The sequence below is a fragment of the Flavobacterium phragmitis genome, assembly GCF_900112575.1.
GTDB lineage: Bacteria > Bacteroidota > Bacteroidia > Flavobacteriales > Flavobacteriaceae > Flavobacterium > Flavobacterium phragmitis.
The window spans coordinates 1-57,671 of the sequence record NZ_FOMH01000001.1; the positions used below are offsets into that span (position 1 = coordinate 1).

The 57,671-nt window shown below is 34.2% G+C and carries 52 protein-coding genes; 20 read left to right on the forward strand and 32 right to left on the reverse strand.

Features of this window, described 5'->3' with window-relative positions:
- On the forward strand, nucleotides 1-932 hold a 932-nt coding region (locus BM289_RS00005), incomplete at its 5' end, for a T9SS sorting signal type C domain-containing protein (RefSeq protein ID WP_143102015.1).
- 57 nt (nucleotides 933-989) lie between these two features.
- On the opposite strand, the gene BM289_RS00010 is transcribed toward BM289_RS00005, so the two are convergent.
- A complete protein-coding gene (locus BM289_RS00010; protein WP_091489587.1) occupies nucleotides 990-1,604 on the reverse strand; it encodes a hypothetical protein in 615 nt (204 codons plus the stop codon).
- Nucleotides 1,594-2,097: an RNA polymerase sigma factor gene (locus BM289_RS00015; protein WP_091489591.1), complete on the reverse strand. Its 504-nt coding sequence runs from the start codon at nucleotides 2,095-2,097 to the stop codon at nucleotides 1,594-1,596. The genes BM289_RS00010 and BM289_RS00015 overlap by 11 nt, the downstream gene beginning before the upstream one ends.
- Nucleotides 2,098-2,250: 153 nt before the next feature.
- Here BM289_RS00015 and BM289_RS25550 point away from each other — a divergent pair, with 153 nt between their 5' ends.
- The gene (locus BM289_RS25550) at nucleotides 2,251-2,472 is read left to right on the forward strand and encodes a hypothetical protein (RefSeq protein ID WP_091489595.1); all 222 of its coding nucleotides are present in this window, start codon (nucleotides 2,251-2,253) and stop codon (nucleotides 2,470-2,472) included.
- Between the two features lie 85 nt (nucleotides 2,473-2,557).
- Here the strand turns inward: BM289_RS25550 and BM289_RS00025 are convergent, their stop codons facing one another.
- The 9 genes from BM289_RS00025 to BM289_RS00065 all read right to left on the reverse strand — a co-directional run bounded on the left by BM289_RS00025 (nucleotide 2,558) and on the right by BM289_RS00065 (nucleotide 15,815).
- Nucleotides 2,558-3,694, reverse strand: a complete 1,137-nt coding sequence (locus BM289_RS00025) for an aminotransferase class I/II-fold pyridoxal phosphate-dependent enzyme (protein WP_091489598.1) — start codon at nucleotides 3,692-3,694, stop codon at nucleotides 2,558-2,560.
- 76 nt (nucleotides 3,695-3,770) lie between these two features.
- A complete protein-coding gene (locus BM289_RS00030; RefSeq protein ID WP_091489602.1) occupies nucleotides 3,771-4,409 on the reverse strand; it encodes an NAD(P)-dependent oxidoreductase in 639 nt (212 codons plus the stop codon).
- Between the two features lie 190 nt (nucleotides 4,410-4,599).
- Nucleotides 4,600-4,881, reverse strand: a complete 282-nt coding sequence (locus tag BM289_RS00035) for a FoF1 ATP synthase subunit delta/epsilon (RefSeq protein WP_091489605.1) — start codon at nucleotides 4,879-4,881, stop codon at nucleotides 4,600-4,602.
- An 82-nt stretch (nucleotides 4,882-4,963) separates the two neighbouring features.
- Nucleotides 4,964-6,475: a F0F1 ATP synthase subunit beta gene (atpD, locus tag BM289_RS00040; RefSeq protein WP_091489608.1), complete on the reverse strand. Its 1,512-nt coding sequence runs from the start codon at nucleotides 6,473-6,475 to the stop codon at nucleotides 4,964-4,966.
- A gap of 238 nt (nucleotides 6,476-6,713) precedes the next feature.
- Nucleotides 6,714-8,240 (reverse strand): SGNH/GDSL hydrolase family protein, encoded by a 1,527-nt coding sequence (locus BM289_RS00045; protein ID WP_091489611.1) that lies wholly within the window; start codon nucleotides 8,238-8,240, stop codon nucleotides 6,714-6,716.
- A gap of 81 nt (nucleotides 8,241-8,321) precedes the next feature.
- Complete coding sequence (locus BM289_RS00050) at nucleotides 8,322-11,153, reverse strand: TonB-dependent receptor domain-containing protein (RefSeq protein WP_091489614.1); 2,832 nt, start codon at nucleotides 11,151-11,153, stop codon at nucleotides 8,322-8,324.
- A gap of 309 nt (nucleotides 11,154-11,462) precedes the next feature.
- A complete protein-coding gene (glmS, locus tag BM289_RS00055; protein ID WP_091489617.1) occupies nucleotides 11,463-13,313 on the reverse strand; it encodes a glutamine--fructose-6-phosphate transaminase (isomerizing) in 1,851 nt (616 codons plus the stop codon).
- 9 nt (nucleotides 13,314-13,322) lie between these two features.
- Nucleotides 13,323-14,987 carry a BamH family beta-barrel-assembly machinery protein gene (locus BM289_RS00060; protein WP_091489620.1) on the reverse strand — a complete coding sequence of 555 codons (1,665 nt, stop codon included), beginning with the start codon at nucleotides 14,985-14,987 and terminating at the stop codon, nucleotides 13,323-13,325.
- A 21-nt stretch (nucleotides 14,988-15,008) separates the two neighbouring features.
- Nucleotides 15,009-15,815 carry a glycogen/starch synthase gene (locus BM289_RS00065; protein WP_091489624.1) on the reverse strand — a complete coding sequence of 269 codons (807 nt, stop codon included), beginning with the start codon at nucleotides 15,813-15,815 and terminating at the stop codon, nucleotides 15,009-15,011.
- A gap of 77 nt (nucleotides 15,816-15,892) precedes the next feature.
- Here BM289_RS00065 and panC point away from each other — a divergent pair, with 77 nt between their 5' ends.
- From panC to BM289_RS00090, 5 genes are all read left to right on the forward strand, one after another.
- On the forward strand, nucleotides 15,893-16,771 hold the full coding sequence (gene panC, locus BM289_RS00070; protein WP_091489626.1) for a pantoate--beta-alanine ligase: 879 nt from the start codon (nucleotides 15,893-15,895) through the stop codon (nucleotides 16,769-16,771).
- A 14-nt stretch (nucleotides 16,772-16,785) separates the two neighbouring features.
- The gene (gene panD, locus BM289_RS00075; protein ID WP_008465481.1) at nucleotides 16,786-17,136 is read left to right on the forward strand and encodes an aspartate 1-decarboxylase; all 351 of its coding nucleotides are present in this window, start codon (nucleotides 16,786-16,788) and stop codon (nucleotides 17,134-17,136) included.
- A gap of 203 nt (nucleotides 17,137-17,339) precedes the next feature.
- On the forward strand, nucleotides 17,340-18,491 hold the full coding sequence (locus BM289_RS00080; RefSeq protein WP_091489629.1) for an alpha/beta hydrolase: 1,152 nt from the start codon (nucleotides 17,340-17,342) through the stop codon (nucleotides 18,489-18,491).
- Nucleotides 18,492-18,494: 3 nt separating this feature from the next.
- Nucleotides 18,495-19,856, forward strand: a complete 1,362-nt coding sequence (radA, locus tag BM289_RS00085) for a DNA repair protein RadA (RefSeq protein WP_091489632.1) — start codon at nucleotides 18,495-18,497, stop codon at nucleotides 19,854-19,856.
- Nucleotides 19,857-19,967: 111 nt separating this feature from the next.
- Complete coding sequence (locus BM289_RS00090; RefSeq protein WP_091489635.1) at nucleotides 19,968-21,932, forward strand: transglycosylase domain-containing protein; 1,965 nt, start codon at nucleotides 19,968-19,970, stop codon at nucleotides 21,930-21,932.
- 182 nt (nucleotides 21,933-22,114) lie between these two features.
- Here the strand turns inward: BM289_RS00090 and BM289_RS00095 are convergent, their stop codons facing one another.
- Entirely contained in the window at nucleotides 22,115-22,864 is a 750-nt protein-coding gene (locus BM289_RS00095) for a LytR/AlgR family response regulator transcription factor (protein ID WP_091489638.1), read from the reverse strand.
- On the reverse strand, nucleotides 22,861-24,681 hold the full coding sequence (locus BM289_RS00100) for a tetratricopeptide repeat-containing sensor histidine kinase (RefSeq protein WP_091490686.1): 1,821 nt from the start codon (nucleotides 24,679-24,681) through the stop codon (nucleotides 22,861-22,863). Before BM289_RS00100 ends, BM289_RS00095 begins: the two co-directional genes overlap by 4 nt.
- A gap of 145 nt (nucleotides 24,682-24,826) precedes the next feature.
- Between BM289_RS00100 and BM289_RS00105 the strand changes: the two genes are divergently transcribed.
- The 4 genes from BM289_RS00105 (at nucleotide 24,827) to BM289_RS00120 (ending at nucleotide 29,523) form a co-directional block, all read left to right on the forward strand.
- Complete coding sequence (locus BM289_RS00105) at nucleotides 24,827-25,786, forward strand: SIMPL domain-containing protein (protein WP_091489641.1); 960 nt, start codon at nucleotides 24,827-24,829, stop codon at nucleotides 25,784-25,786.
- A gap of 241 nt (nucleotides 25,787-26,027) precedes the next feature.
- Nucleotides 26,028-27,188, forward strand: coding sequence for a vWA domain-containing protein (locus BM289_RS00110; RefSeq protein WP_091489643.1), 1,161 nt, complete (start codon nucleotides 26,028-26,030; stop codon nucleotides 27,186-27,188).
- 8 nt (nucleotides 27,189-27,196) lie between these two features.
- Entirely contained in the window at nucleotides 27,197-27,820 is a 624-nt protein-coding gene (locus BM289_RS00115) for a murein L,D-transpeptidase catalytic domain-containing protein (protein WP_091489646.1), read from the forward strand.
- Between the two features lie 65 nt (nucleotides 27,821-27,885).
- The gene (locus BM289_RS00120; protein ID WP_091489649.1) at nucleotides 27,886-29,523 is read left to right on the forward strand and encodes a DUF4139 domain-containing protein; all 1,638 of its coding nucleotides are present in this window, start codon (nucleotides 27,886-27,888) and stop codon (nucleotides 29,521-29,523) included.
- 429 nt (nucleotides 29,524-29,952) lie between these two features.
- Here the strand turns inward: BM289_RS00120 and BM289_RS00125 are convergent, their stop codons facing one another.
- From BM289_RS00125 to BM289_RS00135, 3 genes are all read right to left on the reverse strand, one after another.
- Complete coding sequence (locus tag BM289_RS00125; protein ID WP_091489653.1) at nucleotides 29,953-30,990, reverse strand: aldo/keto reductase; 1,038 nt, start codon at nucleotides 30,988-30,990, stop codon at nucleotides 29,953-29,955.
- Nucleotides 30,991-31,238: 248 nt separating this feature from the next.
- Nucleotides 31,239-32,183, reverse strand: a complete 945-nt coding sequence (locus BM289_RS00130; protein ID WP_091489656.1) for an OmpA family protein — start codon at nucleotides 32,181-32,183, stop codon at nucleotides 31,239-31,241.
- A gap of 138 nt (nucleotides 32,184-32,321) precedes the next feature.
- A complete protein-coding gene (locus BM289_RS00135; protein ID WP_091489658.1) occupies nucleotides 32,322-33,083 on the reverse strand; it encodes an exodeoxyribonuclease III in 762 nt (253 codons plus the stop codon).
- Nucleotides 33,084-33,201: 118 nt separating this feature from the next.
- On the opposite strand from BM289_RS00135, the gene BM289_RS00140 reads away from it, so the two are divergent.
- Complete coding sequence (locus BM289_RS00140; protein WP_091489660.1) at nucleotides 33,202-35,004, forward strand: GNAT family N-acyltransferase; 1,803 nt, start codon at nucleotides 33,202-33,204, stop codon at nucleotides 35,002-35,004.
- Nucleotides 35,005-35,073: 69 nt separating this feature from the next.
- Here the strand turns inward: BM289_RS00140 and BM289_RS00145 are convergent, their stop codons facing one another.
- The 5 genes from BM289_RS00145 to BM289_RS00165 form a co-directional block, all read right to left on the reverse strand.
- Nucleotides 35,074-36,171, reverse strand: a complete 1,098-nt coding sequence (locus BM289_RS00145) for a suppressor of fused domain protein (RefSeq protein ID WP_091489662.1) — start codon at nucleotides 36,169-36,171, stop codon at nucleotides 35,074-35,076.
- 298 nt (nucleotides 36,172-36,469) lie between these two features.
- Nucleotides 36,470-36,841: a DUF805 domain-containing protein gene (locus tag BM289_RS00150; protein ID WP_091489665.1), complete on the reverse strand. Its 372-nt coding sequence runs from the start codon at nucleotides 36,839-36,841 to the stop codon at nucleotides 36,470-36,472.
- 198 nt (nucleotides 36,842-37,039) lie between these two features.
- A complete protein-coding gene (locus BM289_RS00155; protein ID WP_091489667.1) occupies nucleotides 37,040-37,318 on the reverse strand; it encodes a TM2 domain-containing protein in 279 nt (92 codons plus the stop codon).
- Nucleotides 37,319-37,335: 17 nt separating this feature from the next.
- On the reverse strand, nucleotides 37,336-37,752 hold the full coding sequence (locus BM289_RS00160) for a DUF805 domain-containing protein (RefSeq protein WP_091489670.1): 417 nt from the start codon (nucleotides 37,750-37,752) through the stop codon (nucleotides 37,336-37,338).
- A gap of 180 nt (nucleotides 37,753-37,932) precedes the next feature.
- A complete protein-coding gene (locus BM289_RS00165) occupies nucleotides 37,933-38,883 on the reverse strand; it encodes a 2-hydroxyacid dehydrogenase (protein WP_091489671.1) in 951 nt (316 codons plus the stop codon).
- 257 nt (nucleotides 38,884-39,140) lie between these two features.
- Here BM289_RS00165 and nhaA point away from each other — a divergent pair, with 257 nt between their 5' ends.
- Nucleotides 39,141-40,286, forward strand: a complete 1,146-nt coding sequence (gene nhaA, locus BM289_RS00170) for a Na+/H+ antiporter NhaA (protein ID WP_091489674.1) — start codon at nucleotides 39,141-39,143, stop codon at nucleotides 40,284-40,286.
- A 9-nt stretch (nucleotides 40,287-40,295) separates the two neighbouring features.
- A complete protein-coding gene (locus tag BM289_RS00175; RefSeq protein ID WP_244165297.1) occupies nucleotides 40,296-40,817 on the forward strand; it encodes a hypothetical protein in 522 nt (173 codons plus the stop codon).
- Between the two features lie 237 nt (nucleotides 40,818-41,054).
- On the opposite strand, the gene proC is transcribed toward BM289_RS00175, so the two are convergent.
- The 9 genes from proC to BM289_RS00225 form a co-directional block, all read right to left on the reverse strand.
- Nucleotides 41,055-41,831, reverse strand: coding sequence for a pyrroline-5-carboxylate reductase (gene proC / locus BM289_RS00180; protein WP_091489680.1), 777 nt, complete (start codon nucleotides 41,829-41,831; stop codon nucleotides 41,055-41,057).
- A 111-nt stretch (nucleotides 41,832-41,942) separates the two neighbouring features.
- Nucleotides 41,943-43,292 (reverse strand): magnesium transporter, encoded by a 1,350-nt coding sequence (gene mgtE / locus BM289_RS00185; protein ID WP_091489683.1) that lies wholly within the window; start codon nucleotides 43,290-43,292, stop codon nucleotides 41,943-41,945.
- Nucleotides 43,276-44,061: a 16S rRNA (adenine(1518)-N(6)/adenine(1519)-N(6))-dimethyltransferase RsmA gene (gene rsmA, locus BM289_RS00190; protein WP_091489685.1), complete on the reverse strand. Its 786-nt coding sequence runs from the start codon at nucleotides 44,059-44,061 to the stop codon at nucleotides 43,276-43,278. The genes mgtE and rsmA overlap by 17 nt, the downstream gene beginning before the upstream one ends.
- A 311-nt stretch (nucleotides 44,062-44,372) precedes the next feature.
- Complete coding sequence (locus BM289_RS00200) at nucleotides 44,373-44,684, reverse strand: DUF4286 family protein (protein ID WP_091489692.1); 312 nt, start codon at nucleotides 44,682-44,684, stop codon at nucleotides 44,373-44,375.
- A 157-nt stretch (nucleotides 44,685-44,841) separates the two neighbouring features.
- Nucleotides 44,842-46,623, reverse strand: coding sequence for a tetratricopeptide repeat protein (locus BM289_RS00205; protein WP_091489695.1), 1,782 nt, complete (start codon nucleotides 46,621-46,623; stop codon nucleotides 44,842-44,844).
- Nucleotides 46,624-46,708: 85 nt separating this feature from the next.
- Nucleotides 46,709-47,542, reverse strand: coding sequence for a prolipoprotein diacylglyceryl transferase (gene lgt, locus BM289_RS00210; RefSeq protein ID WP_091489697.1), 834 nt, complete (start codon nucleotides 47,540-47,542; stop codon nucleotides 46,709-46,711).
- 68 nt (nucleotides 47,543-47,610) lie between these two features.
- Nucleotides 47,611-48,882 carry a serine--tRNA ligase gene (serS, locus tag BM289_RS00215; RefSeq protein WP_091489702.1) on the reverse strand — a complete coding sequence of 424 codons (1,272 nt, stop codon included), beginning with the start codon at nucleotides 48,880-48,882 and terminating at the stop codon, nucleotides 47,611-47,613.
- 158 nt (nucleotides 48,883-49,040) lie between these two features.
- Nucleotides 49,041-49,970: a PA3715 family protein gene (locus BM289_RS00220; RefSeq protein WP_091490687.1), complete on the reverse strand. Its 930-nt coding sequence runs from the start codon at nucleotides 49,968-49,970 to the stop codon at nucleotides 49,041-49,043.
- 135 nt (nucleotides 49,971-50,105) lie between these two features.
- On the reverse strand, nucleotides 50,106-50,645 hold the full coding sequence (locus tag BM289_RS00225; RefSeq protein ID WP_091489704.1) for a DMP19 family protein: 540 nt from the start codon (nucleotides 50,643-50,645) through the stop codon (nucleotides 50,106-50,108).
- Between the two features lie 136 nt (nucleotides 50,646-50,781).
- On the opposite strand from BM289_RS00225, the gene BM289_RS00230 reads away from it, so the two are divergent.
- The 3 genes from BM289_RS00230 (at nucleotide 50,782) to BM289_RS00240 (ending at nucleotide 52,281) form a co-directional block, all read left to right on the forward strand.
- On the forward strand, nucleotides 50,782-51,285 hold the full coding sequence (locus tag BM289_RS00230; RefSeq protein ID WP_091489707.1) for a hypothetical protein: 504 nt from the start codon (nucleotides 50,782-50,784) through the stop codon (nucleotides 51,283-51,285).
- A gap of 17 nt (nucleotides 51,286-51,302) precedes the next feature.
- Nucleotides 51,303-51,743 carry an SMI1/KNR4 family protein gene (locus tag BM289_RS00235; RefSeq protein ID WP_091489710.1) on the forward strand — a complete coding sequence of 147 codons (441 nt, stop codon included), beginning with the start codon at nucleotides 51,303-51,305 and terminating at the stop codon, nucleotides 51,741-51,743.
- Between the two features lie 88 nt (nucleotides 51,744-51,831).
- The gene (locus BM289_RS00240; RefSeq protein ID WP_091489712.1) at nucleotides 51,832-52,281 is read left to right on the forward strand and encodes a protease complex subunit PrcB family protein; all 450 of its coding nucleotides are present in this window, start codon (nucleotides 51,832-51,834) and stop codon (nucleotides 52,279-52,281) included.
- 3 nt (nucleotides 52,282-52,284) lie between these two features.
- On the opposite strand, the gene BM289_RS25870 is transcribed toward BM289_RS00240, so the two are convergent.
- Nucleotides 52,285-53,841, reverse strand: a complete 1,557-nt coding sequence (locus tag BM289_RS25870) for a patatin-like phospholipase family protein (RefSeq protein WP_091489715.1) — start codon at nucleotides 53,839-53,841, stop codon at nucleotides 52,285-52,287.
- Nucleotides 53,842-53,988: 147 nt separating this feature from the next.
- A complete protein-coding gene (locus BM289_RS00250) occupies nucleotides 53,989-54,216 on the reverse strand; it encodes a CDGSH iron-sulfur domain-containing protein (protein ID WP_091489718.1) in 228 nt (75 codons plus the stop codon).
- A 500-nt stretch (nucleotides 54,217-54,716) separates the two neighbouring features.
- Here BM289_RS00250 and metG point away from each other — a divergent pair, with 500 nt between their 5' ends.
- The 3 genes from metG to BM289_RS00265 all read left to right on the forward strand — a co-directional run bounded on the left by metG (nucleotide 54,717) and on the right by BM289_RS00265 (nucleotide 57,526).
- Nucleotides 54,717-56,852, forward strand: a complete 2,136-nt coding sequence (gene metG / locus BM289_RS00255; RefSeq protein ID WP_091489721.1) for a methionine--tRNA ligase — start codon at nucleotides 54,717-54,719, stop codon at nucleotides 56,850-56,852.
- A gap of 156 nt (nucleotides 56,853-57,008) precedes the next feature.
- On the forward strand, nucleotides 57,009-57,245 hold the full coding sequence (locus BM289_RS00260; protein WP_091489723.1) for a hypothetical protein: 237 nt from the start codon (nucleotides 57,009-57,011) through the stop codon (nucleotides 57,243-57,245).
- Nucleotides 57,227-57,526, forward strand: a complete 300-nt coding sequence (locus BM289_RS00265) for a type II toxin-antitoxin system RelE/ParE family toxin (protein ID WP_091489726.1) — start codon at nucleotides 57,227-57,229, stop codon at nucleotides 57,524-57,526. Before BM289_RS00260 ends, BM289_RS00265 begins: the two co-directional genes overlap by 19 nt.
- The last annotated feature ends 145 nt before the right edge of the window (nucleotides 57,527-57,671 follow it).

Here is a 57,671-nt window from a genome sequence, read left to right on the forward strand (position 1 = left end):
CATTGTATTTCTGGGCGCACGTAAATCTTCCGGTTAAAGGTCCTGACGGGTTATATCACTACAACGACGATTTCGTTGCGGTTAACAGCATGGGGAATATCGATGTCGGCAATGGAACCACTTTTGACGGGTACATCGGGGCTGCCCAGGGGTTCATCATAAAACCACCGACAAATACGATAGTTTTTAACAACGGCCAGCGTGAAACAGGCGAGAATTCGCAGTTCTTTAAAACAGCGGCATCAGGCATTGAAAGACACCGCATCTGGCTGAATATGTCCGATAAGAAAGATGTTTTCAAGCAGGTCCTTGTCGGGTATGCTACAGGAGCGACCAACACGCTGGATACTGATTTCGATGCCGTATCAATGTCAGCAAATACTCTGGCAGATTTTTACAGCATCAATTCGTCTAAAAAATTAATCATACAGGGACGTGCACTTCCTTTTATCAATACAGACGTCGTTACGTTTGGATACATGGCTGCAAAGCAAGGCGAGTATACCATTTCAATCGATCATGCGGACGGAATTTTCAATAACGGACAGGATGTTTATCTGGAAGACAAGACAACAGGAAAAACAACCAACCTTCGTCTTGCAGATTACACCTTTACATCTGCTGCAGGAACATTCAACAGCCGTTTTGTAATGCGTTACACGAATAAAACTTTGGGAGTAGACGACTTTGAAAATAGCGAGGATGGTGTTTTAGTTTCTATTAAAAACAAAATTGTTCAAGTTTCTTCTTCAAAAGAGTTAATCAATGACGTAACGGTTTACAACCTTTTAGGTCAAAAGATTTTCCACAAAGAAAAAGTTAATAGTACCGATTTAGAAATTTCAAATTTACAAACTGGAAATCAGGTCTTATTAATAAAGGTTAATCTTCAAAACGGATACACATCAAATAAAAAAGTAATAATGAATTAATATTCCTATCATTATCAAAAAACAGAAAACCCATCGTAAATGATGGGTTTTCTGTTTTTATTCCTCTTTTAATTCGTCAATTACTTTTTTTATTTCTTTTGCAAACTTCCCATAAAAATGATGTACCCATAATTCCAGTGAAACTCCCATAGAAAGCACAACAAAAACCACTATTACAAAAAAACCTATCAATTCACTATTAGAAAACTCTAAATCAAAAAAGCCTGGTATTTTAGAAAACCTATAATAGTAAAAACCTAATAAATACAAAACTATAAAGGGCGTTAATGCAAAACCAAATGTTTTATAAAGCTCCATGTTTAATCGAATATCAAAATAAGTTTCATACAAACTGTCTTTTGTTTTCAAGGTTATATTATTCAATCGTTTATAAAAAAAATAAAGCTTTGTTAAATAGTAAACACAAACTGCTACAAACAGACTGAAAAGCAAATAAAAGAAAAAAGCTGCTTTTGATGAAAATCCGCAGATTAAAGGAACAAATCCAATCGAAATAATTGCAACAGTCTGATAAGCAAACTCTATTCTTAGGTTTTTCCTAATTTTATCTAGTGGCGTATTCGCTGATTGAATTTTCTCCAAATTTGTTGGCAGCATAACGTTTTCCGTTTTTTCGTTATTCCATGCATTTTGTATATCGTTAAAATCCATACCCTTGATTTTTAATTATTTCTTTTATTTTTTCTTTGACTCTGTTTAATTTTACTCTAGCATTTCCCTCAGAAATGCCAAGATTCTCTCCTATTTCTTTATGTGAAAAACCTTCTAATTGATAGAAAATTATAGCCTTATCAATTTTTTCCAGTTTTTGAACCGCTTTATAAAAATGATCTAGCTGACTTTCTTTTATATGTGAATCGCTTTCCTCTTCTTTAATATTCTCCGAAGCAATTTCATATTTATCTACCTTTCGCTTTTCTTTTCTCAAAAAGACTATTGCAGTGTTTATTGCAACTCTGTACATCCAAGTCGAGAACTGACTTTCGTTACGAAATGTATCGTATGATTTCCAAAGCTGGCAGACAATTTCCTGAAACAAATCTTGTTGATCATCACGATTGTCCATGTACATCTTCGAAACCTTATACAGAATCCCTTTGTGGCTTTCTATCCGATTTAAAAACTCTTGTTCTTTTTCTTTCAAAACAATCTTAATTCAGGATTGGTTTTACAATATGTTCATTTTTCTCCATAAATTAATTGCAGCTTTAACAAAATACATTAAGCTTAACTACTAAAAACAAATTTTCTTTTTCCATCATTAATAGTATTGCTGATATAAATATTTTTTTGATTGATGATTGAAACTCCTCTATATTACTTATTATTTTTCTTGCACAAAACTGCGGCAAAGAAAACTAGTGAAATGATGCTGAGAATTTTGATTAAAAAGAAACTTACCAAACCTAGAATAAATCCTATTGAAGAGAAAAGGAAAAAATTGTACTTTTTTTCTTTAGAAAAAGTGGCTGTTGTTTTCATAATTATTTTAGTTTATTTGATTACAGCTCGTAAGTAATCAAACAATGAAAACGTTACAAAAAAAATTAGGCTTTATTCAAAAGCCTAATAAATACAATACTTTACGAAGTATTTTTTTTGATTTAAAAAATAAAATCTCTAATCAATTCTAAAACACGATTAATTTCTTCTTGCGAATTATAACTGTGAAGGCACAAACGAAGTCGTTCTTGTCCTTCAGGAACCAACGGAGGAAGAATTGATTGTACATCATAACCCTTATTCTGAAGTTCTTCGCTCAATTGCTTTAAATTCTCACAATCTGGCACAATAGCAGTATGAATAGCCGATTTGCTATGAACAAACATAGGTTTTAAACCTAATAAATTTTTCTGCTGATTGAAAAACACAACATTTTCACGAAGTTTCTTGATGGCTTCATTTTCAATTTTCAACTGTTGATAAGCCATCAAAATTGTTGCAACCGAATGTGGAGATAAAGCTGTACTTTCCATCAAATTTTCTGAGAAATTAACTAGATATTCCTTCAGTTCCAACGAACCTAAAATAACCGAACCATAACATCCCAGACCTTTGCCAAAACTTATAATTCGGGCAAAAACATTATTATGCAATTGCAGATACTGAATCAAACCTTCTCCTTTTTCTCCAAAAACTCCCATAGCGTACGATTCATCGACAATAAAATAACAATTGTACTTTTCTGAAAGCATAATCAATTCTTCCAAATTAGGACTATCACCATCTAAAGAAAAAACACTTTCTACAATAATATAAACATTTGAATTTGGGAATCCAAGAATAAGCTGCTCTAAATCTTCAATATCATTATGAATAAATTTAAATGATTTAGCTTTTGACATTTCAATTCCATCCCTTATCAGAGCATGACATAATTCATCGTACAAAACAACATCATTTTCCTGCATTAGAGCTTCGAAAAAGCCAACATTAGCATCATAGTCCGAATTAACAATTAAAGCCATTTCTGCATTATGAAAATCAGCAATAAAGTCCTCTGTAATTTGATAAAGTAAATGATTCCCGGAAATCAACCTAGAACCTGTAGCCCCATTTTGAAAAATTTCATTTTCGACTAAATAAGCATGTACCTGTCTAAAAATAATTTCGGCTTTTGAAAAACCAATATAATCATCAGAAGAGAAATCAACCAGATTATTAAAAACTGGCAGTTTTCGAAAAGTATTACTCCTTTTACAATTCTCAAGTTTGTGATTTAGATTTTCTGGAAGTTTCATAACGTAAATTTACAAAATTGAGGCTGGAACAAAACAAACAGCGGATCAAGTTGACCCGCTGTTATAAATTTAGTTTTTATAAAGCACTAATAAAAGGCGATTGTCTGCTATATTTAGATTCCATCATCTCTTTAATCATAAACTTCGAAATATCTAGAGCAGTAATTTTATCTCCTAAACAATCTTCTAAATTTACTGTTATTTCAGAACTATGGTCTGTAAACTCAATAAAAGGAACACGAACTTGTGTCCAATTGACATTGCTCTCTTCTAAAAGTCGATAGGCTTTTTGACGATCTTCCTGAATAATTGGAAAATTAGCTTTCATCCAATCTGTTGCCATAATCGTTTTTGGGCTTTTCTTATCAAAAGGAGTATCAATATTAAGCCCTGCCAGCAAAACATAACGATCAATTCCGAATTCATTCATTGTCTTCAAAATATAATTTGTTACTTCACTTGCCACTAAAGGCTCATCCTTCCTTTGACCAATGGTACTTAAAACAGCATCAGAATCTTTTAATAATGATTTTATGTTTTCAAAATGGAGAGCATCACCTTTGATGATTTCAATTTTATCATTCTCTATTTCGAACTTTTCAGGATTTCTAAGCAGAAGTTTTATACTAAACCCTTCTTTCAACAACTGGTTTACAAGATATTTTCCAGTTTTTCCACCGCCGCCCAGAACAGCAATTTTTGATATATTTTTCATAAGTATTCTTCATAAAATTTGACATAAATAATTTTCGCTTTATTAATCCAATAAAGCGGAAAAGACAAAAGCTTACTGAGCTTTTATCATAGTATCAATATTTTATAAAGAGATTTTAATACTTCAAAAGTAGAAAAATAAAAAAAGCCAGACAAATACTGTCTGGCTTTTAACTTATTTTAAAATTGTCTTAGTCAACTAAAACAATAATTTTATTATTTTTCATCTCGATTGTTCCTGACTTAATCTCTAAAGTATAAGTTTGGTCATTTACTTTCGTGAATTTATCAGCTGCTTCCTTAGAAAAACTGAAGCTTGGAGCTGCAATTTTAATTGTTCCTTTTTCTAAAATAGAAACAATCGGCGCGTGATGATTCAAAATCTGAAAGCTTCCATCAACTCCTGGCAAAGTAACCGAAGTGACTTCTCCTGAAAATAATTTAGCTTCTGGTGATACTATTTCTAAAATCATATTTTTTAAGTTAGAAGTTATTTGTTAAAAGTTAAAAGTTACGAAACGTATAACCTTTAACTTCTAACTTTTAACTTTATTTTTATGCTTCAGCTAACATTTTCTCTCCAGCTTCGATTGCATCTTGAATAGAACCTTTCAAGTTGAAAGCTGCTTCTGGAAGGTGATCTAACTCACCATCGATAATCATGTTGAAACCTTTGATAGTATCTTTAATATCAACTAATACACCTGGAATACCTGTAAATTGCTCTGCTACGTGGAATGGCTGAGACAAGAAACGTTGTACACGACGTGCTCTAGATACTGCAAGTTTATCTTCTTCAGATAACTCTTCCATACCTAAGATCGCGATGATATCTTGTAATTGTTTGTATTTTTGAAGAATTTCTTTTACTCTTTGTGCACAGTTGTAGTGCTCATCTCCTAAGATATGTGGAGTCAAAATTCTTGAAGTAGAGTCTAACGGGTCAACCGCCGGATAAATACCTAACTCAGCAATTTTACGAGACAATACAGTTGTAGCATCTAAGTGCGCGAAAGTTGTAGCCGGCGCCGGGTCAGTTAAGTCATCCGCAGGAACGTAAACCGCTTGTACAGATGTAATAGATCCTTTGTTTGTAGATGTAATACGCTCTTGCATTGCACCCATCTCAGTTGCCAATGTTGGTTGGTAACCTACCGCAGATGGCATACGTCCTAAAAGTGCTGATACCTCAGAACCTGCTTGTGTAAAACGGAAGATATTATCAACGAAGAATAATACATCTTTTCCTTGGTCAGATCCAGCTCCATCACGGAAATACTCAGCGATAGATAATCCTGAAAGTGCCACACGTGCACGAGCTCCAGGTGGCTCATTCATTTGTCCGAAAACGAAAGTAGCTTTAGACTCTCTCATTCCTGGCATATCTACTTTAGATAAATCCCATCCTCCATTTTCCATAGAGTGCATGAAATCATCACCGTATTTAATAATTCCTGACTCTAACATCTCGCGAAGCAAGTCATTTCCTTCACGTGTTCTTTCACCTACTCCAGCGAATACTGAAAGTCCACCGTGACCTTTTGCGATATTGTTGATCAACTCCTGAATCAATACTGTTTTACCAACACCAGCACCACCGAACAATCCAATTTTACCTCCTTTTGCGTAAGGCTCAATCAAGTCGATTACTTTGATACCTGTGAATAAAACTTCAGATGAAGTTGATAAATCTTCGAATTTAGGAGCTTGTCTGTGAATTGGCAGACCGTTCTCTCCAGTTTTTGGCAAATCACCTAAACCGTCAATGGCATCTCCAACAACATTAAATAAACGTCCATATACGTCTGGACCGATTGGCATTTGGATTGGATTTCCAGTTCCAACTACTTCATATCCTCTGCTTAAACCATCTGTTGAATCCATAGAAATGGTACGAACAGTGTTTTCACCAATATGAGATTGTACTTCAAGAACTAAAATTGTTCCGTCTTTTTTAGTGACTTCTAGAGAATCATAAATTTTTGGAAGTTCAACATCTTTACCGTTGAAAACTACGTCTACTACTGGTCCAATGATTTGAGCAACTTTTCCTATTACTTTTGACATTACTTATGTATTTATTAAATAGCTATTTAGGTTTATCGAAAATACCTCTTTTTTCAGAGCGCAAAGATAATTTTTTAAAATATAAAATCAATTTTTTTTTCATAAAAAATAGCATGATTTTGTTTGATTCATAAAACTGACCCAAAAAATAACAAAAACAGCATTTTTTTAATAAAAGAAAAAACCGCTTCATTTTATAAAATGAGCGGTTTTTTTTGAGATTAAAAAATAATTTCAATCATAGTTTTGCAGGAAACAAAACCTGATAATCGCCAATATTTACACCTTTTAAATTTGAACCATATTTGGCATTTATTGCTTGGATAAATTTGTTAGCAATAAAAGCATAACCTCTTGGAGAAGGATGAACCCCATCCAGAGAGAACATTCCGCCGGTAACAAATGTTGCTTTCAATGTAAAATCATTCATTGAAATACCATTTGGCTTATTCAAATCATCCATAATTGACTTAGCATCAACAATCGCTAAACCATTTGCTTCTGCGGCAGCATTAATTACGGCATTATAAGCATTAGTTGCCACTTCAATTTCCGCCACTTCAGAAGGCAGTAAAACATATCTATCTGGCAAAGGAAAAGTAACACCTAACTGGGACAATGAAGGCGAAGGCGAAGCAATTCCATCAGCGGCCAAAGTTGGAACTTGTCCAATTCTGGAAGACGCGCCTAAAACAATTAAATCTGTAGGAAGCGCTTGTCTTGCACGCCCAAAAATCTGCCCCATTACTGTCGCAGTTGTAGCATCTAAACCACCACCAATTAATACAGCTCTTAAATTTGCTGACAAATCCGGCAAAGTCTCATCCACAATTAACAACGGATTATTTCCAGTTGTAGACAAAAGCTTAATTCTATTTCCTTGCCCCAAAAATGTCAAAGCATTACTCAAAGGCCCATACAATTGTGCATTCAAAGTACTAACCAAACTTACCCCTCCAACACTTAAATTAGCCTGAGTTAATTGATTATAAGTTATTACATGAAAATGCGGAAGAGTTGTAATATTTGGAAGATTAGCAATAACGCCTTTTCTTCCACCTGCTACCAATTGAGCAACCAAACCTTTATAAGCAGCCTCAAAAGTCGCAGGAGGCGTCAACGGATTAACTGCTGGATCCCCACCTGCAGTTGCATACCCTAACTCATCATTACCCCCAATCCATAATGAGAAAAAAGTAGGATTCTGACTTAAGGCATCTGCCAAAACTGTCGTGGTAGCACTAGATGAAAAACGAGCAAAATAAGGATTTGCTGTCCCTGTTGCAACGCCAGCAGCATTTCCATAACCAGGAGCCAATAAATGAAAACTTTTTGCCCCAGGAACCCCCAAGTTATTAAAAGACCCGGACAAATGTGCTGTTACTTCAGTTGTTGGCTTCCCATCAACAGGAATTGGAGTACTATTAAAATACAAACGTGGTCCAGCTATAACATTTCCACCTAAAAGCAATCCTCCAATATTATCATTAGCAAAAGGGGTCTTAAACTCTCCTCCTCCTACCAGTGCAAATTGTTGCGCTAAAATATTCGGATAAGCTCCTTCCTGACCTTTAACAAATAAAGCATTATCACTAAAACCTGCCGCAAAAGAATCTCCCAATGCTACATATTTAGAAAAATCTGCACTTCCAGCTGTCAAAGGCTTACCATCAGACGAGTCCACAGGAACCGCCACATCATCATCACTATTACAAGCCATAAAGGTTAACGAAACCAATACAAGCCATTTGAAATTTTTTATCATAATTTATATTTTTTATAATTACTTGTTTCCAGATTACTCTAGAAACATCAATAATGAATTTGACTTAGAATTAAACATCTATTATGGGTTAATAGTCCAAGAAGCAAAATACTGCTGACCAATTAATCCAGCTCCAATAACTTGATAGTATTCTTTTCCTCCAATATTAGCAGCTCCTAATTTTAAAACTGATTTTAACTTCGGAATTCCATAATTTACCTGAGCATCTATCACTGTAGCCGATTTAATTATACCATCAGCAAAACCCGCTTGCCATAAATATTCGCTATTCCATCTTCCGCTTACGCTGAATCCGAAGTTTTTGAATAGTTTATCATTCCCAATAGACACCTTAACTCTGTGTTTCGGAGTATTAAACCCTGGTTCAAAACTCGGATCTTTTGCCTGATCAAAATCAAATTGAGCATAGTTATAATTTACTCCTGCCTCGAAATCTGCAATTACTTTTTTAGAAAGCCCTACACCAAATCCTAACGAATGAATTTCAACATCTGAATTCGTATAAAGTTGATAGACTCTATATTCTCCATTTTGAATTGCTCTTATAGACTGCACACCCGGATCTGTAGTTCCTGCCGCAATATTTGGACTATCTTGAGCCGTTCCATAATAAGGAGAAATCACATTCAAAGTACCAATAAAATTATTATAGATATTATAGTAACCATTAAGATCTATCGACATGCCTTCAAAAACAGAACGATATCCTAATTCAAATGCTTTTACCTCTTCAGGTTTCACATAATTTGCTCTTGATTTTTTTAACAGAGCCGCCGCGGCCACAGGATTACTATTTGCCATTGCAGAAAAAGCATTTACAGAACTCGCAATATAGGAATTCCCATACGCATCAAGACCTGTCATATCTTTTGTTGTATTTCCGCCACTGTAAGCCTGACCTTCGGCACTTAAATTAAAAGTCTCGCTAAATCTAGTTAAGTTATCAGGTGCAGAACCAATCAACACCGCGCTTCCTATGTTAAACCCAATGTATTGATCTTGAGTCGAAGGATTTCTAAAACCTGTTTGAAAAGACCCTCTGAAATTGTGATTTCTTTTTTCACCTCCAGAGTACACTAAAGACAAACGAGGCGAATAGTTTCCGTCAAAGTTTTTAGATTTATCATAACGAAGAGATCCTGTAAACTTCAATCTATCATCCAAGAACTTTTTCATTAACTGAGCATAAGCTCCATACTCATTATAATTAATAGGGCCATCTGCATCTGTATAAATTCTTCCATGAGAATTCAATTCATACGCTCTAAACGAACCTCCAACCTGAATTTCAGCAAATTTGATTATATCTCTAAAGTTATAATTAACATCCGAGTGATAAATTTTAGAATTATCCACCAATCTTGAGCCCGAAAGAACATCAGGCTCACTTATCACCTGATTGAATGCATTTTTAAACTCCGCTGTCCCTGGCAGGAAACGGCCTGTATCTGCAGTAGCTCTACCAGCCGCATGTGCTTGTTCCGGTGTCATTCCAGCCAAAGTCCCTTGAATGTACGCTCCTGCATATTGACCAAACCAAGTATTATCATCTTTCCATTTTCTGTTAACATTAATACCAGTAAAAACCATATCATAAGACTGCCCTCCACTTTCCGAAGTCGTATACCCTCTTAAGAAAAAGTTTTTCCCCTTGAACTCCAATTTATGCTGCTGCATAAAAAAGTTATTTAGATAATATCTATTTGCCCCTTGATAAACCGCATTACCAGTACCAAATTTACTTTGCCAGATAATCTCCAATCTTTCATCACCAAAAGGTCTTCCATGAAGAGAAAAATCGATTTTTGTATTCGCAGCTTTATTATCCGTCAAATCTATTTCATTATACCCCGTTCTACTAACTGTGGTATTTGGCAAAAGATTAGATGCACCAGCCGGAATCAACCCTAAAGCTTCTAATCTTAACCCAACTCCTTTGATATTTGTTGCGGCCTCATCACCATAAACATTAATACCATCATAACCAGGATTTGTCCTATCAATACCTGCCCTTGTTTTGTCATTGTAATTTGTTGCATACCAATCTGTAGCTTCCATATAAGTAAAATTAGCTTTAGCGGCGAAATATTTATTGAAAGCATGCGACAATCGAAGACCAAAATCATAATACCCATTAGTCCCCGCGGCTTCTTGCGAAGTCACACCATATTTAAAATAAGTAGAGATTCCCTGATTAGTAAATGGGCTTTTACTTGTCATGAACAAAATACCATTAAATGCATTTGCACCATATAAAGCAGAAGAAGCTCCTGGAAGAAGCTCTACACTTTGAACATCAATTTCCGAAACCCCAATCATGTTACCCAAAACAAAGTTCAACAACGGAGATGAATTATCCATTCCATCAACCAACTGCATAAAACGAGTGTTTGCAACAGTAGCAAAACCTCTGGTATTAATTGACTTGAACGACATACTACTCGTATTCATCTGAACCTCTTTCATGTTCTCCAAACCATCATAAAAAGAAGGAGAAGCCGTTCTTTTAATTTCCTGAATCCCCATTCGTTCAATGGTAACAGGAGATTCTAAAACTCTTTCAGGTGTTCTAGATGCCGAAACTACAATTTCATCCAATTTAGTCTCTTCATCCTTTAAAATTACATTCACTTTTTGATTTGCCGAAGTAACATTAATTGTTTTTGATTCAAATCCTACTGCCGAAACTTTTAAAGAAAAAGGCAGTTTAGAATTTGTAGTCAATTTGAAGGATCCATCAAAATCAGTAGACGTACCACTGTTTTCCCCGACAACAACAACATTAGCACCAGGAATAGATTGTTTGTTACCATCTGTAACCGAACCTGTTATTGTATTCTGCGCAAAAGACATTCCGCTGAACAACAACATAATTAGCAAGTAGACTCTCATTTGGGTTAGTTTTTTCGTTAGTATATATAGCCAAAATAAGCAAATATTTTAATATGTATAAAAAAACGTTAAATAAAATTCATATTTGACATCATTTTTTACAATATTTTAACTATTTAGTAATTCAATTCCTTAGAATAAAAACAAAGAAATACAAAAGAAAAACCAATATACTATGCATACATATAAATTTTAATCAAAAAATTGAAAAATTCATAAAAATACATATACAGAAAAAAAATTATGACAATAAAAAAAAGCGAGACCTAAATCTCGCTTTTTTAACATATCTATATTTCTAAAAAGAAATTATTCTACTGTAACTGACTTTGCCAAATTTCGTGGCTGATCGACATTACATCCTCTCATAACTGCAATATAGTAGGAAAGTAATTGCAAAGGAATAGTTGTAACTAACGGAGACAATGCATCTGAAGTTTCTGGAATTTCAATAACATAATCTGCCAATTCGCGAACTTGAATATCACCTTTTGTAACTACAGCGATGATTTTTCCGCTTCTAGATTTGATTTCCTGAATATTACTTACAATCTTATCATAATGTCCTTGTTTTGGAGCAATTACAATAACCGGCATTTGTTCATCGATTAAAGCAATTGGGCCGTGTTTCATCTCTGCTGCAGGATATCCTTCTGCATGGATATATGAAATCTCTTTTAGTTTTAAAGCACCTTCTAAAGCAACTGGGAAATTATATCCACGCCCTAAATAAAGACAGTTTGGCGAATCTTTAAAGGCAGCAGCAATCTCTTTTGCTTTATCATTAGTTTCTAATGCTTCGGCAACTTTTTCAGGAATAATTTCTAATTCTTGAAGGTACGTATGAAAATCTGTATTTGATAATGTTCCTTTTGCTTTTCCAAGTTTCAAGGCAATCATTGTTAAAACAGTAATCTGAGTTGTAAATGCTTTAGTCGAAGCTACTCCAATTTCTGGTCCAGCGTGTGTATAAGCTCCTGCATGGCTTTCTCTTGAAATAGAAGAACCTACTACATTACAAACACCAAATACAAAAGCTCCATTTTCTTTAGCTAATTTGATAGCCGCCATTGTATCTGCAGTCTCACCAGACTGAGAAATAGCAATAACTACATCGTCTTTATTGATAATTGGGTTTCTATATCTAAATTCAGAAGCATATTCTACTTCAACAGGAATACGAGTAAACTCTTCAAAAATATATTCCGCCACTAAACCTGCGTGCCAAGAAGTACCACAAGCAACGATTAGAATACGTTTTGCATTCAAGAATTTCTCCAAATTATCCTCGACACCGGCCATTTGAACAATTCCTTCGTTAGCATGAAGCCTTCCTCTGTAAGTATCTTTAATAACACTTGGTTGTTCGTAGATCTCTTTTAACATGAAATGATCGTAGCCACCTTTTTCAATCTGCTCCAAATTCATTTGAAGTTCTTGAATATAAGGATCTACCAAAGAGTCATCTTTAATTTTTCTGATCTTAATTGGCTTATGCAATCTAATATTAGCCATTTCACCATCTTCCAAATAAACTGCATTAGAAGTATACTCTATAAATGGTGAAGCATCAGAAGCAACAAAATACTCATTCTCCCCAACACCAATCGCCAGCGGACTTCCTAATCTCGCCGCAACAAGTTCATTTGGATTCTTTTTATCAAAAACAGCAATAGCATAGGCTCCAACCACTTGATTAAGCGCAATCTGTACTGCTTTACCTAATTTAATATTTTCTTTCTTTTGGACTTCTTCTATTAAATTAACTAAAACCTCTGTATCTGTGTCTGATTTAAAAGTATACCCTCTTTTAATCAACTCTTCTTTAAGTGGCGCATAATTCTCTATAATTCCGTTATGGATAATTACTAAATCGCCAGAATTTGAAAGATGAGGATGCGAGTTTACATCATTTGGCACACCATGCGTAGCCCAACGCGTATGGCCAATTCCAATATTTCCGTTTGTTGTAAAGCCTTCTTTTGCTTTCGCTTCCAGATCAGAGACCTTACCTTTTGTTTTACAAAGCTTTATGCCCGACTCTTCGTCATACAGCATAACACCGGCACTATCATAACCTCTGTACTCAAGGCGTTTTAACCCCTTGATTACAATAGGATATGCGTCTCTATGACCGATATATCCAACAATTCCACACATATATATTTATTAATTTGGTTTCGTGTAGTAGACCTGGAGTTTCAATCTTTTATCACCAGCAGAAGTTTTTCCACCGTACAAGACTGTCCCCAGCGGACTCATCACCGATGTTCTTGGTGTTTGAGAAAAATATTCTACAAGTTTCGGATCAGCATTATCTTTAAGCAGAACCTTGTTCTTCAATACATTTGAAGCAGTTACACCTGAACTTAAAGAAACAGCCAGTCCTAAATTAACATTTTTTAAGGTAGCATCTTTTATAAGATTACGAATATGGCTCGTAATTCTCATTTTATAATACTTTCCTTTTTTATTAGAATCAAGCGTAATCAAACCATTAAGCGTAACATCCTCTGTTGCATAATCTGCCAATACAATATTATTCGTTAAATCGTACAAATAAACTCTTTGTGGCTCTTTTGTATTAGCCATTTTATCTGCATCAATATAAAAAACAAGATTAGCTTCATTTACTTTCCAGTTTTTATATTTGACATTATTTCTAATTTCATCTAATTGATCCGGAACTTGGTTTGCACCGCTTTGAACAACACCATTAGCATCATAGCTAATAACGTCTGTTTGATCAAAAAGTTTTACAACTGCTACAGATCCTTGACCTCCTTTTAAGTAAAGCCTTTCGTCTCCTTCAGTCTTATTTACATTTGTAATTGCACTTTCATAATCAGCATTCCTAGTGTTTTGAAGAAAACTTGCTGTATTGACAATACCACCCGAAACACCAGTTTTTAAAAGCACCACAAGTTCTTTATCTTCTGTTGCATTAGCATCATCGGTAGTAGAAGCTGTTTTTGCTTTATATTTTATTGTAATTTTTCCTTCTGCAAAATTAAGTAAAGCCATGTTCGAAGGAGAACTTCCAGATTTTTCGACCTTAAAGTACAAACCTCTGAAGTATTCTTGAAAAAGATCCTCCGTAGAAAGCTTTGAAGCCACGGCCTTTAATATTTTATCTTGAAAAAACTGCTTATTAAGGTTCAAAGTCATCTGAGGAGCCGTTCTTGTAGTTGTCTTCACTCCTTGGTCATCAGTAGTTTCTACTCTAATTTCACTCGCATCAAAAAAGAATTGCTCATTTTCTGAAGCAGCACCATCATTTAATAAAACACTTTTATTAGCGATGCTAAAAAAATCATTATCCTGATCTGTGTAATAATATTGGAACAATTGAGAACCACCACTAAAATAAGTGTTTCTCATTTGCATTGTTGACTCGTACACACTTAATTTCAGTTTGTATTCGTTGCCTTGACCGCCATAAATAGAATCCAGTTTATAAGTACTGTTACCCTCTGCGTCAGTTGTTTTGTCCTTAGTAAAATATGGAATCGTAAGCTGCACGCTTTGTATTTCTGGAGATTCACCAATTGTTGGCGCGTATTCTTTAAGCCCCAACTGTGTTACAAAATTAGCCGTTGTAGAACCGAACAAAGGATTATCAAAAATCCCCAATGGATTTATTGCTATATTATTAGACTGAACTGGAGTCACTTCCTGATTGAAAGCTAAAACATTATACTCTTCTGGTTCAAGTCCAAAATGATCATCTCCAACTATACCATCACCAATTGCATTGAAATCTTTATCGCAAGAATATAAAAAAACAACAATTAAAGCTAAAAGAATTTTCTTAATAAAAGAAGTATTATACATGTTTTATAATAAGGTTAAAATTTAAAGTCCAAACATTCTGTAGAAATTTGTATATGCGTCTGCAAATGCATCTTTCGAGGCGAAAGGTAAAAAAGGTTTTCCTGAAGATTCTATAAATTTTGTTAAACTTGGAGAAACATTTTCTGACGCAATGATTACTCCATCTGAATGCAGGATACTCGCTTTTAATACATTCTCGTAATTTGGAACTTCTAAATCTGATACTGCATCATGAGGAACACCATCAAATTTAACTTTATTGATCATCTCTAAATCCAAATTCTCATCAAAAGACTGTCCGTAAACAGAAGTAATAATTTTGGTTTCAGAAAACAAAGCTTCGTGTTTATAATAATGTTTCATGTAAATCGGAAGCATTGCAGCCAACCAACCATGAACGTGAATGATATCTGGAACCCAGTTTAATTTTTTAACAGTTTCCACAACACCTTTAGCAAAGAAGATTGCTCTTTCGTCATTATCAGGATATAAAACCCCCTCCTCGTCTGCGAAGGTTGCTTTACGTTTAAAATATTCATCATTATCTATAAAGTACACCTGAATTCTCTCTTTCGGAATCGATGCTACCTTAATAATCAACGGCATGTCTAAGTCATTCACTACCAAATTCATCCCTGAAAGTCTGATCACTTCGTGTAATTGATGTCTTCTCTCATTGATATTCCCATATCTTGGCATGAAAATTCTTATCTGACCTCCTTGGTCATTAATCATTTTCGGAACGTCATAAGACATTAAAGAAACCTCATTTTCAGCCAAATAAGGCACGACTTCAGATGATACGTATAATATCCTCTTATCTTTCATAATAGTATTTTACTTAATTTTGGTAATAAAAACGTCGCAAAATTACAAAAATTTATGCAGTTTATAACTAATATATTATGTTTGCACTAAATTTTAATAATACCTCAATGCACATTTTCTACAGTAAAGCAGCTTTGATAGCCTATATTAAAACTATCAAAACCGCAAATTCAACTATTGGATTTGTACCCACAATGGGCGCTTTACACCAAGGACATTTGGCTTTAATGCAGCGTTCACTAAAAGAAAACGACGATACCGTTGTAAGCATTTTTGTCAATCCAACACAATTCAACAACCCAGAAGATTTAGCAAAATATCCAAGAACTTTAGAAGAAGATATTAAGAAAATGCGTACATTAAGTGATAAAATCATTTTATACGCGCCTTCTGTTGAAGATATTTATGAAGGAAACACCGTTTCGCAGACTTTTGATTTCGACGGATTGGAAAATCAAATGGAAGGAAAATTCAGGCCAGGACATTTTAACGGTGTTGGAACAATTGTAAAAAGGCTTTTCGAAATCGTAACACCAACCAATGCTTATTTTGGAGAAAAAGATTTTCAGCAATTGCAAATTGTTAAAAAAATGGTCGAAAAAGCAGCTTTACCTGTAAACATTGTTGGCTGTCCGATTTTCAGAGAAGAAAATCAGCTTGCAATGAGTTCGCGCAACGAACGTTTAACTGCTCAAGAACGTAAAGATGCTTCAATTATATACAAGACTTTGACGGAAGCCAAAGAGATTTTTCAAAATCACAGTCCGCAAGAAACATTAGAATTTGTAGAAAATTCTTTCAAAGACAATAACCAATTTGAACTTGAGTATTTTGTTATTGCTGACGAATCAACACTTTTACCTATCGATCAGAAAGAGAATGGCAAAAATTACCGTGCATTTATAGCAGTATTTGTTAATTCTATAAGACTGATAGACACCATTTCATTAAATTAATCTAACTTTGCAACATGCAAATTCAAGTTATAAAATCAAAAATTCATCGCGTTAAAGTAACGGGTGCCGATTTAAATTATATTGGTAGCATTACTATTGATGAAACTTTACTAGAGGCTTCAAACATTATTGAAGGCGAAAAAGTATCTATTGTGAACATTAATAATGGCGAACGTTTTGAAACTTACGCTATTAAAGGCGAAAAAAACTCAGGCGAAATCACTTTGAATGGTCCGGCTGCAAGAAAAGTTCAGAAAGATGATATCATCATCATCATTTCTTATGCAACTTTGGATTTTGAAGAAGCTAAGACTTTCAAACCGTGGATTATTTTCCCTAACGAAAATGATAATTCACTAACCTAAACCAATTCTTTCTTTTTTAAGAATTTACTTTCTTTGTCAAAGCTTTTTTGTACAAAGAATTTCTCTTTTGTCCTAATCCGAAATGATTTTGACGCTAAAATACTGTGCTTCAATTTTTACTCCATTGAACAAAGAAGCAAATAAAATAGTATATTGCTACACTATTTTCAATACATTTTTAATTTACTGAAATGCCACAAATCATGAAAAAAGTTTACCTACTAACACTTTTGATTTCATTTTCGTCGTTTGCCCAAAAAACGTTCGACAATATTAAATCAGAAAAACTGGGAGAAGAGCGTAGAATTACAATTGGACTTCCGGCTTCTTACGAAGCAAACAAAGACAAAAAATATCCTGTTCTTTATTTACTGGATGGCGATTACTTATTTGATCCTTTTTCCGGAGCTGTAAGTTATGGTTCGTATTGGGATGATATTCCGGAAATGATTATCATCGGAATTCATCAAAATAAAGACGGAGAACGTTTTGATGACACCACAATTGACCAAAACGAAGGTCTTCCTTTTGAAAAAGGTTCCAAATTTTTCGAATTCGTCGGAGCAGAATTAGTGCCTTATATTGAAAAAAAATATCGTACCTCGCCTTTTAGAATTATTGCAGGCCACGACATAACAGCAAGTTTTGCTAATTTTTATTTGTATAAAGAAATACCGCTTTTTAATGCATACATCTGCTTGAGTCCGGAACTGGCACCAAAAATGGAAGTGCGCATTGCCGAAAAGTTTGCTAAAATAAAAAAACCGGTTTTCTATTACCTTTCTGCAGGAGAAGGTGACATTAAAAAGATAAAAGAACCGATTGAAAAATTAAACAATAATATTAAAATCGCTAATAATCCGTTAGTGAATTATAAATACGATGTTTTTAAGGGTGCTACACATTACACAGAAGTATTGCATTCTATTCCAAGTGCATTGTACCAGATTTTTGAAGCCTACCGACCTATAAATTCTGCCGAATACAACGACAAAATTGCGGTTCTTCAAGAAGGTTATGCAGAATATTTAGAAAAAAAATACGCTGACATGTCTGAAGTTTTAGGAGTTCAGATTCCAGTTCGAATGAGCGATTTTAAAGTAGTAGAAAATCTTATTTTAAAAAGAAATGCTTACAGCGAATTAGGAAAAATGGCCGAAATTGGAAATGTACATTATCCAAAAGCCATGTTAGGAGAATATGAATTAGGATTAATGTATGAAAAACAAGGCGATCCAAAACATGCATCAAAAAAATACCAAAATGCTTCGCAAATGGAGCCAATTGGCGATTTAAATAAAGACATGATGTATGAGAAGATTGACGAAATGAATACGCTTGCTAAAAAAAAGTAAATAATGTCAAAAGTTAAAACTTCCTTTTTTTGTCAAAATTGCGGGACCCAATACTCCAAATGGCAAGGGCAATGCAACGCCTGCAAAGAATGGAATACAATTGCTGAAGAAATTATTCAGAAGCAGGAAAAAGTGGCTTGGAAAAGCGAACCAACTCCAACAAATAGAGCGCCACGACCTTTAAAAATAACAGAAATCGATTCGGCACAGGAAATCCGAATGGATACTACTGACGGAGAATTGAATCGTGTTTTGGGAGGCGGAATCGTTCCAGGATCATTGACACTTTTGGGTGGCGAACCAGGAATTGGAAAAAGTACACTTTTACTTCAGATTTCATTAAAATTACCCTATAAAACATTGTATGTTTCGGGCGAGGAAAGTCAGAAACAAATAAAAATGCGCGCCGAAAGAATTACTCCAAATAGCGATAACTGCTATATTCTAACGGAAACAAAAACGCAAAATATCTTTAAACAAATTGAGGCAATTCAGCCAGAAATTGTCATCATTGATTCTATTCAAACTTTACATACAGATTATATCGAATCAACAGCTGGAAGTATTTCTCAAATCAGAGAAACTACCGCTGAACTTATAAAATTTGCCAAAGAAACCAATATTCCGGTTATTTTAATCGGGCATATTACAAAAGACGGAAATATCGCTGGGCCAAAAATTTTGGAACACATGGTCGATACGGTGCTTCAATTTGAAGGCGACAGAAATCATATTTATAGAATTTTGCGTTCGCTGAAAAACCGTTTCGGTTCAACATCCGAACTTGGAATTTATGAAATGCTTGGAAGCGGTTTGCGAGAAGTAAGCAATCCGTCAGAAATATTGATTTCACACAAAGACGAAGAATTATCAGGAACCGCAATTGCCACAACTCTTGAAGGCATGCGTCCGCTGATGATCGAAATTCAATCTTTGGTAAGTACGGCAGTTTACGGAACGCCTCAGCGAAGCACAACAGGTTACAACGCTAAAAGACTAAATATGATTCTGGCCGTTTTAGAAAAAAGAGCCGGATTCCGTTTAGGTGCAAAAGATGTTTTCCTGAATGTAACGGGAGGAATTTCTGTTGATGATCCTGCAATTGACCTAGCCGTTGTGGCCGCGATTTTATCATCAAATGAAGATATTCCGGTTGGAAAAGGTTTCTGTTTTGCAGGTGAAGTTGGTCTTTCTGGCGAAATTCGTCCGGTTAACCGAGTGGATCAGCGTATTCAGGAAGCTGAAAAATTAGGTTTTGATACTATCTTTGTTTCCAAATACAATAAAATTGCTTTAAAAAATACAGGAATCAAAATCGAATTGGTCGCTAAAATTGAAGATGTTGCCAGCATTCTTTTTGGTTGATTTTATTTAGCCACTAATTACACAAATTTGCACGAATTTTTTATTGAAATTTATTAGCCGCGAAAAATAATTCGAGAAATTAGTGTAATTCGTGGCAAAAAACTAAACTTTATGAATTTTCCAAAACAAAAAATATACAAAGCACTAAAAATACTGGGAATAGTAATTCTTGTACTTTGCATTGGATTGTACTATTTCCGAAATTCTCTTTTAAAGCAGGCCATTGCCAAAGTGACTCACAAAATGGCCGTTCAGTACAACAGTAATTTTTCTGTAGAATCGGCTTCTTTTGATGGTTTATCTACCATTCATTTAACCGATGTTGTTTTGGCTCCGATAAATGCTGATACATTGGTCAAAATAAAAAATGTAGAAACCAGCATTAGTTTAAGTAATTTATTGATTGGAGATGTTCAGGTTGGAACTTTAAAAGTGGATAACGGTTATATTCAGTTGGTCAAAAAAGGTAAAAAGCGAAATTTTGATGCATTTCTGAAAAAAGACAAAGAAGAAACAGATTCCAACGAAAAACGTAAATATGCTTCATTTGCGTATCGAATCATTTCCAAAATCCTGAATTTGGTTCCAACCGATATGGATTTAAAAAACTTCAAATTCAAAATCGACGACAACGGAAAACAAACTACTGTTGATGTAGATAAATTAGTTTTAAGCGACAAACAACTGGAAACTAATCTGCATGTCCAGGCTAAAGATTTTGATCAGCGTTGGAACATTAAAGGATTTGCAGATCCAAGAAATAAAAAAGCCGATATTCGATTCTTCAATTTAGATACTGGTGCCATTCGTGTTCCATATTTGGATCAGCGTTATAATTTAAAAGCAAGCTTCGATTCGATCCGATTAAATGTTCAGAACATTGATAAAAGCGGAAGCGAACTTCATATTGATGGTTATACTTCTATCGCCAATCTTAAAATCAATCATCCAAAAATTGCGAGCAAAGATGTTATCATCAAAAATGCCCGTTTTGATTACCGCTTTTTATTGGGAGACAGTTTTATTTCGATTGACAGCACCTCGACTATGCAGTTGAATAAAATTAAAGTACGTCCGTACATTTCTTATGATACCGAAAAAGATACGGTTTATACTTTGAAAGTAGATATTCCGAAGATGAAAGCGCAGGATTTTATCGTTTCGCTTCCAGACGGTTTATTTACGCATTTTCAAGGCATGCAGGCGACTGGAAATTTCGATTACAAGCTAGACTTCAAATTCAATAAAAACAAACCCAATACGCTTGTTTTTGACAGTAAACTAAACAAAGAAGATTTACGAATCACAAAATATGGCGAAGCCGATTTAAATAAACTAAACGGCGAGTTTGTCTATCGCGCGATTATTCAAAATGTATTGCAAAGACCAGTTTTGGTTGGAAATGCCAATCCGAATTACACACCTTTAGATCAAATTTCGCCTTATCTAAGAAAATGTGTTTTAACGACAGAAGATCCGTCTTTCTTCTCTCATCGCGGATTCATCAATGAAGCTTTCAAACAATCGATTCTGAAAAACATCAGAACGAAGAAATTCTCTCGTGGCGCCAGCACAATCAGCATGCAGTTGATTAAAAATGTTTTCTTGACAAGAGAAAAAACACTTTCCCGAAAGTTGGAAGAAATCCTATTAGTTTACATTCTAGAAAACAACCGAATTGTTAGCAAAGAAAGAATGTTGGAAGTATATTTCAACATTATCGAATGGGGTCCAAATGTTTACGGAATCGGCGAAGCAAGTCATTTTTATTTCCAAAAAAGTCCAGCCGACTTGAATGTAGATGAATGTTTGTACTTGGCAACCATTATTCCGAAGCCACGAAAATTCATGTATCAATTTAACGATCAAGGAAATCTGAAAGATTACGCGATAAAAAATCAAAAGTTTTTAAAGAACTTGATGTTCCGCAGAGGTTTATTAGTTCCTGAAGATACAATTGGACAATTGCCGGTTTATATTTCTGGAAATGCGCGTTCGCTTATAAAAATCAAAGCGCCGGATTCTACAGCAGTTAAAAATGATTCATTGGCTGTGGATGATGAATTTGATTTGTAGTTTTTGCCACGAAGGCACTAAGACACAAAGTTTTTATTTCACGCAGATTTCATAAGATTTAAGCAGATTCTGCAGATGATTTCAAAAAAAATCTGCTCAAATCTTATGAAATCTGCGTGAAACTTGTTTTTTAGACATTTAGCGAATAAACCTTTGTGCCTTAGCGCCTTCGTGGCAAAAAACTATTTAAAATTCTTCAAAAACTCTTCCTTGTAAGTTGGTGAAACTTCAATTTCAGCACCGTCGTTAAGTGTAACAATGCCGCCTTTGTTATACGATTTCACGCAATTGATATTGATGATATGCGATTTATGAACCCGAATAAAAGGCAATGGCAGAATTTCTGAAAAATGCTTTAGGAAACGGCAGACCATTTTTTTGCTTCCGTTGTTGAGATGCAAATCGGTAAAATTTCCGTTACCGCGAAGACGAACGATTTCTTCCATTTTTACGACTTCAAAACCTTCAAGTGTTGGCAGGATGACTTGTTGTTTTTCGGGTTTCTGTTCATGAAAATTTTCAACGATGATTTTATTTCTGTTGAAGATTTCATGATTCATAATTTGATGCTGAACTTTGTTGACCGCCACAATCAATTCTTCAATACTAATAGGTTTTAAAAGATAATACGCGGCACTTTGATTCAAAGCACGAAGCGAATATTCCGAAAAAGCAGTGACAAATATGGTTTCAAAATGCAAATCTTTACAGGCTTCCAAAACATCAAAAGCATTTCCGAAAGGCATTTCGACATCCAGAAAAACCAATTGCGGTTTCAGTTCATGAAGCAACGGAACCGCTTCTTTGATATTTTGCGCTTCGCCGATAACCTCAACCTGCGGACAATATTTGCTCAAATAATTTTTGAGTACTTCTCGCGCAGCGAGTTCGTCTTCTACAATTACACTTTTTATCTTTTGGAGCGTCATCATATTTTGTCAATTAATGGAAAAACAATCTGAACCATTGTACCAGATTCCAGTCCTTCTTTTTCTACAATTCTAAATGTAATTTCCTTTTTGTATAACTCGTTCAAAAGCGCAATTCGTTCTTTGGTATTGTTCAAACCTCTGGATTCGTATATTTTTTGGTTTTTTGTTTTGAGCTCACCGCTTTTAGTTAAACCAATTCCGTTGTCTTCAATGGTTACGATTATTTTTTCGTTTTTGACATCGAATCGTAAAGACAGAAATCCTTTTTTATCCAAATAACGTAATCCATGCCAAATGGCATTTTCGAGATGTGGCTGTAAAATCATATTCGGAACAAAAACCCTTTCTGGATCTAGTGAATCGTCGACTGTAATTTCGAAATCAAATTTATCTTCAAAACGCAGATGTTCTAAATCCAGATATTTTTTCAACTGTTCAACTTCTTTATCCAAAGAAATAAAATCTTTATTCGAGTTTTCCATCATATTCCGCATCAGATTCGAATAGGAAGTCAGGTATTTATTAGCTTCCAATTCTTTATTTTCAGAAATAAACTGATTGACACTATTCAAACTATTAAAAATAAAATGCGGATTCATCTCACGACGCAAAGACTGAAGTGCAATTTCTTTATTTTTAATTTTAATGGAATACAGCGCTTTTACAATAAACATAAACAAAAGCAGTAACAACCCAACAGAACCAATGAGGAAATAATTGAAAGTGTTTTTCTTTGAAATCAGTTCGTCTTTCAGTGTCTTTTCTTTTTCCAGCTGACGGATTTTCTCTTCCGTAATCTGAAAAGTTTTCGCATCAATTAAAGTTGTATCAGAATGAATCAGTTTATCGAAATTGTCAAAAAACTGTTCATACAAAGCCATACTTTTTTTATCCTGCCCTTTTGTTTTGTAGTATTTAACCAAAGATGATAAACTCTTTTTGGCTTCCGCCGAATTTCCTTTTTGAAAAGATAAATCATACGCTTCTTTTAATGATGAAATCGCTTTTTCAGGTTCTTTCTTTTCAAAATAAATAGAGGAAAGGGATTGAAGCTGTTTTATTTCGGTCGTATAATCTTTGTTTTTTCTGGCTTCTGCCAATATTTTTTCACTTATCAAAAGCGCTTTATCAAACTGATTGTCTTCGGCATAAACTTTAGCAATTTCGTTTTTGATTTTTATGGCTTCTTCAGGTTTGTTTTTGGTGTAGTCTAAGGCTTTGTTGTAACTCTCGATCGCAACTTTTTTATCATTTAACTGAAGTGAATTCTGTGCTTTCTGAACGTAAGCTTCTTTGACTTCACCTTTTTTGTTTTCCTTTTTCAGTAAATCAATATTCGAATCCACATAATCTGCCTGACTTGCCGGATCGGACTGATTTTTTAAACGGTTGGCATCGTTTAAATTGATTTTTTCTTCAACTGCGTCTTTTGTCAACGAGCCCGCTTTTTCGTAGTTTTTAATCGCCGATCCAAAGTTTTTCTGGTTTTCCTGTGCTTTAGCAAGACTTCTTGTAACACGGGTTTTGTCTTCGGTAAGTTTTAATTTGGTATAACTGTTTAAAGCTCTTTTGAAATATTCTTCTGCTTTGGCGTTATCTCCATTATTTAAAAATTCATTAGCCAGCCTTTCATAATTCTGAGCAATTTTCGACTCATCATTTTCATCTAATGATTTGGATAATTCATCAGCTGTTTTACTGATTTTGGAACTGCTTTTCTCCATTTTTTTGCTAGGAATAGCCTGTGCTGTTATTCGCTGTGGAACTAACAACATTACAAAAAACAGACTAAAAACGATTAATGCACTACGCTTCACAACAAGTAATTTAGAAAATGTAAAGTAACCTAATTTCAAATTCCTATCCTATATCTTTCACCAAGTCAAACGGCCTGTTGACCCATTCTGCCAAAAATACGTTTTTTCCTGCAATACATTTGTTTCCTAATCTAAAATCAAAATCATGAAAAAACTATTCTTATCTTTTTTAATCATTCTGTTTTCTCAGTTCATCAACGCACAGGTATCAGGAAATGTGAATTACCAAAATCAATATAATGCCCAAAACACGATTAACGTTAATTTTCCTTCTAATGATGGAATAGTCGCAAGCGTAAAAGGACTTGCCAATGTTAAAGCAGATTCTTATACCGCTATTTTCAGCACCACTCAAACCGGCAAAACAACCAAAGAAGTCAACGAATTACTTGACCAGAGAATTACGCAGGCGCTGAACGAAATCAAACTTAAAAAAGGCGTTGAAACTTTTGTCGATATGATTTCGTTTGTTCCGGTTTATGAATATGAATCCGAAAAAAAAGTATTCAGCCGTAAAACCTATAACGAAGTTCCGATTGGATTTGAATTGAAGAAAAACATTCACATCAAATTCTCCGATCCCAATCAGCTGAATGAGTTTATTTCTATTTTATCCAATAATGAAATTTACGATTTGGTGCGAGTAGATTACTTTTCAAATGCTTTGGAAACCATCAAAAAAGAAATGATGACCAAAGCCAGATTGCTGATTCAGGAAAAAATGAAGAATTATGAAGTTCTTCTTGGCGAAACCTTTACAAACACTGAAAAAAGAATAACCGATGATTTCATTGTAAACTTACCCGTAGAAATGTATAAATCCTATGAAGCCTACAATAGTTCCTCTTTGAACTTAAAAAAATCGGCGAATGTCAATCAGACCATTAAATCGACAACGCTTTATTATCAGCCTGTTTTCGGTAAAGAGTTTGATTTTATTATTAATCCTTCGGTTTTAGAACCAGTTATTCAGGTACAATACGAAGTAAAAATCATCATTAACAGAGAAAAGAAACAAACTGCAAAAACGGACAAAGAGTTTATTTTGGTTACACCAAATGGCGATTTGAAAACTTTAAATATCAATACTCCAAAACAAAATTAATTTAACACATATAAACATAGATTTAAAAAAATCTTGATTTTCACACATAGCTATGTCTTTTATTATGAAGTAAAACGCCTTTATAAGTTACAAAATCTATGTTTCTATGCGTTGAAAATAATTACACCTATTATGCTGAGATCGTTTCACCAAGTCAAAAGCCCGTTTCACCCTTTGTCCGAAAAATAGGCCTTTTTTGTTTCTAAGTTTGATCTGTAATCATCAGTAAAAACTAAAAATTATGAAATCAAATCTTTTTATTTCCGCGCTATTTGCAATTGCATTTTCTATTACAAGCTGTCATTCTTCGAATGCCAATCCGAAACCAAAAACTGAAATCGAAAAACCAGCAACAGCTTCCAACACTAAAATACAAGTTGCTCTCTTGCTGGATACTTCGAGCAGTATGGACGGATTAATCGATCAGGCGAAATCAAGATTGTGGAATATTGTCAATACTTTGACCACTCTAAAATACGAAGGAAAAACACCGGATATCGAAATTGCTTTATATGAATATGGCAATGACGGACTTTCTGCAAAATCAAATTACATCCGACAAATAACACCACTTTCAACCGATTTGGATTTAATTTCCGAAAAACTATTTGCTCTGAGAACCAATGGAGGAAGTGAATATTGTGGAGCCGTTATTCAGGATGCCACGAAAGAATTGAAATGGGCAACAGAAAACAACAGCATGAAACTGATCTATATTGCAGGAAACGAAGAATTCAATCAGGGAAAAATCAGTTACAAAGAAGCGATTAGTAATGCTTTGAAAAATGGAATTTATGTGAATACTATTTTCTGCGGAGATAAAACCGAAGGCATCAACATTCTTTGGAAAGATGGCGCAGACCGAGGAAAAGGGAAATATTTCAATATTGATTCAGACAGAGCTGTAGAATATATCGCCACTCCTTATGACGACGAAATTGCCAAATGCGATGAAAAAATGAACAAAACCTATATCAATTATGGTGCAAAAGGAGCTGAGAAAAAAATGAATCAGGTGATGCAGGACCAAAACGCTAAAAAGGTTTCGGCTTCAAATTATACAGACCGTGCCGTAAGCAAATCAAAAGCAGTTTATAAAAATGACAGTTGGGATTTGGTGGACAAAGCAAAAGACGATGCCAGCGCTATTTCTAAAATTAAAAAAGAAGAATTACCAACGGAATTGCAAAACAAATCGACTGCAGAATTGCAGAAAATAGTAACTGAAAAAACAAAAGAAAGAGAAACTATTCAGAAAGAAATCAGCGTTTTGGCCAAAAAGCGTCAAGAATATATAGACGCGGAATCTAAGAAAACGAAAAAGCAAGATGATTTAGGCAATACTATCAATTCATCCATAATCGCTTTTGCCAAAGTAAAAGGATATACGGTTGAGAAATAAATGGGTATATGAAAAGCAAAATTTTCTTTCTCTTTTCGCTCTTGATTTTCTGCACCACATTTGCCTGCAGAAACAAAGACGAAAAACCGACAATCCATAAAAACTCAAAACCGATTTACTCCTACGAAGAGAAACTAAAAAGCGAAGTCAACGAAATCAAGAGATTCTTGGGGAAATCTCCGAAATACAATTCAGATGTTGCTTTCTTTTTAGATATGAAGGTAGAATCAGGAAGAAATCGGTTTTTTGTTTACGATTTAAAACATGATAAATTACTGGATAAAGGTTTGGTCGGACATGGTTCTGGTTCCGAAACAGGAATTTATGGAGAACTGAAATTTAGCAATGTCAAAAATTCCAATTGCAGTTCGCTTGGCAAATACGCCATTGGTGGTTCATATACAGGAAGATTTGGAAAAGCCTATAAATTGTACGGTTTGGATAAAAGCAACAGCAATGCTTTCGACCGAAATATAGTCTTACATAAATATGAAGATGTTCCGTTTGAAGAACAACCATATCCAATCTGCAACAGTTTAGGTTGTCCGATGGTAAATGAAAAATTCTTCAATGTTTTAGAAAAACAGATTGATAATTCTAAAAAGAAAATTATTTTAACCATTTATTATTAATTAAACCAACCTAATGACCTTTTTTGTTATCTATACCTTTATAAAACATTTTAAATTATACTCCAATGATTAAAAAACAAGCAACGGCTTTCTTATTATTTTTAGGCATTTTTGCCTTTGCGCAAAAACCAATTTTTACAACTGCAAAAGTAAAGGCGGCAACCGTATACTTTAATGCGGCCGAAATATTGGAAACTGCAAATGTTGTTCTGCCATCAGGAACCTCTGAAATAGTGATTAAAAATGTAGCGGTCAACTTAAATGAAAGTTCTATTCAAATTGGCGCACCTACAAATGTAACCGTACTTTCGGTTCAGTTTACCAACAATTATATTTCAGAATACGAAACCGATTCACAATCGCCATTATTAAAAAGAGTAAGAGATAGTATCATTTTGGTTCAGAAGGAAATACAAAAAGTAAACAATACTATTAATTCTGAAACAAAAACAATACAGCTGTTAGATAAAAATCAGCAGATTTCTGGAGCTAATTCAGGTTTAAATGTTACTGAGTTAATGAAAATGGTGGATTATTATAAAAACAAACAACTTGAAATTTCCAATAACATCAACAACCTTACAGAGAAAAAACAAAAACTAGATCAAACACTCCAAAAATTAAACAACAAACTTGAGATAAATACCGATAAAGAAGAACAGACTTCTTCCGGAAAATTGATTGTTCAGGTAATGAATAATCAGACAGGAAATATTCCGTTGGAAATATCTTATTTGACTAATAATGCTTCCTGGTCGCCTTTTTATGATTTGAGAACCGAAAGTGTAAATGCACCAATCAATATGATGTACAAAGCACAAGTTGTTCAAAATACAGGAATTGACTGGAAAAAAGTAAAACTTACTTTATCCAGCGGTCAACCAAATCAAAACAATCAGGCACCAATACTAAGTTCCTGGTTCTTAACAAATGTTGCTTATAATGATGAAGTTGTAGTTACTGGTTACGGTATGAGTAAAAGAAATCAGATACAAGGAAGTCTCTATAAAGAAAAAAAAATAAACAATGAAATGGAAATGGCAACTCCAGTAATGGCAGAATCATCTGTTTCAAATTATACAACAGTGGCAGAAAACCAGCTTAATATTTCTTTTGACATTGACATTCCGTATGATATTTTATCGAATGGAAAAATCCACAGTGTCTCTTTAAAGGAAATAAAATTACCGGCAACTTATAAGTATTATGCTGTTCCAAAAGTCGAAAATGATGCTTTTTTACTCGCAGAAATTGCAGATTACAGCAAATACAATTTGTTGCGAGGTGAAGCTAATATCATTTTTGAAGGCATGTATGTAGGTAAAACTTTTATTGAGCCAAACCAAACGAGCGACACTTTGAATCTAAGTATGGGACGCGACAAAAAAGTATCTATCAAAAGAGAAAAAGTTGCCGATAAATCAGGCACAAAATTTTTATCTGCTAGAAAAGAACAGACATTTACATTTGACCTTACTATAAGAAACAACAAAAAAGAAACTGTCGAATTAATTTTAAAAGACCAATATCCACTCAGCACAAACAAGGAAATTGAAGTAGAACTTCTGCAAAGTGATGGTGCTAAAGTCAATTCAGAAACAGGAATTCTTACTTGGCAGCTACAGTTAAAGCCAAACGAAACCAAAAAATTCAGAATTAGCTACAGAGTGAAATATCCAAAAGATCAGGTTTTAAATCTATAAAACCTTTCAAAACAAAAAGTCCCAATAATCTTGATTATCGGGATTTTGTATTTATTCAGAAACCTAATCCGTTTTAAAAACGGGTTAGGTTTGATTTTGAATATTTTTCAAGGCGCGAAGATCCTTTGTTTTTAATCTCGCAATCCCGATAGCTATCGGGAGCAAATTTTATTTTTTTAAGTTCAATAGCGTCCAGCTTTAGCTGGATGAAAATATAAACGCAACGAAAAGGGCTTTAGCCAAACCTTAAAGTTTGGCTAAAGCCCTTTTGATATCAATTTTAATTCCCCTAGCTAAAGCTAGGGGCTATTCAAAAAACTTTGCTCCCGATAGCTATCGGGATTACGAGATTAAAAAACCTTTGTGTCTTAGTGCCTTCGTGGCAAAAAATCGCCTTCGTGGCAAAAAATCGCCTTCGTGGCAAAAAAATTAAGGAGCGGGATCAGGAATAATTGCCTGAACCGCATCAATCTCATGTAAAATTTGCTTCGACAATATAACATCAATTGTATCGATATTTTCTTTTAATTGTTCCAATGTCGTCGCGCCAATAATTGAACTCGTCAAGAACGGCTGTTGCAAAACAAATCCCATTGCCAATTGCGTCAACGTTAAACCGTGTTTTTTAGCGATTTCCTGATATAATTTTGTCGCCTGCGTACATTGATCACTATTGTAGCGTTTGTATTGTGGAAAAAGATTAATTCTCGCTTTCGGATGACTTTCTCCTGTTAGAAATTTTCCAGTCAAAACTCCGAAAGCCAATGGAGAATATCCTAATAAACCAACATTTTCATATTTTGAAACTTCGGCAGAATTCACTTCAAACAAACGATTCAATAACGAATACGGATTCTGAACGGTTTTGATTCTTGGCAGATTATTGTATTTGCTTTCTTCCAAAAGACGCATCATTCCCCAAGAATTTTCATTTGAAACCCCAATGTGTTTGATTTTCCCTTCTTTGATCAATCCGTCGAAAGTTTCCAGAATTTCTCTGAAGTTATCTTCCCAAACATCATCATGTCCATGAAAAGCACGCTGTCCGAAATTATTGGTTTTCCTTTCCGGCCAATGCATTTGATACAAATCGATATAATCAGTCTGTAATCTTTTTAAACTGTTTTCAACCGCATATTTAATACTTGCTGGAGAGAAATCCAGTTTCTCCCGCATATATCCAAAACTCGGGTTCGGACCCGCAATTTTTGAAGCCAAAATCACTTTGTCGCGATTTCCTGATTTTTTAAACCAAGTTCCAATCACTTTTTCCGTGCTTCCGTAAGTCGCTTCACTCGCCGGAACCGAATACATTTCGGCCGTATCGAAGAAATTTACTCCTCTTTCAAGAGCATAATCCATTTGCGCGTGCCCTTCTGCTTCGGTATTCTGTTGCCCGTAAGTCATCGTTCCAAGGCAAATTTTACTAACTTTTATATCGGTGTTGGGTAATGTTGTGTATTTCATTTTTCTCTTTAAAGTTCAAAGTTGCAAAGTGACAAAGGTACAAAGGGATTTTTCAAATCTAAATTTGACAAAGGTTAAAAAAAGTACAAGATTTTTTCGATCTCTCCTGCAAGGTTTCCAAAACCTTGTAGGTGTTTCTTTTTATTACAAACGAACTTATACCTACAAGGTTTTGGAAACCTTGCAGGACATAAAAAAGGCTCAAAAGTAAAAACCTTTGAGCCTTTGTATCTTTGCAACTTTGAACCTTAATTAATGCTATTCAACATCTCCGCAATCTCATCTAATCTTGGCGTCAAGATAATTTCGATCCTACGGTTTTTAGCTTTTCCTTCAGGAGTTGCGTTGCTTGCCAAAGGAGAAAACTCGCTTCTTCCTGCAGCCGTTAATTTTTGTTTGTTGATTTTTGGGTTTTCGCTCAAAATGGCTACGATTGCAGTTGCTCTTTTTGTAGATAAATCCCAGTTGTTTGCAATTGGCCCGGAACCAGCATAAGGATCATCATCTGTATGTCCTTCAATCAGAACCGAAAGATCAGGATTATCACCTAAAACTTTTCCAAGTTCTACAACGGCTTTTTTTCCTTCTGTTCCAACAGCCCAGCTTCCTGAGTTGAAAAGTAATTTGTTTTCCATAGAAACATATACTTTTCCGTTTTTATGTTCAACTGTTAAACCTTTACCTTCAAAACCAGTTAATGCTTTAGATAAAGTTTCTTTCAGTTTACGCATTGCTTCTTCTTTAGCCGCAATCATATCTTCCAATTCTTTCAAACGGTTTGCTGTTTTATCTAAACGAGCTTGTTCGTCTGCAAGCGCTTTTCCTTTTGCTTCTAACTGCGCTAGCAATTCACGGTTTTTAGCCAAGTTTTTCTCTAAAGCATCATTGCTGTTTTTCTCCAATGCGTTATAAGAATCTTGTAATACTTTATATTTCTTTTGTTCAGCAGCAAAATCGGCTTTTTGTTTTGCCAAATCATCTTTAGTGCTGGCCAAATCTTTAGTCAGTTTATCACGATCTAATTCTAACTGATTTTTTGCTTTTTTCAGATTATCATTTTCATCCGTAATAGAACGGTTTTCTTTCTTTAAATCTGAATACTTTGTTTCTAAGTCATTGTAAATTTTCTTCGAAACACAAGACGTTGCGGACATAGCTAATACTAATAATCCGATGGAGGCTTTTTTAATCATCTTTCTTTAATTGGTTTTTATTTCTGGGGGCGTTTAATACTTCTCAATGACAATGACATTGTCAAAATTCAATCACAATGCCAAACTTTAATGTCAATTTTAAAACTTAAATTCTTTCAGCAAGAACAATACCAAAAATTAATCAATTTCGACTAAAACAGGACAATGATCTGAATGCATCGCGTCTGGTAGTATAACCGCTCTTTTCAATCTCTTTTCTAATACATTGCTAACCAAATTATAATCGATACGCCAACCTTTATTATTTCCTCTCGCACCTGCGCGGTAACTCCACCATGAGTAATTATGAGGTTCTTTATTAAAATGACGGAAACTGTCGATAAAACCCGATTTCATAAAAGCATCCAGCCAAGCACGTTCTGCCGGAAGAAATCCAGAAACTGTTTTATTACGCACCGGATCATGAATATCAATTGCTTCGTGACAAATATTATAATCACCACAGATAATCAGATTTGGAATCGTCAATTTTAGTTCATCTATATATTTTTGAAAATCATCCATAAACATAAACTTATGGTCCAGTCTTTCGATATTAGTCCCAGACGGAAGATATAAGCTCATTACCGAAACATCATCAAAATCGGCACGAAGATTTCGGCCTTCAAAATCCATGTGGTGAATACCCGTTCCGTAAACAATATTATTGGGTTTTGTTTTAGACAAAATGGCTACGCCGCTGTATCCTTTTTTAGTCGCAGGATAGTAATATTGAAAAGGATAACCTGCTGCTGTGATATCGTCAACTGGAATCTGATCCTGCGTTGCCTTTATTTCCTGAAGGCAGATTACATCAGGACTTGCTTGTTGCAGCCACTCAATAAAACCCTTGTTTATCGCGGCACGAATTCCGTTTACGTTATAAGAAATAATTTTCATCAGTGATTTTTTTAGGATTTCAAATGTAATAAAAAAGTGCAAAGTTTATGTTGGAAACAATGAAAAGTAGACTTTTTTGTTATCTTTGTTCGCTGTTCTAATAAATTAAAAGTACTACATGGGTTTAGTTACCGCGAAAGAAGTTGCAAAGGCAATAAATGTTGAAAAGTACGGAGTTCTCGGTACATTTTCTGGCTGGATTCTTATGAAGGTTCTTAAGATCTCTACCCTTAATAAAATTTACGATCGTAATAAACATTTGGAAGACCTTGCGTTTTTGAACGGAATTTTGGATGAGATGGAAATCAAATTTGAAATACCGGAAGAAGATTTAAAACGTCTACCAAAAGATGGTGCCTATATCACGATTTCTAATCATCCGCTTGGAGGAATTGATGGTATTTTGCTTTTGAAATTAATGCTTGAAAGAGAACCAAATTTCAAAATCATTGCCAACTTCCTGTTACACAGAATTGTTCCGATGAAAAAATATATTATGCCGGTTAATCCTTTTGAAAACCATAAGGATGCAAAATCGAGCGTAATTGGTATTAAGGAAACCTTACGTCATTTAAGTGATGGAAAACCGTTGGGAATTTTCCCTGCCGGAGAAGTTTCAACTTATAAAGATGGAAAATTAGTAGTAGATAAACCTTGGGAAGAAGGCGCTCTGAAATTAATCAGAAAAGCTAAAGTTCCGGTTGTTCCAATTTATTTTCATGCTAAAAACAGTAAATTATTCTACTGGCTTTCTAAAATTGATGACACTTTAAGAACGGCAAAATTGCCTTCTGAACTATTAACTCAGAAAGACCGTGTGATTAAAGTTCGTATCGGAAAACCGATTTCTGTTAGTGAACAAAACGAAATCGAATCTTTTGAAGAATACTCAGAGTTCTTAAGAAAGAAAACCTATATGCTGGCCAATCCGTTTGAGAAAGACACCAAACTGCTTGACACTGCAAGTCTTAAAATACCAAAAGCGCCAAAAAAAATCGTAACGCCAGCAAGCGAATCAAAACTGATTGATGAAGTTCAGGCTTTAAGAGACAGCGATGCAAGATTCCTACAAAGCAAAAACTACGAAGTTTTCTTTGCAAGTGCCAAACAGATACCAAACATTTTACACGAAATTGGTCGTCTTCGCGAAATTACTTTCCGTGAAGTGGGCGAAGGAACAAATGAATCTATCGATATAGACGAATACGATCAATATTATCACCATATGTTTTTATGGGATGATGAGACCAAAAAAATTGCCGGAGCTTACCGAATGGGATTAGGTTCTGAGATTTATCCTAAATACGGAATCGAAGGTTTTTATTTAACGGATCTTTTCAGATTTGAGCCGGAACTTCATGACATGATGCACAAGTCGATTGAAATGGGCCGTGCTTTTATTGTAAAAGAATATCAGCAAAAACCAATGCCTTTGTTCTTATTATGGAAAGGTATTATTCATACAACATTACGTCATCCTGAACATAAATATTTGGTTGGTGGTGTAAGTATCAGTAATCAGTTCTCCGATTTCTCTAAATCTTTGATGATTGAGTTTATGAAATCAAACTATTACGATCCGTATATTGCACAATACATTCATCCGAAGAAAGCATACAAAGTTAAACTAAAAGATGCCGACAAGGATTTTATCTTCGATGAAGCAGAATCTGACTTGAATAAATTTGATAAAATTATTGACGAACTGGAGCCAGGAAACTTACGTCTTCCGGTTTTAATTAAGAAATACATCAAACAAAATGCACGTGTAGTTGCTTTTAACGTTGATCCACTTTTCAATAATGCTATCGACGGTTTAATGTACATCAGAATTGCAGATATTCCAGAAAGCACTATGAAACCGGTTATCGAAGAATTTCAGATTGAATTGGAAAAGAAATTATCTGAGAAAGAAGATTAAAACAATCTATCATAAAAAATAAGACTCATAAAGCTAAACATTTATGAGTCTTATTTTTTTATACTATTCTTAAACAACCTCTTGTCGTTCGAAACTAAATATTTCTTCCCCAATAGTATCCAGTTTATCCAGTATAAATTTAGAACCAGACTCTTTCATTACCGTCCATTCATTATCTGAAACTGGCACAATCCATAAAAAATTAGTCTTTGAATCTCCAAAAGCGGGCACATTCATTTGAGGCAGAAGTTTTAATTTATTAGTCAACACTGCATACTTAAATTTATTGCTAATAATGTTTTGGAATTCTACTGTATGCCCTTCCGCCAAAAAAGTGATATAATCCCAAGGTATTGTCGTAATGCCACTTATCAGACTTGCTACATTATTTATTTCATCATTGGTTAATCCTGATTTCAAAATAATTCCAAGTTCGATTCTATTTACTTTACTTGGATCTTCATAATACATCTCAACTTTTGGCTGCGGTCGCAATGATACCGCTACGGTTGCAAAAACAATTTTTTCTTGTCCTTCGTATACATAAAGACCTTTTGGAGGCCATTCTGAATTATCGATTGCATAATACTTCTCGCTTTCTCCAAATATATCATCGTAATAATGCAAAATTTTGGGCTGTAAAGATTGGAAAGGATTCTCCTCTTCGTTCCATGCTTTAATAAAAGAAATTGTATTATTTACCCGTTTTCTCATTTCATTATCTTCAGAAAGCTCCCAGGCAAAATTGCCTTGACCAGCACAATCTCGAGCGTATCCGAAGAATCCTTCCTCTCCTCCCCAACTTGGAATTACAGCTAAAATTTCTCCATTTTCCAATAATGCAGCTCCATCTCCTTCTTCCAACCAGACAATTTCTAAGTTCTTCTCATTAAGACTTTCTTGACCATCAGGAAATTTGCAAAATTCTTTGGGTAACATTGGTGGTACACCTTTTTCCATCAATTTCACCTCTATTTCTTCAGGTGCTTTACTTAAATTTCTAATCCAGCAGCTTTTTACACCAAAATCTTCATTATCGCCAAACAAATAAAAATAAGCCGTTCTATTATCTTGTTCTACAATTGCAGTGATTGGACAACTAGGACTTCTTAATTCAAGAATAACCTTGGGTTTTTCAATCTTATTATTTCTGCTAAATAATCCCATAATTCTTTATTATTTTTTTTCAGATTAAAATTCATATTGAAGTAACGATTTTTATTTTAAAAAAGCATTATCCTCAACAAAAACTCTTCGTCTTTACTCCATTAAATCAAAAACCCATTTGGAAAATCAAATGGGATTCTTACAATAATTCTCTGAAAATCTAGTATTACATTTTCTACTAATAAAACATTTATTACAGAAACCTTTTTGGCCAACAGCGGAACCTTCGCTTTATCCAGAGAAAAATCCCATCCTTTTTTGGTGGAAGGGATTTCTTAATTACAATTTTTATTTAAAACTAGTTAAGATCTTTTCCAATCTCCTTTAAGTCTTCGAGTTCGCTTTTAGGGTCTGCACCATATTGATTTGGACCTTTTTGTCCTTCCATAGCAGCCAAATATATATCATACAATGGAATGAGAATAAACCAACCGCTTTTACCAACATCGTGCATTCGTCGAACTCCAACTGCAATAGAAGGAATTAAAACTGCCAAACTAAATATGTAGGCTAGCATTGCAAGACTTGACGAGATTATACCAAGTACTAAACTCAGAATTACACTAATTATAACGTTCACCAAAACAACCGTCCAAAATTCTTTTCTTCTAGCTCTTCCGTTAAAATTGGCATAGTTTTCAAAAACTACTTTTTTGTACATTTCTAACATAATATTCTTTTTTTCAATTATCCTACTCTTATGGATTTTCGGTTACTCCATGCTTACTAATTAAAAGCAAGATTACCGACTGTTAAATTTATTTATAGGAATAAAAAGTCATTATTATATCAGATGAAGACATTTTTAGACACAAAAAAACCCACTCATTTCTGAATGGGTTCTTTTAAAATATGATAGCTTATTAGATTAAAACCAGCCTTTTTTTCCAACCTGATAAGTTTGGTAAAATTCTTCATCTGATTTTGTCAAATAAATGATTCCTTCAATAAATCCGATTATACCGCCAATTCCGCAAGTAACTACACCAATTACTAATTGTATAATTCCTTCCTGAGTATAACCTAAAACAAATTTATGAATACCTAAATATCCAAAAAGTATTCCCATAATTCCGGCTAATACTTTCTTATTCTCTTGCCTTGGTTGAGACGGCGTATTCCAACTTTCTGGTTTTGTTGTTTCCATTTTTTATATTTATTTAGTTAATTATTAATTCCAATGTCATTAATTTCTCCATTTATATTTTTCGGGTCTGGTCCATAATAGTTGTCTCCGTACTCTCCTTCAGTTATTAATAAAACGAGCACCCAAATTGGTCCTGCCAAAGGAATTAAAGCAACTAAAATAGTCCAGCCACTTTTACCAATATCATGCATTCTTCTTACCGTAACAGCCAAAGATGGAATTAAAGAAGCTATTAAATACAGAAAAATTAGTCCGAATGCAATTGGAAAACCTATCATCCCACCAGCTATTACTGAAATCATTACTGCTAAAATAATGAAACCAAAAAGAAGGAGAGATGTAACAAGACGAAAATACCAATATTCACTTCTTCTAGCTCTTCCGCTAAAATTTGCATAGTTCTGAAACATTGCAATTTTATACCATTCAATCATAATTAAATTTTGTCAATTTTCACAAAGTCTCCTCAGTAGTTCTCTATTTCAAAACAAGAGTTATTTAGACTCATTCTTCAAAACTTGGAAACAATATTATTAAAAATTAACAAATAAAACTAATCTCACTAAATAAAATTTACAAGAAAAAACTCGTTATTAAATTCTAAAGCCTGTAGGCTATTTTTTATCGTAAACTGCTTTAATTTTATCGACAATAACCTGCGCCAAACGCTCATGGCTTTCAAAAGTCCAGCCAGCGATATGAGGCGTAAGCAAAACATTCTTGGCTTCTAAAAGATACTGAAAGGCTTCAGGAGTATTCTTATCCTGAAAAAGAGTTTCGAATGAAAGTTTCTCATATTCCAAAACATCAAGTCCTGCTCCTAAAACCTTTTTCGATTTCATCGCTTCAACTAAATCTGCAGTAACAATGTTTTTACCTCTAGATGTGTTAATGATCCAAAACGGCTTTTTAAATGCATTTATAAAGCCCGTATTAACCATTTTATCAGTTTCTGGAGTCCAAGGAAGGTGAAGACTTAAAACATCTGTTTTTTCCTGTAATTCAGCCAGCGAAACTTGTTTGGCATTTTCATCACCAACATTATCCAAAATATCATAACAAAGCACTTCGGTATCAAAACCTCTCAGTTTTTTAGCAAATGCTTTTCCCATATTTCCGTAACCGATAATTCCAACTGTTTTGAGATCCAGTTCATGCCCGCGGTTGCTCTCTCGATTCCATTGCCCTGATTTTACTTCGGCGTCGGCCTGATTCAGATTATTGAACAAAGACAAAATCATCCCCAAAGAATGTTCTGCAACGGCATTTCTGTTTCCTTCCGGCGCGGCGATAAGATGAATTCCTTTTTCAGCGGCATAATCACAATCAATACTTTCCAAACCAGCTCCTACTCTAGCTATAAACTGCAGGTTTGTTGCACTGTCTAAAAAAGTTTTATCAATCTTGAATCGGCTGCGGATTACGATTCCGTTGTAGTCTTGTATTTTTGCTTCTATCTCTTCTTTTGAAGATTTAAAATCGGCGTGATTTTCAAAACCCGCTTCTTCTAATTGGTTCCAGAGAACTGGATTATTACTGTCGATATGAAGAATTTTTATGCTCATTATTTTTTGATTTTTTACAAAACAAAAATACAGTTAATTTGATCTCGCGAAGACGCAAAGGCGCAAAGTTTTTTTGTAAACATCACAGAGATTTAAGAAGATTAGCTGTTTCTTTAATTGAAGTTCCCTAATCAAAATAAAACTTTGTGCCTTTGTGTCTTTGTGGCAAATCCTTTTTTTATTGCTTAGATTTTTTCTAACTTTGAAAGTATTCGGATTAATAAAATCCATTCTCTAAATCTTCAGAATCCTTTCAGATGAAATTAACCAAAACCTTTAAAGCCTTTTTTGAAAACGAAAAATCAGGAGGAATTATCTTGCTCTTTGTCACGATTTTATCTCTTTACCTAGCCAATTCCTCTTTTCAAGTTCCGTATGTTGCTTTTTGGGAAAAAGAAATTTCAGGACATTCTATCACAGAATGGATAAACGATGGCTTAATGACCATTTTCTTCTTATTGATTGGATTGGAATTGGAACGCGAAATTTATCATGGTGAATTATCCAATTTCAAAAATGCTTCTTTACCAATAGTCGCCGCTTTTGGCGGTATGATAGTTCCTGCTTCCATTTTCTTGGTATTAAATTATGGAACTACAACTCAAAACGGTGCAGGAATTCCGATGGCTACAGATATTGCTTTTGCAATCGGGATTTTATCGCTTCTTGGGAATAAAGTTCCTGCTTCATTAAAAGTATTTTTAACGGCTTTGGCAGTTATTGATGATCTAGGCGCTATCATTGTTATCGCTGTTTTTTACAGCACATCTATTTCATTTTTAAATCTCGGAATTGCACTTGCTATTTGGTGCGTTTTGTTTGTTTTAAACCGAATGAAAATCCACAATTTGATTCCGTATTTAGTCGGCGGTGTTGTCATGTGGTATTTTATGTTAAATTCAGGCGTTCATGCGACTATAACAGGAGTCATTTTAGCTTTTGTAATTCCGTTTGGCGATGGCGGAGAAAAAACATCTTCTTATAAACTGCAGCATTTTTTGCATCAGCCGGTAGCCTTTTTTATATTACCGCTGTTTGCTGTCGCCAATACAGCTTTAACCATAACCGAAAACTGGCACGAAGGATTAAATCACTCGAATTCATACGGAATTATTCTAGGGCTTGTTGTAGGTAAACCACTAGGCATTTTATTATTTTCTTCTGTTGGTGTAACTTCAGGTTTATGCATTCTTCCAAAAAACTTAAAATGGGCACACATTTTAGGTGCAGGAATGCTAGGTGGGATTGGTTTTACAATGTCAATTTTTATAACAGTTTTGGCCTTTAAAAATCCTGAAATAATTGTTTTCTCTAAAATCGCCATTCTGATTGCCTCCTTCTTAGCAGGCTTTATTGGTTTTGTGTATTTAAAGTATATTTTGAATAAAAACACAGTAATTTAATCTTCTATTATGACTAATTTTCGATTTTTTCTTCTGTTTATTTCTTTCTTGACTTTCACTTCCTGCAATCAAAAAACAGGGCAACTTTCTTCTATTGAAACTGTAAAAAATGAAAAAATAGTTTCCAAAGAAAATCCTAAAAATGAAGTTGAAGGAACATATATAAATACAACAGGTGATTGTCCGATTTCTGTAATTATTTCCAAAGACAAAAACGAATACCAATATATTTTTAAAACGGCTATTCGCACTTTAAAAGGAAAAGCTAAATATTCACAAAACAGTTCTGGAGAAAAGTATCTTGTTCTAGAAGGAATTCAATGGGATGAATACGAAGGTGATATTAGCAATGAAGAAGAAAATGATTCTGTTTCTCCAAAAGATCTTGAAATTCCAGTTGGTATTGATGCTTTGTATGTAAAAGATACTTTGACAATTCAAAATTATGGTAATGCTATGAATTCTTATACTAAGATTTCCGAATGTGGGTTGAAGTACATACAGCTGATAAAATCAAATTCCAAAAAATAAAAATCCCAAATTCCAATTCCAAGCTATTCGATAATGTTTGTCATTCTGAGGAACGAAGAATCACACTAGAAACTCCGCATTCAAAATCGTCAATCTTTGCCGACTTACTCTTGTGATTCTTCGTTCCTCAGAATGACAAAACTAGGCTTTAACTTTACAAAACAAAAAATTCCAAACCCCAGCAAAATTGGAATTTGGAATTTATCCCGAAGCCTCGGGATTGGAATTTCTTTAAAACTAACCTTTAATCTGTTTCAAAGAGGTTTTGATTCCTTTAATTAATGACGAACTGAAACCATTATGTTCCATTTCATTTAAACCGACAATTGTACAACCTTGTGGAGTTGTTACGCGGTCAATTAATTGTTCTGGATGCACTCGTTCTTCTAAAAGCATTTTGGCGGCTCCTTTTACAGTTTGAGCCGCAATGGCTAAAGCGGTATTAGAATCAAATCCAATTTCGATTCCTGCCTGCATAGAAGCTCGGATATAACGTAATGCATAAGCGGTTCCACAAGCACCTAAAACGGTAGCCGCATCCATTAATTTTTCGTCAATTACAGGAGCTGTTCCTAAATCTTGAAACAAGTCAACAATTGGCGCAGCATTTTCTTTGTATTTTTCAGGGAAAGAAATACAGGTTGCTGATTCTCCAAATTGTGCCGCAATATTTGGCATAATACGCACAACCGGATATTCAAAATTTGTTTTGGTCTGAAGCATTTCCAAAGACAATCCGCTTACTGCAGAAGCAATGGTTTTGTTTTGGATAACAGGTAAAATTTCAGCTAAAACAACATCAACCTGATACGGTTTTATCGTTAAAATTACCACATCGGCTTCTTGAATATTGTGTTTGTTATCTTTAGATACAGTGATTCCGTATTCAGATAAATACTGAATACTTGCTGTATTTCTTCTGGTAACGGTAACTTGATTGTTTTTCGAAAATTTAGCGATTCCCAAGGCAATAGAAACCCCAAGGTTCCCTCCTCCAATAATGTGTACTTTCATTCTTCTTGGTTTGAATTTATGATGGCTGATTAACAGTATATTTTCCGCCTGTAAATTACGCAGATTTTAGAGATTTTAAATCACTCTAAAGGGCTAATTTGTGGCAAAAATCTAGAATCCAAGAATCAAATTTGCTACACCAAAGTATAACATGATTCCGAATACGTCATTGGTCGTTGTTATAAACGGACCAGTCGCAATTGCGGGATCAATTTTATTTTTATTCAAGAAAAGTGGTACTAGAGTTCCCAAAGTTGCAGCAAACAAAATTACGACAATCATAGAGATTGAAATAGCAAATCCTACTAAATATTGCTGATACATTATTGAATGATAACAAAGTAATAGCAAAGAAATGATACTTCCTGAGATCATCGAAACTGTAATTTCTTTAGTAAAGTATGCACGGCTGAAATCTTTCAAGGTTCCGTTTGCCAAACCTTGCACGACGATTGCCGATGCCTGAACTCCAATATTTCCTGCAGTTGCAGAAAGTAATGGCACAAAAATAATTAAAGTGGAATATTTTTGGAATGTACTTTCGTTTCCTTTCAAAACAAAAGAAGCTACGATTTCAATTACCATTCCAATCAAAAGCCAAGGCAGACGAGCTTTGGTCAATTCGTAAACGCTGTCATTCGATTCAACGTCTTGCGTAATACCTGCGGCTAATTGGTAATCTTTATCTGCTTCTTCCTTGATTACGTCTACGATATCGTCAATGGTAATTCTTCCCACCAAACGCCCCAATTCGTCGACAACCGGAATAGCCTCTAAATCGTATTTCTGCATGATACGCGCAACTTCAACGTCTTCCGTATCAACATTTACAAAATTTAATTTTCGGATATAAACTTCACCAATCTGAGTTTTGGTAGAAGAAGTCAGCAAGTCTTTAAGAGAAAGTCTTCCTTTTAGACGATTTTCATCATCAACCACATAAATAGAATGTACTCTGGAAACGTTTTCAGCCTGAATACGCATTTCTTTAACGCAGGTTAAAACATTCCAGTTTTCATTTACTTTTACAAGCTCCTTCCCCATCAAACCACCGGCTGTATTTTCGTCGTAACGCAAAAGATCTACAATGTCTTTGGCGTGTTCAACGTCAACAAGTTCAGAGATTACTTCTGCTTTTATTTCCTGCGAAAGCTCTGCGATAATATCGGCAGCATCATTTGTTTCAAGCTCATCAAGCTCTTCCGCGATTTCTTTTGGTGAAAGTCGGCTTAAGATATTTTCACGCAGATCTTCTTCCAATTCCAGAAGAATTTCGGCTGTTTTATCACTATCTAAAACCTTAAAGATATAAGTTGCCTCGTCAAAATCTAATTCGTCTAAAATTTCGGCAATATCGGCATGGTGCAGATCATTAAGTAAAACTTCTAGTTCACTGTCGTTTTTCTTATTGATCAGCTCCTCTAACTGGTGTATAAATTCTTTACTAACTTTGAACTCCATCGGTTTCTATTTTTAGAGTTAGTTCAATAAACTCATCGACACTTAACTGCTCCGGACGTTTATCAAAGATAGTGTCTTCTCGCAATTGATCTGATAAATTTAATGTTTTCAAACTGTTACGTAATGTTTTTCGTCTCTGCTGAAAAGCGGTTTTCACTACTGTAAAAAATAACTTTTCGCTACACGGAAGGCTGTAATCTTCCTTTCGGGTCATTCTCATCACACCCGATTTCACCTTGGGCGGAGGAATAAAAACGTTTTCATCAACCGTAAACAGATACTCTGTATCATAGAAAGCCTGAGCTAAAACTGATAGTATTCCGTAGGTTTTCGAGCCTTTCTTTTCACAGATACGCTCGGCTACTTCTTTCTGAAACATTCCTGAAAATTCCGGAATCTGATGTTTTAAATCTAATGTTCTAAAAACAATCTGAGAAGAAATATTGTACGGAAAGTTACCAATTATGGCAAACTGTTTGTCCTGGTAAACTTCATTTATATTATACTTCAGGAAATCCTGAGAGATAATTTTGTCTTTTAATTTCGGATAATGTGCATCCAGATACGCTACAGATTCGGTATCAATCTCAATAACGTGTGTCGTAATTGGCTTTTCAAGTAAATATTTAGTAAGCACACCCATTCCTGGCCCTATTTCCAGAACCTCTTCATATCCTTTAAGACTTAAAGTATCTGCAATCGCTTTTGCGACACTTTCGTCTTTAAGGAAGTGCTGTCCTAAATGTTTTTTTGCTTTTACTTTTTCCATTTCATTTCTTGTTTGTCACGAGGCTGCAAAAGTATTGTTTTTTTTTGCCACAAAGGCTCAAAGACACAAAGATTTATTCTTTTCTCTCGATTACAATAAGAAAATTGTCTTTATTTTTATCTATTTTATTCTTAACTGGAAATTTACTCATCCTTTCACTTAAACGCAAAAAGCTGTAAAACCTTTCTACTTTTGATAATTTCAAAAAGTCTTCCTGTTGTTGCCTATTACTTTCTTCTTTTGTTTGAAATCGAATTTCCACGAATTTCCTAATAAAATGAAAACCGTGACTGTGACTGAAAACTAAAAAATTAGTGCTCTGAAATAACCTCCAACTCCGTTCTAAAAGAAAGCATTTTATCTGCAAATAAACCTAAAGCTTCTCTATGAAATTCAGGTTCGTCTTCGATATAAAACTTATCCAGCGTTTCTTTGCTGTCTGTAACATATTGAGTTGAATAAGTAATTCCGCCCATTTCTTCTTCAACCAAAACTTTTACTATTCTCGCCGAAGAGAATTTATTAGTAGCCAGAATTTCTGGTATGTGTTTTTCCTGCATCCATTTTAACCATTGGTCGTGAACGCTTTCGTGTATGTTTGTGGTAACGTTGTAAATAATCATTTTTTCTAAGGTTCTGAGATGCTGAGATGCAAAGGTTCTGAGTTTTTTTCTCTTACTTCTTGAATCTCTTCAAATCACGATATTATTATTTTTTTGATTTCAGATTTTTGATTTCAGACTTTAGATTTCAACAAGAATCTAAAGTCTGAAATCTGAATTATAAATTCTTATCCCCTCTTAACTCACGGTATTTTTTTCTGGCATCGACAAAGTAAATACTGTCTTGATGATTAAAAATTACCTTTTCATATAAAGGTTTTGCCTTTTCGGTGTCTTTTAGTTCGTCGTTGTAGATTTCTGCTGAGAAAAATAAGGCTTCGTCAACATAAATTCCGTCACTGTGATTGTCAATAATCTGTTGATATTGGCTTAAAGCCGAAGCAAAATCTTTCTGGCTTTCGTAAACTTTTCCTAAACGAAGTAACGTTACAGCTTCTATTTCCTGACCTTTAAAGTTTTTTAAAATATTTTGAAACTGCGTGATTGCTTCTTGTTTTTTATTCTGATAAATTAAAAAATCTCCTTTTGCAAATGCTTTCAAAGCGACTTGGGTCGAATCAGCTGCTGTATTATCATTAATTAAAAGAAAATATTCTAAAGCATCATTTGCAATTAACTGTGTATTGGCAGCTTTTAATTCTTTAAATTGTTTATTTGCCCATTCAAAATCGCCTTTGTAATAACTTGTTTTTGCTGCTTTCAAACTGGCTTCGTGCGCCATTACGTCATTTTTTAAATCCAATTGAATCTGCGAATAATAAATAAGCGCCTGATTATACTTCTCTTCCAAAAGCAGAATATCGGCCAGCTCCATTTTAGCATCGGCTTTTTGATATTCATTTAAATTCAATTCTAAAGCCTTTTTGATAACCGCCTTTCCTTCTTCAGTCTTTTTCAAATTAAAAGCCAGAAAATGTGCCTGAATAATCTGCAAAGATAAGGTAAAAGGATTGATTTCGTAAGTTGTCAGCAATTGCTTTAATTCCTGATCAATAACCGGATAATCCTTTTCCTGTGCATTATCAATCTTTATCTGCATTAAATACGAATTGGACTGAATCAGCAAACCTAAATCTTTGGTATTTTGAAGAATAAAGTTCAGAATTTCAACGGCTGTTTCGTCATCGTCTTCACTCATAGCAAACTGACTCAGATTAACGATGCTCATCAAAGATTCCGGTTCACGTTTGTAAATGGCTTTTTCCTGAATAAAGGCTTTACCAAATTCTTTCTGCTGTACATAAAACCAACTCAGATAATGATTCCAAAAAACATCCTGATCTTTTTGGGTTCTAAGAATTAATGCTTTTCGCATGGCATCTTTAAAAGCCGTATTATCCGTTTCCCCATTCATAAACCGGGACAACTGCGTCTGAATCAAACTGGTATTCTGCGGATTCGTGAAAGATTCCGTCAACAGTAAATCGATCATCAAATCGGTTTTACCCAATTGACCGTACAGCATTCCGATTTGAAAATTGAAATTGAAATTCGGCTGTACCTGCATTGCCGTTTGATACGATTTTAAAGCATATTCCAGTAATACTTTTTTCTCAAAAGAACTCGCGATTCCGTAGACATCGTTTGGACTTGTTTTTATCTTTTCAATTGCCTGTTCGTAGTAATTTTTAGCTTTCGAATCGTTCTTTTGTAATTGAAAATTGTATCCTAACTCCACCAGAAAAACACCTTGCTTGTAACGATTGTAACGATCCTGAATTGCTTTTTCGGCATTCGCAAACTGCTGTAACTGCTGATAACAATCGACAGTTCGCAAAAAATACTGTGTATTCGAAGGCGCACCTTTTAAAAGTTCTTCGTAACTGATTTTTGCTTTGTCAAAATCACCTTTGTCGTAATAATACTGCGCTAGCTGCTCGTTTTGTCCAAAGGCAAAACCAGAACATAATAAAACGATACAAATCAATATGTTTTTCATACTGCTTTTTTTTTAGTTTTCAGTCGCAGTCTCGGTTCTCAGTCTCACAAACTGTAAACTGAGACTGTAAACTGGGACTTTTTTTTTAGTTACTGTAAACTGGGACTTTTTTACTTTTCCAAATAATCAAAACCAAGCCAATTACTATGAACGGAATACTTAAAATCTGTCCCATATTAATCAGCATATCGTTTTCAAAAGCTTCCTGATTTTCTTTGAAGAATTCAATTATAAATCGAGCTGCAAATAATAAAGTTAAGAAACTTCCAAAAATTAAACCTTGTGCATTTCTAATTTTCTCCGATTTATACATGTAAAACAGAATTACAAAAATCAACACATAAGCAAAAGCTTCATATAATTGCGTTGGATGTCTCGGAATTAAATCGTCTCTTTCAAAAACAACTCCCCAATTTCCGTTGGTTGGTTTTCCGTATATTTCAGAATTCATGAAATTCCCCATTCTGATAAATGCTCCTGTTACAGGAACCGCAACCGCCATTTTATCCAGAAGTCCCAAGAATTGTACTTTGTATCTACGACAATATAAAATCATTGCTGTAATTACACCAATCGAACCACCATGGCTTGCCAATCCCTGATAGCCTACAAACTCATAAGCACCTTTTATTTTCTGAATTGGTAAAAGAATTTCTATCGGATGTTTGAAGAAATATTCTGGTTCGTAGAATAAACAATGTCCAAGTCTGGCCCCCAAAACGGTTCCGACAATAACATAAATCAGTAAAGTATCGAGATTGTCTAGAGAAAGATTCTCTTTTTTGTAAATATTTCTAACAATATAAAAGCCCAGAAGAAGTCCACAGGCAAAAAGAGCTCCATAATATTTTAAAGGAAAACTATCTGTGATCCAAAAAATAACGGGATCGACATTCCAGTTTAATACTCCGTTTTTCATTAGTCGCAGTTTTAGTAATTTTAAAGAAACCTGACAGGTTTTTGAAACCTGTCAGGTTTAGCTTCAAATTAATTTATAATATCAAATCCGCAGTAAGGACGTAAAACTTCAGGGATTACGATTCCTTCCGGAGTTTGGTAATTTTCTATAATTCCAGCCAAAACTCTAGGAAGCGCTAATGAACTTCCGTTAAGTGTATGAGCCAATTGATTTTTTCCATCTTTGTCTTTGAAGCGTAATTTCAAACGGTTTGCCTGGAAAGTTTCAAAGTTAGAAACAGAACTGATTTCTAACCAGCGGTCTTGTGCTGTAGAAAACACTTCAAAATCATAAGTCAAAGCAGATGTGAATCCCATATCTCCTCCACAAAGGCGTAAAACTCTGTATGGTAATTTTAGTTCTTTTAAAATTTCTTTTACATGTTCTACCATTCCGTCCAATGCAGCATAAGAGTTATCAGGATGCTCCACACGAACAATTTCTACTTTATCAAATTGGTGTAAACGATTCAATCCGCGAACGTGTGCTCCGTAAGAACCTGCTTCACGACGGAAACATGGTGTATACGCAGTATGTAAAACAGGAAGGTCACTTTCGTTCAAAATGACATCGCGAAATAAATTTGTTACTGGAACCTCAGCGGTTGGAATCAAATATAAATCATCAATTGTAGAATGATACATTTGTCCTTCTTTGTCTGGTAATTGTCCCGTTCCAAATCCTGAAGCTTCGTTTACCAAATGCGGCACTTGAACTTCGTTATATCCCGCAGCGGTATTTTTGTCTAAAAAGTAGTTGATTAAAGCACGCTGTAAACGAGCCCCTTTTCCTTTATAAACAGGAAATCCTGCTCCGGTGATTTTTACACCCAATTCAAAATCGATAATATCATATTTCTTTACCAATTCCCAGTGAGGTTGTGCGCCTTCGTGTAAAACTGGAATATCTCCCTCCTGGAAAACATTTAAATTATCATCTGGCGTTTTTCCTTCTGGAACAATATCTGCCGGAAGATTTGGTAAAGTATATAATTTATTAGTTAACTCAACAGCCAAAGCTTCTGCTTTTTCGCTCAGTTCTTTGCTTTTTTCTTTTAGTGAAACTGTTTTTTCTTTTAAGATTGCTGCTTTAGCTTTCTCTCCAGCTTTCATCAATTCACCAATATCTTTGGACAATTTATTAGATTCTGATAAAGTATTGTCTAATTCCACTTGTGCAGCACGACGATTTTCGTCTAATTGAACCACTTCTTCCACAACGCTTTTAGCATCGATATTTCGTTTTGCTAAAGCTTTGATTACTTTCTCTTGATTTTCTCTAATAAATGCAATTTGTAACATAGCTTGATTTTTATACTATTGTGTTTTTTATAACGGAAGCAAATTTAAGGAAATGTTTGTTAACAATAGGTCAAAGTTTTGCAGTAAAACCGAAATCTCTTATAAACATCAAAAGCACTCTAAAAGTGCTCTTGATGTTATTTCGAAATTCATGTTTTTTACTCTAAAAAACGATGCCTGTCATCTCTATTAAAAGCGTATTCTTTGCCGTTAAACATTAATTTCTCGGATTCTTTTTTGATTTTTAGATTGCTCTTTTCTTCCATTTCATTTTCTAAACTGTCCTCGACAGCTTCTTCATAAGAAAAGTTTTTAGTTACAATCAAATCATAAAAGCCATTTGTTTTATGATTTCCAAAACTCATTCCTGTTTCTAAGGTTTCGATTTGGTAAGTTCCACTTCCATTCGAATCTCCGTTAGTAAGACGGATGGGATATTCATAAAGGACTTTTTTAATTTCGTTGTTTGCAAGCGTGAGCAATGTAAATTTTTGTTCTGAATATAAAACAATTCTACTGCTTGCACTGGCTTCTGTATAAAAACCAATCGCAGGCGTATTCTCATTCAAATAGACCAAATCCTTTAAAATATGTGATTTCGAAAATCGAATGGCTTCGTTGTGATAATATCCGAGATTATCATCAAACTCTTCAGCGATTATATCCCCGCTTTCTCGATTGACAAATAAATATTTTCGCTGAAAGTAATTGCCTAGATTTTCGTAGCCATCTGCTTTGGAAATCTTTTTATTGTGCTCAATAATAGTCAGGACAAAAAAAGCAGTTTTATCGTCGTAGTTGATTGAGCTCGTCTCATCCATTTTAATGTTTGAGTATTTGATATTCAGATTTGATGCAACCTTAGAAAGCAAAGGCAGATTCAACTCTTCCGAATCTTTAATGTCATCCAGATTTTTAAAAACGAGTTTTTTAAGCTCCTTATTATTATTATTATTATAATCAGCGTCTGTTTCTGTCAGCGAAAGCAGTTCTTGATTCTGAATCTCTGCTTGGTTTATCGTTTTTTCACTCTTTCCGCAAGCGAATAAAAACATCAAAACTCCACTGTAGAGTATCGTTTTTTTCATAGGCATCAATTTGTTAGTAGATTTTTTTGGGCTTTTCAAATATATAATTTTCTTACAAACACAACTAAAAAAAGATCCAATTATCAAATAATACTCTAAGAAATCAATAATTACAAGGCTTTACAATCTAAAGTTTTAGCCTCTTTTTATTTCATGACCAACAAATTCTTCCAGTGTTTTAAACATTTCTTCTACCGAAAGCACTTCTGTGTCTGGATGTGATTTTAAAAATGAGGCATTCAATTCAACGATACTTTCATCCAATTCAAAATAAGCATTATTATTTAAAAGATCGCGAAACGGATTTGGGGTATCAAACTTAGACTGTAAAAATTTCCCAAGTTTGATATTGCTCTGCAAACGCAGTTTTCGGGATTGTTCTTTAAACAATTCCAAATGTTTTTTGGCACCAATTAATTCCAAGCCTTCTTCAATAAGTTCGTTTAATTCTTTATTCCAGCCAGAATCATGAACGAATTTAGAAAAATTTCCTTCTGCATATTTTGAAGCATAAAAATCCAAATAGTAACTCATCAAAGCGTCTTCGTGAATCAAATCGTCATCTATTTTTTCTTCACGCATTAAATTGATTACCGAAATATTCGAATTTACAACGTCTTGCGGGTTTTCGCTATTTGCCGCCGTTTCTGAAATTATGATTTTACCGAATTCCATTTGAGTTTATTTAAAAGATTGCTTTTGCAAAGTTGAGGGAAATTATATTATGTTTTGAAAAGAAGAAAAGATTATTTTAGTATTTAAAAAAATCCTTGTCATTTAAAGCAAGATTGTTAAAAACGATAAACTATTCATGAAAATAAAAAGCTTGATATTTAAAGTTCCCGAACCTAAATTAAAGATCGTAAAGCAACTTATAATTTATATATCTGAAAAACATTCTGAAATAATCTTTGCACCAGTTTCCAAAGAAATAGAAGCAGGCTATACTTTTGAACAACAACAGTGTGAAGTAATTAATCTTAAAAGTTCAAACGAAATTATTGGAGAAACTTTTAAAAGAAATTTTCAGAAATTCAATATCGATAAAAATAAAAATGCTTCTAGTAAAATATCAGATTGGCCTGCATTAAAAGCAAGTAAAGAAAAAACTAAAGTTGCGTTTGAGAAAAATTACACTCGTTTAATGGTTAATGGAGTTACAGAATATAATAACTTTTTCGAAATTGAAACAGTCTTAAATTACCCCATAAAAATTGAACTCACTACAACAATATCATCGCATTGTGAAAACTCAGAATTAGGTCAACGTTTATTAAGAATATATAATTGTGATATTTGCGAAAGAGTAAAATAAAACATAAAGTATGAGTTATGTCTACAAATTATAATTTAGAAAAAGAATTCCTTCAAAAGGTCGAAAGTAAAAATGATAATCAAAATAAAAGACAAATATTAAATAATGATCAAATAGAAAAACTTCTTTCAGAATACCCTAAACTACCTCAAGATTATATTGTTTATCAGCAAGAAATTGGTTCGGGAAGTTTTATGCAAGGTCAATTTAACATCACATCTTCTTTATTTGATTTAGAAGATTTAGGTTTGGAAGATCACTTTGAATTAAAATCTAATGTTTGGTTTTTTGGAGATAATTTCTGTGGCGATTTTTCTGGTTTTGATTTTGACCACAATGACGGAACTGTTGTTGAGTTTTGGCATGAAAGCGGAGAGCTTTATTACACAAACAAATCTTTTCAAAGTTACATCAGAGAGCAAATGTGCATGGATGAAAATGGAAATGAAATCCGGTAAATCAAAAAAACTAAGTAGCTTTAACGCAACCATTTAAAAAAAATCAATCTGTTAAATAAATAGTATTATTAAACTAATAACCAAAACCATGAAACAGATATTCTTATTTTTTAGCATCTTATTTGCATTTACAAGTTGTGACAATGACGATTTACCAATCACTAATGTACAATATTCATCAATTGCTAAAGGAGATTCTTTTCCTAATGATCAAAGCATTGCACCAAGATATTTAGTTATTAAAAACTCTAAAAGTTGGAATAATTTAATGACTGAAATGAGCACTCCAAATAATTTAGTAAAAGAATTCAGCGAGACTAACATTGACTTCAATAAATATCAAATTATTGCCGTTATTGACAGAACAAACGGAAATGGCGGACATTCTATAGATATTATGAAAATCAGCCAAAACCGTAAGACTGTAATTGTAAAAGTTGAAAAATTAAAAAAAGGAGACCTAACAGCTAGATTATCTAGACCTTACGATATTGTAAAAATAGAAAAGACAAACAAAAAGGTAGTTTTTGAGCAATAGTACTTAAAACCCCTTATTCTCAACCAACAGCCCTTTCAATTCATCAGCCTTCGAATAAGCTGCAAAACGTCCAGAAAGCAGCAACATTTCTTTTTCTTCGGGTGTTATTTTGAGTTTGGTCTCTACGTGAGACGAATATTCATAAAGTATTAAAAGTTCGCTGGCACCAAAATCTTTAAACTTTTCTTTGTCTAAACTGGAAAGCAAAACTTCGCCATTTTTGTCTTTTTTAAAACTTTCCAAACCAAATTTTGAAATCAATTGAGCTTTAAAATCGTCATGTAGTTTCAGCCAGCTTGCTGCTTCATCATCACTGTTTTTTAGTTCCGTAATCAAAGATTCGTATTTTTCATCTTTTTTCAACTTAGACAAATGATTCCGTAAAGTCGTAAAACCAATAACCTGATAATTGGAAGTTGGGATTTTATAGCGTTCCAAAACCGTTTCGACATCTCTTTCAAAAGTCATATATCGAGTTTGAACCGTGTACAAAGAGGCTGTTTCTAACAAAGAAATCAATCTGATTTTACCATCATTTATATAAGGCGACTTTTTTCCCTGCCCCAAACAATCAATAAAAAGTGCTTTTTTGTTTTTGTCTTTCACTTTTGTATCATTGTGAAGCAGTTCGATCAAGGTTTCATACCCCATATTGTCTGATGCTCCACCATCAACCACACATAAAATCTTATCTTGATTTTTGATTCCAAATTTGGTTTTTGGCAAAACGCCAGGAAAAGCAGAACTCGCTGTGATGGCATACGTAAGCGGAAAATCGTAACCATTATTTATTTGATTTCCGTCAAGCGGAAGGGATGCCTTATTGGGAGCCAAAGACGAATTGATTTTTAAAGCTCGAATAATATGTGGCATAAACGGAAAACGTTCTCCGTTATTATAAGCCGTTCCATTAGCAACCATTATGGGCAATTGCGGATTTAATTTGCTGTCTTTTGGAATAAAAAAATCAGACAACTGCATCTGTGTTTTAAACTTATTCTGATTTTCTGGATTTGTACTGTCGTATTGCAAAACTTCCAAATCTAATCGCTGTGCCATAGAAATTTTTTCTCCTTTTTCGTTTCGACTATTATTAAGAAGAGAAAAAAGTGTAGCTGATTTATTGACATCTGATTTGAAGGCATCGGCTTTAGAAAAGTAAAACTCATTGAAAGTGCAATTATCGTATTGTAGTTTGTTTTTCAGAATCGTCAAATAATATCCTGCAGAAAAACATCCTCCTGAAACGGTTGAAAAATAATCTACTTCTTTTAAAAAGTTACGATCCGATTTTTCTTCCTGAATTTCTTCCAATCCCAAAAGCACACCCAAACTAAAAAACTGCGCTCTAGATCCACCGCCCGAAATCCCGACTCCCAAAGCGACATTTGGATTCTGGAATCGCGCATCCCGTTCCTGAACCGATTTGTACTCGTTCAAACTTACTGCAGGAATCGAGTTATAATTAATTTCCGAAAATAGGTTTATTTTATTTTGAGCAGTTGCTACATTTGCTAAAAGAGTCAAAAAGAGTCCTATAGAAAGTCTTTTAAATATCATAAATCGAAAACATTATTTGATGCAGATAAAATTAATTGAATTAATTCAAAATGAAATAGTTGTATTTCTATTTTTTCATAATAATAACATAAAAAAAACCGCATCCAAAAAGAATACGGTTTCAAAATATTGTAAGCTAGAAAAATCTTAGTTTGTTTTCATTGGCGGTAAATCAAACGCAACAGAATCATGTTCGAAGTTGTTTCTGTGTCCTCCGTCGCAGAAAGGTTTGTTTTTAGATAATCCGCAACGGCAAAGTCCAAGTGCTTGTCTTCCTTGTAAACCGTAAAGTGCTCCTTCTGGATCCATGATTTCAAAATCTCCTTCGATTTTAATAGATCCGTTTTTATTGATGATTAATTTCGTCTTGCTCATAATTTATCTTTGTTTTTTTCGGACGGCAAAGATTGCGAAATATATTCTCATTTATAAGCGCTAAACGTAGTTTAAACTCGTTCTATTTTATGTTGGATTTGCCACGAAGGCACAAAGACGCAAAGTTTATTTATTAAATTGAAATAATCTCACAACCCCGATAGTTATCACGAGCCGAGACTCAAATAATTTTAGAATTGCGTCCAGCTTTAGCTAGATGTAATAAATAAGATTCTACAAAATGGCTTTAGCCAAATGCGCAGGTTTGGCCAAAGCCCAATCACCTCATAGTTACAACCCCTCCAGCTAAAGCTGGAGGCAATTCATGTCTAAAATTAAAATCCTTTTAATCCTCTTAGTCTGTGGCTATAAAAAACTCTGAGACTTTGAGACTTTGCGAGATTAAAACATCACAATTCTCAGTAAAAACTCAGCGAATCTCCACGTAATATTAAAATCTCAATTCTATTGCTTATTTTTGCACTCAATAAAATTGAATTATGATACAAGATCCAAAGAGATATACGATCACGGCGGCATTACCTTACACCAATGGCCCAATACATATTGGACATTTGGCTGGGGTTTACGTGCCTGCAGATATATATTCTAGATATTTAAGATTGCAAGGGAAAGATGTTGCATTTATTTGTGGAAGTGATGAACACGGTGTTGCAATTTCAATGAAAGCCAAAAAAGAAGGAATCACACCACAAGAAGTTATTGATAAATATGACGGAATCATTCGTAAATCGTTTGCAGATTTCGGGATTTCATTCAACAATTATTCTAGAACTTCGGCTAAAATTCATCATGATACGGCTTCAGAATTCTTTAGGACTTTGTATGATAAAGGCGATTTTATTGAAGAAACTACAGAACAATTATACGATGCAAAAGCCAATCAGTTTTTAGCAGACCGTTTTGTGGTTGGAACTTGCCCAAAATGTGGCAATGACGGTGCTTACGGCGATCAATGTGAAAACTGCGGTTCGACTTTAAACGCAACTGATTTGATTAACCCAAAATCGACCATTACTGGCGAAACTCCGGTTTTAAAATCAACTAAACACTGGTTTTTACCTTTGGATCGTTACGATGCTTTTTTACGCGAATGGATTTTAGAAGGTCATAAAAACGATTGGAAAACCAACGTTTATGGTCAAGTAAAATCGTGGATCGACGCAGGATTAGAACCTCGTGCCGTAACGCGTGACTTGGACTGGGGAATCGATGTTCCTGTTGAAGGAGCAGAAGGCAAAAAACTTTACGTTTGGTTTGATGCGCCTATCGGTTACATTTCTTCTACGAAAGAATGGGCGGCACGCGAAGGAAAAGACTGGGAACCGTATTGGAAAGATCAGGATACGAAACTGGTTCACTTTATCGGGAAAGACAATATTGTTTTCCACTGTATCATTTTCCCGGCGATGTTAAAAGCCGAAGGAAGCTATATTTTACCAGATAATGTTCCTGCAAATGAATTCTTGAATTTAGAAGGAAACAAACTTTCGACTTCTAAAAACTGGGCAGTTTGGTTGCACGAATATTTAGAAGAATTTCCAGATAAGCAAGATGTTTTGCGTTACGCATTGACATCAAACGCACCTGAAACAAAAGATAACGATTTTACATGGAAAGATTTCCAAGCTAGAAACAACAATGAATTGGTTGCCGTTTTCGGAAACTTTGTGAATCGTGTGGTAGTTTTAACCAACAAATATTACGATGGAGTTATTCCAGCGCCAAACGAATTTACAGAAGTTGACGAACAAACTTTAGCAGAATTAAAAGCGTATCCAGCTGTAATTTCAAGTTCGGTTGAGCGTTACAGATTCCGTGAAGCTTTGGGTGAATTAATGAATGTGGCTCGTTTAGGAAATAAATATCTGGCAGACGAAGAGCCTTGGAAAGTGATGAAAGACAATCCGGAGCGTGTAAAAACTCAAATGTATGTGGCGTTGCAAATTGCTGCCGCGTTGAGCGTTTTGGCTGAACCGTTTTTACCTTTCACTGCTGCGAAACTTTCTAAAATATTGAATTTAGGAGATCTTAAAGAACATTTTGCAGGTTTCAGCAAATTCCTGAAAGAGAAAGATCGTAATGCAAAAGATATTTTCCTTGATAAAACATTAGGTTGGAATGACATTTCTGAAACTTCAGATTTGCTTCCAGCAGGACACAAAATTGGCGAAGCAGAATTACTTTTCGCTAAAATTGAAGACGAAGAAATACAAAAACAAATAGATAAATTGGAAGCAACAAAAACCGCTAATCTTGCCGAAAACAAACAAGCAGAACCTCAGAAAGATTTAATTCAGTTTGAAGATTTTGCGAAAATGGATATTCGTATCGGAACTATTTTAGAAGCTGAAAAAATGCCAAAAGCAAACAAACTTTTAGTATTGAAAGTAGATACAGGAATCGATGTTCGTACAATTGTTTCGGGAATTGCTGAAAGTTTTTCGCCAGAAGAAATCATCGGAAAACGTGTTTCTGTATTAGCAAATCTTGCGCCAAGAGCTTTACGCGGCGTTGAAAGCCAAGGAATGATCTTGATGACAACAAACGCAGAAGGAAAACTGGTTTTTGTAAATCCGGATGCTGATGCGCCGAATGGAGCTACGGTAAATTAATTAAAATTTATTCGATATATAACTAATAGAAAGTTATCCGCCTAAAATATCTGGCAGATAACTTTCTTTGTTTATATGACACTTTCTTAAATAATACATAATCAACTAATACAATCTGAGAATAAATTTTTAATTTTGAATATACAAAGGAAGATTATGGACTTGACTGCACAAATAAAAAAGAATTTAATATCAAGAATCAAAGATTCTAATGATTTAAATTTCCTGAATGCACTTCAGACTATTTTTGATTCATCTGAACAAGAACTTTACCAGTTGTCAAATGAGCAAAAATCAGCAATTGCAACTAGTCGCATGGAGATTGAAAATGGAAATTTTCATAAAAATGAAGAAGTAATTTCAGAAATGCGAGAATGGTTAAAAAAGAAATAGTTTGGTCTTCTTTTGCCAAACTTCAACTTGAAAATGTTCTCGAATATTATTTCATTCGAAATGAGAGCCCAACTTATAGTTTAAAATTATTGGATGAAGTTGAAGATTTATTAAATACTCTTTCAAGTTCAGAATTAATTGGGAGACTAACTTCGAACAAAATCACTCGTGTAATTTCTATGAAAGTTTATCTAATTTTCTATGAAGTAAAAGACAATCAAATTGAAATAGTATCATTTTGGGATAATCGTCAAAATATCAAAAATAGAAAAGTAAAGTAATCTCACACCTTATACAAAAAGAGTAATTTTCTTACTTTTTTATTGTTTCTTTCAAAATCATTTTTGTAAGTTTGTTCTGCAAAAAATACACTATAGGGTTTATTTAGGAACTTTCAAACAAAGTTAACATAAGCGAATCCCTCGT

Excerpts from the sequence above, each read along its gene's own strand:
- BM289_RS00235 (WP_091489710.1), top strand. The coding sequence starts at position 51,303 with ATGTCTACAAATTATAATTTAGAAAAAGAATTCCTTCAAAAGGTCGAA.
- BM289_RS00105 (WP_091489641.1), top strand. The coding sequence starts at position 24,827 with ATGAAAAAACTATTCTTATCTTTTTTAATCATTCTGTTTTCTCAGTTC.
- BM289_RS00150 (WP_091489665.1), bottom strand. The coding sequence starts at position 36,841 with ATGTTAGAAATGTACAAAAAAGTAGTTTTTGAAAACTATGCCAATTTT.
- BM289_RS00140 (WP_091489660.1), top strand. The coding sequence starts at position 33,202 with ATGGGTTTAGTTACCGCGAAAGAAGTTGCAAAGGCAATAAATGTTGAA.
- BM289_RS00155 (WP_091489667.1), bottom strand. The coding sequence starts at position 37,318 with ATGGAAACAACAAAACCAGAAAGTTGGAATACGCCGTCTCAACCAAGG.
- rsmA (WP_091489685.1), bottom strand. The coding sequence starts at position 44,061 with ATGGAAAAAGTAAAAGCAAAAAAACATTTAGGACAGCACTTCCTTAAA.
- BM289_RS00050 (WP_091489614.1), bottom strand. The coding sequence starts at position 11,153 with ATGAGAGTCTACTTGCTAATTATGTTGTTGTTCAGCGGAATGTCTTTT.
- BM289_RS00250 (WP_091489718.1), bottom strand. The coding sequence starts at position 54,216 with ATGAGCAAGACGAAATTAATCATCAATAAAAACGGATCTATTAAAATC.
- BM289_RS00080 (WP_091489629.1), top strand. The coding sequence starts at position 17,340 with ATGAAAAAAGTTTACCTACTAACACTTTTGATTTCATTTTCGTCGTTT.
- BM289_RS00115 (WP_091489646.1), top strand. The coding sequence starts at position 27,197 with ATGAAAAGCAAAATTTTCTTTCTCTTTTCGCTCTTGATTTTCTGCACC.
- BM289_RS00125 (WP_091489653.1), bottom strand. The coding sequence starts at position 30,990 with ATGAAATACACAACATTACCCAACACCGATATAAAAGTTAGTAAAATT.
- serS (WP_091489702.1), bottom strand. The coding sequence starts at position 48,882 with ATGTTACAAATTGCATTTATTAGAGAAAATCAAGAGAAAGTAATCAAA.
- proC (WP_091489680.1), bottom strand. The coding sequence starts at position 41,831 with ATGAAAGTACACATTATTGGAGGAGGGAACCTTGGGGTTTCTATTGCC.
- BM289_RS00205 (WP_091489695.1), bottom strand. The coding sequence starts at position 46,623 with ATGAAAAACATATTGATTTGTATCGTTTTATTATGTTCTGGTTTTGCC.
- BM289_RS00165 (WP_091489671.1), bottom strand. The coding sequence starts at position 38,883 with ATGAGCATAAAAATTCTTCATATCGACAGTAATAATCCAGTTCTCTGG.
- BM289_RS25870 (WP_091489715.1), bottom strand. The coding sequence starts at position 53,841 with ATGATATTTAAAAGACTTTCTATAGGACTCTTTTTGACTCTTTTAGCA.
- BM289_RS00265 (WP_091489726.1), top strand. The coding sequence starts at position 57,227 with ATGGTTAAAAAAGAAATAGTTTGGTCTTCTTTTGCCAAACTTCAACTT.
- radA (WP_091489632.1), top strand. The coding sequence starts at position 18,495 with ATGTCAAAAGTTAAAACTTCCTTTTTTTGTCAAAATTGCGGGACCCAA.
- BM289_RS00260 (WP_091489723.1), top strand. The coding sequence starts at position 57,009 with ATGGACTTGACTGCACAAATAAAAAAGAATTTAATATCAAGAATCAAA.
- BM289_RS00030 (WP_091489602.1), bottom strand. The coding sequence starts at position 4,409 with ATGAAAAATATATCAAAAATTGCTGTTCTGGGCGGCGGTGGAAAAACT.
- glmS (WP_091489617.1), bottom strand. The coding sequence starts at position 13,313 with ATGTGTGGAATTGTTGGATATATCGGTCATAGAGACGCATATCCTATT.
- BM289_RS00160 (WP_091489670.1), bottom strand. The coding sequence starts at position 37,752 with ATGATTGAATGGTATAAAATTGCAATGTTTCAGAACTATGCAAATTTT.
- panC (WP_091489626.1), top strand. The coding sequence starts at position 15,893 with ATGTTTGCACTAAATTTTAATAATACCTCAATGCACATTTTCTACAGT.
- BM289_RS25550 (WP_091489595.1), top strand. The coding sequence starts at position 2,251 with ATGATTGAAACTCCTCTATATTACTTATTATTTTTCTTGCACAAAACT.
- mgtE (WP_091489683.1), bottom strand. The coding sequence starts at position 43,292 with ATGGAGTTCAAAGTTAGTAAAGAATTTATACACCAGTTAGAGGAGCTG.
- BM289_RS00035 (WP_091489605.1), bottom strand. The coding sequence starts at position 4,881 with ATGATTTTAGAAATAGTATCACCAGAAGCTAAATTATTTTCAGGAGAA.
- BM289_RS00135 (WP_091489658.1), bottom strand. The coding sequence starts at position 33,083 with ATGAAAATTATTTCTTATAACGTAAACGGAATTCGTGCCGCGATAAAC.
- panD (WP_008465481.1), top strand. The coding sequence starts at position 16,786 with ATGCAAATTCAAGTTATAAAATCAAAAATTCATCGCGTTAAAGTAACG.
- BM289_RS00220 (WP_091490687.1), bottom strand. The coding sequence starts at position 49,970 with ATGAAAAAAACGATACTCTACAGTGGAGTTTTGATGTTTTTATTCGCT.
- BM289_RS00065 (WP_091489624.1), bottom strand. The coding sequence starts at position 15,815 with ATGAAAGATAAGAGGATATTATACGTATCATCTGAAGTCGTGCCTTAT.
- BM289_RS00225 (WP_091489704.1), bottom strand. The coding sequence starts at position 50,645 with ATGGAATTCGGTAAAATCATAATTTCAGAAACGGCGGCAAATAGCGAA.
- BM289_RS00200 (WP_091489692.1), bottom strand. The coding sequence starts at position 44,684 with ATGATTATTTACAACGTTACCACAAACATACACGAAAGCGTTCACGAC.
- BM289_RS00130 (WP_091489656.1), bottom strand. The coding sequence starts at position 32,183 with ATGATTAAAAAAGCCTCCATCGGATTATTAGTATTAGCTATGTCCGCA.
- atpD (WP_091489608.1), bottom strand. The coding sequence starts at position 6,475 with ATGTCAAAAGTAATAGGAAAAGTTGCTCAAATCATTGGACCAGTAGTA.
- BM289_RS00095 (WP_091489638.1), bottom strand. The coding sequence starts at position 22,864 with ATGATGACGCTCCAAAAGATAAAAAGTGTAATTGTAGAAGACGAACTC.
- BM289_RS00175 (WP_244165297.1), top strand. The coding sequence starts at position 40,296 with ATGACTAATTTTCGATTTTTTCTTCTGTTTATTTCTTTCTTGACTTTC.
- BM289_RS00090 (WP_091489635.1), top strand. The coding sequence starts at position 19,968 with ATGAATTTTCCAAAACAAAAAATATACAAAGCACTAAAAATACTGGGA.
- BM289_RS00240 (WP_091489712.1), top strand. The coding sequence starts at position 51,832 with ATGAAACAGATATTCTTATTTTTTAGCATCTTATTTGCATTTACAAGT.
- BM289_RS00060 (WP_091489620.1), bottom strand. The coding sequence starts at position 14,987 with ATGTATAATACTTCTTTTATTAAGAAAATTCTTTTAGCTTTAATTGTT.
- BM289_RS00145 (WP_091489662.1), bottom strand. The coding sequence starts at position 36,171 with ATGGGATTATTTAGCAGAAATAATAAGATTGAAAAACCCAAGGTTATT.
- nhaA (WP_091489674.1), top strand. The coding sequence starts at position 39,141 with ATGAAATTAACCAAAACCTTTAAAGCCTTTTTTGAAAACGAAAAATCA.
- BM289_RS00010 (WP_091489587.1), bottom strand. The coding sequence starts at position 1,604 with ATGGATTTTAACGATATACAAAATGCATGGAATAACGAAAAAACGGAA.
- BM289_RS00045 (WP_091489611.1), bottom strand. The coding sequence starts at position 8,240 with ATGATAAAAAATTTCAAATGGCTTGTATTGGTTTCGTTAACCTTTATG.
- BM289_RS00120 (WP_091489649.1), top strand. The coding sequence starts at position 27,886 with ATGATTAAAAAACAAGCAACGGCTTTCTTATTATTTTTAGGCATTTTT.
- lgt (WP_091489697.1), bottom strand. The coding sequence starts at position 47,542 with ATGAAAAACGGAGTATTAAACTGGAATGTCGATCCCGTTATTTTTTGG.
- BM289_RS00110 (WP_091489643.1), top strand. The coding sequence starts at position 26,028 with ATGAAATCAAATCTTTTTATTTCCGCGCTATTTGCAATTGCATTTTCT.
- BM289_RS00230 (WP_091489707.1), top strand. The coding sequence starts at position 50,782 with ATGAAAATAAAAAGCTTGATATTTAAAGTTCCCGAACCTAAATTAAAG.
- BM289_RS00025 (WP_091489598.1), bottom strand. The coding sequence starts at position 3,694 with ATGAAACTTCCAGAAAATCTAAATCACAAACTTGAGAATTGTAAAAGG.
- metG (WP_091489721.1), top strand. The coding sequence starts at position 54,717 with ATGATACAAGATCCAAAGAGATATACGATCACGGCGGCATTACCTTAC.